Below are 57,671 nucleotides of genomic sequence, written 5' to 3' on the forward strand. Positions count from 1 at the left end.
TTTCAGCACTATAAAAGCCTTAACCGTTTCTCCTCTGTATTCATCAGGGATGCCGGCAACAACCGCCTCCTGAACGGCTTCGTGCTCATAGAGCACCTCTTCGATTTCACGCGGGTAAATGTTGTATCCCCCGGCAATGATCACGTCTTTTTTGCGGTCGACAATATAAAAGAAGCCGTCTTTATCCATGTAGCCGATGTCCCCTGTAAAAAACCAGCCGTCCCTTAGACTTTGAGCGGTTTCTTCATCATTGTTCCAGTAGCCCTTCATCACCTGCGGTCCTTTGACGGCGATTTCTCCATGCTCATAAGGTCCGAGAAAACCGCCGGTTTCTTCCGAATAGATAGCCGCGTCTGTACCAGGCCAAGGACAGCCGATACTGCCCGCTTTATTCAAATCCCAAATAAAATTGGCGTGAGTGACGGGCGAGGTTTCAGACATTCCGTAACCTTCGACAAGCCTTCCGCCCGTTACCTTTTCAAACTGCTGTTTGACTTCAACAGGAAGCGCTGCAGATCCGCTCAAACAGCTCTTAATTGACGACAGATCAAATTGGTGAAGATCAGGATGGTTCAACAGGGCGATATATATCGTCGGTGCCCCCGGAAATATCGTCGGCTTTTCTTTATCGATCGTTTTCAGCGCTGCGCGCGCGTCAAATCTCGGCAGCAGAATCATTTCATACCCCTGCCTGATCGTGAAATTCAAGACGGCCGTCATTCCGTAGACGTGAAAAAACGGGACGATCCCCAGCACCTTCTCCTCCCCTTTATTCAATTGATAAAACCAGGCATCGCACATCTCCATATTGGCTAGTATGTTGCGGTGGCTGAGCATGACGCCTTTTGGCGTGCCTGTCGTGCCTCCGGTATACTGCAGGACGGCAATGTCGTGGGCCGGATCGATTTCAATCCCCGGCGGACCGCTTGGAACGGGGCGTTTCATGATGGTTCGCAAGAGGTGTGTCGTCTCATTTTCATTGATCTCAACCGACATTTGATTCTCTTTTTTTTGCACGATTGGGTACAGCAGATTTTTAGGGAAAGGCAGGTAATCTTTTATGCTTGTCGCAATGATGTGCCGGATATTTGACAGCGCTTTCATTTTATATGCCGCCGGGTACAGCATGTCAAGCGTAATGATGATGGTTGCCCCGCTGTCATGAAGCAGATGTTCAAGCTCCCTTTCCGTATACAGCGGATTTGTCTGGACGACGATGCCGCCGGAGAAAAGAACGCCGTAATACGCGATAACCGCCTGCGGGCAGTTCGGCAGCATGATCGAGACTCTGTCTCCTTTTTGAATGCCGAGTGACAGCAGGTAATCTGCCATTTTTAAAGCGTCCTCATAAACTTGCCGGTACGAACATTTTTTTCCGAGAAAATGAATCGCTGTTTTTTCAGAAAACTGTTGGGCGGATTGTTGCAGGATGGAATGGAGTGTTTGATCTTCAAATTGCAGCTCGTGAGGAATTTGTTCGGGATAATGACGCAGCCACGGTTTTTCAGTCGGCATAAGCTCCCCCCTTTTAAACAATATATTCTTGATTTCAGTATATCAAAACAATATTCAGAAAGTAATGATATTTTTTCTTTTTAAAAAAGGCGCCCTTTTAAAGGACACCTTTTTCAAGCATAAAAGATCATATAAATCAGGCCGATAACCACAAATACCCCAGCTGTGAAAAACAGGACTTTCGCTAATTTCTCCATGTTGATCCCCTTTAGATACCCGAAGCCACGACAAATGACAGGCCGACTGAAATGACGAATGAAATGAAGCCGACTGCGCGGTTGTCGTTTTCAATCTCCTTGTCAATTTTAAAGCGCGGCGTCAGAAATTCAAAAATGAAGTAGCCGATCAAAAGCAGGATAAAACCGAACAGCCCCCACCCCATCATTTGCAGCAGGGAATTATGCTGGCTGATCGATTTTTGCAGCACGTTGGCGATGCCTAAAATTTTTCCGCCTGTTGCCATCGCGACCGCCACGTTTCCTTTTTGAATCTCCTCCCAATTTTTATAGGTGGTGACGAGTTCAAACACAGATAAAAATATCACAAGACACAAAACGGAAACACTATAGTACGCGGCAATTTCCACAAGGTCGTTCTCCCAAAACTCTTTCATCCTTCTAGACTCCCTTTTTTATTTTAATTCGACAATGGTGACGCCTGATCCTCCCTCTCCCGCTTCGCCGAACCGGGAGTTTTTCACATTGCGGTGGGATTTCAAGAGGTCCTGAACGCCTTTTCGGAGGGCGCCGGTTCCTTTTCCGTGGATGATCGAGACTCTTGGATAGCCCGCAAGCACCGCATCATCCAAGTATTTTTCAACCCGGTGAAGCGCATTTTCATACCGCTCCCCCCTAAGGTCGAGTTCGAGCGAGACGTGATAATCTTTTCCTTTGACGGCGGCGATCGTTTTTTGTTTTTCGGGTTCAGGTGCCGATTTCAGGAATTCCAGATCCTTTTCCTTAACCTTCATTTTCAGAATGCCGATTTGAACATTCCATTCGGCCGCACCCGTTTTTTCGAGCAGCGTTCCTTTTTGGCCAAAGGTTAAAACCTTGACTTCATCGCCCGGTTTTAATTCGCGCTTGTCCGTTTTTTTCTGAGCCGGCTTTTTCGCTTTTTCAAACGAAGGCACCGCTTCTTCAAGGCGTTTTTTCGCCTCGATCAGCTCATGGTCTTTAAATGCTTTATGGTCTTCCTTGATCATGCGGAGCGACTGGATGATCTCGTCTGCTTCTTTCATCGCTTCTTTGACTTTTTCAGCGGCTTTTTGCTCCGCTTCTTCATAGAGCCTGTCTTTTTTCTCCTGCCATTCGCTGATCTGCTGCTGGAGGTCGCGGTGAAGGGCTTCAGCCTCCGCGCGGATGGCTTCTGTCTCGTTCAGCTCCGCCTCGGCGCGCTTTTTGCTGTCTTCCAGCGATGCGATCATCGTATCAACTTCATTATGTTCGGCCGTCATCTCCGCTTTTGCGCGGCCGATCAGGTAATCAGGCAGCCCGAGGCGCTTCGAAATTTCGAACGCATTGCTTCGGCCGGGCACTCCGATTAACAGCTTGTAGGTTGGTGACAGTGTATCGATATCAAATTCGACGCTTGCATTAATGACATTTTCGCGATTGTAGCCGTATGCCTTCAGCTCAGGGTAATGAGTCGTGGCAATGACGCGCGCGCCAGTCTGGCACACCTCGTCAAGGATGCTGATCGCAAGGGCCGCGCCTTCCTGCGGGTCTGTCCCGGCGCCGAGCTCGTCAAAAAGCACAAGGCTGTTTTCCGTCATGTCTTTCAAAATATCGACGATGTTGACCATATGTGACGAGAACGTACTTAAGCTTTGTTCGATTGACTGTTCATCGCCGATATCGGCAAATACTTGATCAAATATGGCGGTTTCTGATCCTTCTTCCGCCGGTACGTGCAATCCCGACTGCGCCATAATGGTCAAAAGCCCGAGCGTTTTAAGCGTCACCGTTTTACCGCCCGTGTTCGGGCCCGTGATGACAATTGTCGTATATTCTCCGCCGAGCTCAATATCATTCGGAACGACTTCATCCAGGGGCAAAAGCGGGTGGCGGGCTTGAATCAGGCGGACATAGCCGTCAGCGTTGACAGCCGGTTTAACCGCTTTTGTCGCTTTGGCGTATTTTGCTTTTGCAAAAATAAAGTCCAGCGTCTGAAGCACTTTGACATCGTGAAAGAGTTCATTTGTGTGCTCTGCCGTCTTTTCTGTCAGGACGCGCAAAATCCGTTCAATCTCCTGTTTTTCGTTTACTTTCGCCTGGCGAAGCGCATTGTTCATATCGACAATCGCCTGAGGCTCGATAAACAATGTCGCGCCGGAAGACGACTGATCGTGCACGATTCCTCCGTAGCTTGATCTGTACTCCTGTTTAACAGGGATAACGAAGCGGTCGTTGCGAATTGTGATGATCGTATCCGACAGCATTTTTTGCGCAGATGAAGAACGCAACATTGATTCCAGCCGGTCCCTGATTCTTGATTCAAGCGTCCGCAGCTGCGTCCTGATTCCCCTTAACGTCTCAGATGCATGGTCTAGCACTTCTCCATGATCATCGATGCACGAATTGATGTCTCTTTCCAATTCGGAAAGCGGAATGAGCTTTTCTGCATATTGGTGAAGACAAGGAATCTCAACCCCGTCTTCGAACAGGCCTTCGAGAAAATGCTTCATCTGTTTTGCTGCGTATAGCAGACCCGATATTTCGGTCAATTCCGCCGGGCTTAAAATGCTGCCGATTTCCGCCCTTCTTAACGCTTTTCTAATGTCGGTAAGGCCGCCGAAAGGGGCGTTTCCTTTTAAACGCAGGACGGTTCCTGCTTCATCGACTTCTTCCTGCAGCTTTTTGACTTCTTCGAGCGAACGGGAAGGTTTGAGTTCCAAAAGCATTTCCTTCCCTAAAGAAGATGCCGCATGCTCTGTGAGCTGTTCTTTTACTTTATGAAATTCAAGTGCTGATAGCGCTTTTTGCTGCAACGTCCATTAAACCTCCTTAAGATCGATGGCGCGACAAAAATGCCTGGACTTCTTCAAAGGAGCGGGTATTTAATACATTGGCCTTTGGCGTCCATCCTTTTCTCGCTGCCGTAACGCCCGTTTTCATATCGTCAAGCATCGCTGTGTTGTGGGCATCCGTATTAATAACGAGTGTCACTCCGGCAGCATTCGCTTTCATCAAGTGTTCCATCCTGAGATCGAGCCGCGCTGGATTTGCGTTCAGTTCCAAGGCGGTATTCGTTTTCTTCGCAAGCTCGATCAGCTGGTCAATATCGACTTCATAACCCGCCCTTCTTCCGATCAGACGGCCGGTCGGATGAGCGATAATGTCAACGTGCTGATTCATCAGTGCGGTTTCAAGCCGCTTCATGATGACATGCTGCGGCTGTGAAAAGCTTGAATGGATCGAAGCAATGACAAGGTCCATTTCCGCCAGCAGCTCATCGTCATAATCTAGCGTTCCGTCAGGCAGGATGTCCATTTCCACGCCTTTAAAAATATGAAAATCGGTCAATTCCTTATTCAGTTCATCAATTTCCTTCGCCTGCATGCGCAGGCGCTCAGGCGTCAAACCGCCTGCCACTTTTAAATACTGGGAATGGTCTGTGATCGCCATATAGCGGTACCCTTTTGCCATGCAGGCTTCCGCCATTTCCCTGATCGAAAAAGCACCGTCGCTCCAAGCCGAGTGCATATGAAGGTCTCCTTGAATATCCTCGGCGGAAACGAGTCCGATGTCATCGCGGTAGTCCTCGACTTCTCTTCCTGTCTCCCGCAGTTCGGGCGGAATAAACGGAAGCCCGAAATGGGCGAAAAACTCTTGTTCGCTTGAGAAGGTTTTAATTTCTCCAGTTTCAACGGTTTCGACGCCGTATTCACTGATTCTTTCGCCTTTTTCTTTGGCAAGCTGGCGCATTTTGATATTGTGGTCTTTTGATCCGGTAAAATGATGGAGCGTCGTTGGGAACTGTTCCTCCGTCACCAGCCGGAAATCCGCACTGATTTCGTATTCAAAGGCAAATGTGAGAGACACTTTCGTATCTCCTGCGGCAATGACCTCCTTGATGTTCGAAAGCTTCAGGAGTCCTTCCCTGACAAGTTCCGGATCAGTGACAGCCATAATGTAATCGAGGTCTTTCACCGTTTCTTTGGCACGGCGCAGGCTTCCAGCCCGCGAAAACTTGATGAGGCCCTGGAGCCCTTCAAGCTGTTCTTCGATGATTTCAGCGACAGCCAAAGCGACCGCGATCGGGTACCGTTCAGGGCGTTTCCCCGCTTCACCTAAAGCCTGCAGGATTTTTTCTTCCGTTTTTTTGCCGAATCCGGCAAGCCCCTGAACCTTTTGCTGTTCGCATGCCTCTTTTAAAGACGCCGCATCACAGACGCCGAGCTCCTGATACAGCTTGGCGATTTTTTTGCCGCCGAGGCCCGGCAGCTTCAAAAGCGGGACAAGTCCTTCCGGAACCTCTTCCTTTAATCGTTCAAGCGTACCGGACGCTCCCGTGTCCATATATTCCTTGATGACGGCATACGTGCCTTTGCCGATCCCTGACAGGGACATCATATCATCGATCTCCGAGAGGCTCCGGTCGTCTTGTTCAAGAGCTGCCGCAGCCTTTCTGAAAGCGGAGATCTTAAACGGGTTATCCCCTTTTAGTTCCATATATATCGCAATCGTTTCAAGCAATTTGATGATATCTTTTTTATGCATGCTGTTCACCTCTTGTTTCCCCTCGTTCATCCTGCTTCAATCATACAAATTTTTGGCTGATCCTACAACAAACAGGCCTATTCGACAGTTTTCGGGGTTCTCAAGAGCCCCGAAAAAAACTTCCCTACAAACAGAGAAGTTTTTACAAAGATCCGTACTGATGCAGCAGATTGTTTAACATGTTTGATAAAAACGGTGTTTTATGAATGATCAAATCAGCCATCACCGAACCGGCCATCATGTTTTGCAGAACATCGATCGGCAGAAGCGTTCCGATGAACAGAACGACAAACACGAACAGATAGATTTCCGCAAAACCGAGCACGGCTCCAAGTACTTGGTTGATCTGTTTGAGAACCGGTATGCTTGCAACGGCATCCAGAAACGATGCGGCAATTCTCAAAAGGATAATCGTCAGGAAAAAGAGAATCAAAAACGCAATCATATTGTAATAAGCGCCTTCAAGGCTTCCGTTTACAAACGCCAGCGCAGACTGGCCGCCCGTAAAGTCGGGAGACGGAATCCAGCCGAGCTTAGGTGCAAGGTCGCCGTAATAGGTTGCGGCCACAGCGATCGCTGCGATAAACGTAACCAAACGGATAAACTGGCGGATAAACCCTCTTTTGAGTCCAATAAACAAACCGGACAAAAGCAAAATGATAATGATGATATCTAGCATCGTGATGTTCAATCCTTTTCTTTAATTTGTCCTTTTAATCTCTCAAGCTCTTCCTTCAGCTTCAAATAATCGTGAACCACATTTACAGCCGTCAAAACGGCCAGTTTATTTATATCAAGATACGGATTTTTTTCGTTGATTTCTCTCATTTTATCATCCACAATCGAGGCAACGTGCCTCATATGGCTCTTGCTCTCATCGCCGATAATTGTGAATTGCTGACCGTAGATGTCAACTGTTGTTTTCGTTTTTTGACCATCAGACAACGTTTCTCCTCCATTCCAATTATGCGAGAATCCTAGTCTATATCATAACATGTTTAGAGATTGAATGGAAAGACGAGCCCTCCGCTGTTATGATACACTTATAAAAACAATGATTTAGCCTGTTTAAGCAGCTAATAAAGGAGATTAGAACGTGTCACATTCTGTTTTAAAAGTTCCCCCGTCTGTTATTGAACGGATGCAAAGCCACTACGGGCCTCACATGACTTCCCTTTCCGTACAGGGCGCGGTTTTCCAGGCCAAACCACAGGGCTGCACCATTACAGCATACCGGTCGGGGAAGGTGCTGTTCCAAGGAAAAAACGCGGAAAAGGAAGCGGAGCGCTGGACGGCGGATGCTGAAACACCGGCTGCCAAAAAGCCCGCATCCAAAAAAAGCATCCCGTCCGTCTATCAGCCGCCTGAAGGCATCGGTTCCATGTCTGTGATCGGCTCCGATGAAGTCGGGACAGGCGATTATTTCGGTCCGATCACCGTCGCGTGCGTATACGCTGACAAGGTAAAGCTGCCGCTGTTAAAGGAACTCGGTGTTAAAGATTCAAAAAACTTAAAAGATCCGCAAATCGTTCAGATCGCGCGCGACTTAATCAAGACAGTTCCTTACAGCCTGCTCGTCTTGAGAAATGAAAAGTATAATGAAATGCAGGAAAAAGGGATGAGCCAGGGAAAAATGAAGGCCCTTCTCCACAACCAGGCGATCGGCAACCTTCTCAAAAAATTGGACGGAACCCGGCCCGAAGCGATTTTAATCGACCAGTTCGCAGAACCTGCCGTCTATTTTAAACACCTGGCCGGCAAAACCGCCATCAAAGAACGTACATATTTCAGTACAAAAGCTGAAGGCATCCACCTTTCAGTCGCAGCGGCCTCGATCATCGCACGCTATTCATTTTTAATGGAGATGGATAAGCTTTCGAAAGAAGCCGGGATGACGCTCCCGAAAGGAGCGGGTCCGCTCGTCGATGAAGCGGCGGCAAAGCTGATCAAGAAACACGGCGAAGGCGCATTGAGGGTATTTACAAAGCTGCACTTTGCAAATACGCAGAAGGCGAAGCGGATTGCGTCGAGGTGATAAGCATTAAAAGGGGGACTTCCGGCTGTCGGAGGTCCCGTCGCTTTACATGACCTTAAACATTTTTTCATTTGAATGCGCTGTCTAAATTGAATTCCATATACCATATCTCCTGTAACCGAGGGATAAAGTTTCGTTTGATATCAAGAAAAAGAATTTTTGTATATCGAAAACCTACGGGGAACCAATATTATAGTTTTTAACTAATTCTCCCTATCTGTATCCATTTTCAAACAGTGAATATTCCATCGTTAGAAGATAAAATATTCTCTCTTCATGTTAAACACTTTTAAATAAATTGAAAAATCAGAAAAACGGTCTGTACTTCCTTTGAGGAAAATGGTATATTTTTTCTGTATTTGAATATATATACAGGAGTTGGAAGCCATGCAAAAGTCTCGTTTTTGGGTAGTTTGCATCACGATGCTTCTTACTATTAATCTTTTCCCTCTGTATCAGGCCTCTGCTGAAGAAGAATTTACTGAAGTGCTTGATGAAAATTCCGAATATTACGAACTTGGTGAGTCTGTTAAAATCGAAGGAGTTTTAGAGCCCGCAACGGCAAGCAGTGATTTTCAGGTTAGTTGCATAGCTTGTGTTAATAACAGATACGTAGTGAAGACAATAAAGGGCCCTACCAAGGTAAAAAAACGTGTAAGGTTTTTAACCTCTTCTTGGGCAAAAGCCTCTAGCTATACCTGGAGTAAAACTCAATCTGCCAGCTCCACTGTATCATCTAATGTGGGGATTAGCGCCAAAGGGATATCAAGTCAGTTAGGGGTTTCTAATACAGTAACCACTTCTTATTCAGTTGCAATCACAATTCCCGCTAATAGTAAGAAATATAGTAAACTTGCATTCTATAGTGATTACAACAAACGGTATGTAAGAGTAAGAAATTATTTAGGAAACTCCCTTATAAGTACAAAGTATGCTTACCATTATGCTCCGCGTAAAGATACATACTTGCAAGTTGTCTATAAATAAAATATAAAGAGGTAAAGGAGTCACCATGTCAAAAATAAAATGGATCATCACGCTCTCCATATGCGCAGCTCTGGCATTTTCTCTCTTTATTTTCTTCAACAAGGCGAATTTTACAGAGGCCAGCGAAAATAAAGAAAACGGGCTTTTCTTTGCTCAAAACTATATCAGCTATGCGATGGAAGACGAGACGATGTCGTTTAACATTTTCGGCCTGCAAAAAGCAAACACCGGCATTCCGATAAGCGGTGATACGGTTACGTCGCTCGCTTTTGATAACGATCATATTCAAATCAGCGATTACAAGGTTGAAACAGGGATTCGCCATAAAGGCTATACGCTCGTCAACATCATCGTTGACGTCCGAATCTCAAGCGATAAACCGGAAAAAGCTGATCAGCTGCTGATATCTTTTAACGGACGTGATGCAGAAGCATTTCAAATCGGAAAGATTACCCTTCAAAACGATCATAATGTTCGAAGCGGTGACCTGTCGCCTGCTGGCCAGTATACTGCAGGATATCCAAAACCGTCCTTGGACGTTCGGCTGAAAAACAACCTGGCAAAAGATATCTCCCTTGAAAAGATCACCGATCTAAACGGCGTCATGACGTATTCATTTGACAAGAGGACCGCCATCCAAGCTAAACAAAGCAAACACATCGTCGTCCCGGCTTTTGATATGACAGGGGAATATGATTTTTATACGGTCACTCCTGTTTTACGTTACACTGCAGCAGGGAAGCCTCATCGATACAGCTTGCCCGGTGTACTGTACGGAGCTTTAGACTCCGATGTAGAAAAAATCGAACGGATGCTGAAGCGTCCATAGTTACTGCAAAAAAGCCGGTCTCTGGCTATTATGGTTCGGGACGGCTTTTTCTTTATCCTCTAAAAAACAGCTGATACATACCCCCAGAGTCTTTCTTTGATCGCTGCCATTTCAATTACGATAGCCGCAAGTTTTTGTAAAACTCAAATTTTTCTCTCGTTTGACCGAACATTTTGACGTTTTCAAAGATTACTTTTTTTAAAACCCAGATATCAGGGTTAAAAGACCTGAAAAAAGAAAGATTCACATGACCATAGACGGTAATTAAAAGGGAATGCCGAATAGACCTATATAAATCTTCCTCATTTTGGATGGTTAGCAGGAATTCTTAGTTAACTGGACGAATCTTTAGTCTGTTAAAAACTAAGGAGGAAATTTTTCAAATGAAAAAACGGTCTTTATTCTTTACTTTATTGCTTTCTGCAAGTTTAATACCTGGGGCGGCCGGAGTCGCGGAAACGGGCGGTCATAAGCATACTCATGAAGCAAAAGGGATTTATAAGGAAGCATTGCCTAAACCTAAGGAAGGTTATAAAGATTTAACAGGCAAAGTTCACATTGAAAAAACAACGAAAACAAAAGTGCTGGATGAGAAAGGAAATGAAACGAGTACGATCACATTTAAAAAGAATGTAAACAACGGTAAATTTTCGACTCAGGCAAGCACGGGCAAGCAAAAGATAAGTGTCCTCGCGGTGGCTGATAAGCAGTACCGGCAGAAACACAAAGACTGGAAAACGAGAATCGTCAACATCGTTGAAGAGGCGGACGAAATGTTTAACCGCGACCACGATATTGATTTTGTCGTGGAAGCTGTTGCCCCATGGAGTTCTTCCGGAAGCAATGCCTCTGACATTCTTGACAACCTGGCGGACAAATTCGAAGGACGGCCTTATAAATTCGTAGCCGGCTTTACAGCCAACGACAATTTTGAAGCGGGCGGCATCGCTTTTCAATACCCTGTTAAACCGGACGGTCCTGCTTTCAGCGTCACGTTCGACCTGGGAACGGAAAATACGGCAAAAGCACAAAGACACGAATTTTCCCATAATTTCGGGGTGGAGCATGATCCGCAAGGAAGCGGCATCCGTTGCATTATGAACTACGATTACGCATACACCGTCGATGTCTGGGATGCGGAACACAACAGCCTGATCGAGAAAAATAAAGTTTGGTATCAATAGTTATAAAAAGGCGTCTCCGCATAAAGCGGAGACGCCTTTTTTGTACTGCAGCCGGGCAGCCTCAATTGGGCTGGGAACCGGTTATCCTCTCAATACAGCCTGATACGCATCCTCCAGTGCCTTCAGCACCTGGTCGTGAACTTTTGTCACTTCTTCTTCAGTCAATGTTTGTTCAGGATTCAAATATTGCAGGCTGAAGGCGACAGATTTCTTGCCTTCTTCCATGTGCTCGCCTTCGTAGACGTCAAAGACATGGACTTCTTTGAGCCATTTGCCGCCTGCTGTTTTGATGACGTCCTCAAGCTGACCGGCCGCTGTTTCTTTGTTTACAACAAGCGCGATATCCCGAGTAACAGAAGGATACTTCGGAATTGGTGTATACGTGATCTCCGGTACATCCAATCGAAGGAGCTCGTGCAGGTCCAGTTCAAACACATACGTGTCGCTCAGATCCAGCTCTTTTTCAACTGACGGATGCAGCTGGCCGATGAAGCCGACTAATGAGCCGTTATGCAAAATATTGGCCGTCCGCCCAGGATGAAGCTCTTTTCTTTCAGATTGAGCGAATTCGATGCCTTCGGTGATGCCGAGCTTTTCCAACAGACCCTCGACGATGCCTTTTACGACGAAGAAATCAACCGGCTTTTTCTCGCCCTGCCAGAGGTTTTTATGCCACAGGCCTGTCACGGCTCCGGCGACGTGTTCTTTTTCGACCGGTTTCGTATGTTCTTCGGCTTTCAAGAAAACTGAACCGACCTCATAAAAAGCTGCAGAATCGGACTGCCGTGCCAGGTTGTATGCGACCGAATCAAGCAGATTAGGAAGCAGGCTGTGCCTCAGCACGCTTCTTTCCTCGCTCATCGGCAGCGAAAGGATCGTTTTAAACGATTTTTCCAATGCGTAAGCCGTTGCTTTTTTATCGTTTGTTAGTGAGTATGTGATCGCCTGGGAAAGGCCTGCTCCTTCCAGAAAGCGTCTTACTTTTCTGCGCTTGTCCTGATAAGGTGTCAGTCCGCCCGCAAAGCCTGTTACTTCCGGCAGTGTCGACGGAATGTTGTCATATCCGTACAGTCTTGCGACCTCTTCGATCAAATCTTCTTCAATCGCAATATCGCCTCTTCTTGACGGAACCGTCACGACCAGTTCCCGTTCAGCGTCTTCAACTGCAAAGCCGAGCCTTTCAAAAATGTTGACCATTTCTTCTTTGCTGATGGACATGCCGAGAACCTTCGTCACTTTATCAACGGAAAGACGGATGACTTCCTCTTTGATGTCAAGATGGTTTTCTTCAACCGTACCTTCTAAGACGGTTCCTCCGGCATACCGGCTGATCAAATCTGCCGCGCGTTCTGCAGCGAGGCGCACCCGTGCAGGATCGATGCCCTTTTCAAAGCGGACGCTTGATTCGCTGCGAAGACCGAGATCCTTTGATGCTTTGCGAACGGTCTGACCGTTAAAATACGCGGCCTCAAGCAGCACTGTCGCCGTATCTTCGCGGACTTCGGAGTCCGCTCCGCCCATTACGCCTGCGACTGCCTGCGGAAGAGAACCGTTTGTGATGACAAGATGCTCAAGCGTCAATGTTCTTTCTTGTTCATCAAGCGTCGTTATCGTTTCATTTTCGTACGCTTTGCGGATGACGACCTCTTTTGAGCCAAAGCGGTCATAGTCAAACGCGTGCAGCGGCTGACCGTATTCGAGCAGAACAAAATTCGTAATATCGACGACATTGTTGTGCGGTCTGATGCCGGCATTGATCAGCTTCGTCTGCATCCAAAGCGGCGACGGGCCGATTTTGACGTTTTTAATGATTTTTGCCGCGTACAAAGGATTGGCTTCTGTATCTTCAATTTTGACGGAAATATAGTCCGCCGCTTTTTCGGCGCCTGCCTGATAAGCCGTCTCAGGAAGCTTGACTTCGCGGCCGAGAATCGCAGCCACTTCATAGGCAACGCCGAGCATGTTCATGGCGTCGGCGCGGTTTGGCGTCAGTCCCAGTTCGAGAACCGCATCGTCGAGCGCCAGGCTTTGAAGAGCGTCCGCACCGGTTTCCGCATCGCCCGGGAAGACGAAGATGCCTTCCGCATATTCTTTCGGCACAAGCTTGCCTTGAATGCCAAGCTCCTGCAAAGAGCAGATCATGCCGTTAGACACTTCCCCGCGAAGCTTCGCTTTTTTGATTTTAAAATTGCCGGGCAATACCGCACCAACCGTGGCGACGGCTACTTTTTGCCCTCTGTCCACGTTCGGAGCCCCGCAGATGATCTGGACAGGCTCTTCTTCGCCGATATCGACGAGGCATTTATTCAACTTGTCGGCGTTCGGATGCTGTTCGCGCTCCAGCACATGTCCGATGACAACGCCTTTCATTCCTTCTCCTTTATATTCGATGCCTTCCACTTCAATTCCGCTTCTCGTAATCTTTTCAGCGAGAATCTCGGGAGTCATCCCATCTAAATCCACGTATTCCTGCAGCCATTTATATGAAACAAACATCACGCGTCCTCCTCTTTAAGCCTGTTTAAATTGAGATAAAAATCTGACATCGTTCGTATAGAAATGACGAATGTCGTCAATGCCGTATTTCAGCATCGCGATCCGTTCAACACCCATTCCAAATGCAAATCCCTGATATTGTTTGGAATCGAATCCGGCCATTTCGAGCACGTTCGGATGCACCATTCCGGCGCCGAGAATTTCGATCCAGCCCGTTTGTTTACAAACGGAGCAGCCTTTGCCTCCGCATTTAAAGCAGGAAACATCGACTTCGACAGACGGCTCTGTAAACGGGAAGAAGCTTGGACGCAGTCTGATTTCGCGCTCTTCGCCGAACATCTTTTTCGCGACCGTTTCAAGCGTTCCTTTTAAGTCGCTCATGCTGATATCGCGGTCAACGCAGAGACCTTCAATCTGCATAAACTGATGGGAGTGTGTCGCATCATCGTTGTCGCGGCGGTATACCTTGCCGGGGCAGATGATTTTGACAGGGCCTTTGCCTTTATGCTTTTCCATCGTGCGCGTCTGGACGGGAGACGTCTGCGTCCTCATCAGCGTATCTTCCGTAATATAAAAACTGTCTTGCATATCGCGGGCCGGATGCTCTTTCGGAAGGTTGAGCGCTTCGAAGTTATAATAGTCGGTTTCTACTTCAGGACCCTCTTCCACCGAATATCCCATGCTGATAAACAAGTCTTCGATTTCTTCAATAACGATCGTCAGCGGATGCCGTGCTCCTGTTTTTACAGGGCTTCCCGGAAGCGTCACGTCAATCGTCTGTTCTTTCAGCTTCCTTTTCACCTCTTCTTCCTCTAGGCGGGCATTTTTTTCGGCAATCGCCGCGGCGATTTTTTCTCTTACTTCGTTCGCCAAGGCGCCCATTTTCGGCCTTTCTTCAGCGGACAGCTTTCCCATTCCCCGAAGCACTTCTGTGATCGGTCCCTTTTTTCCCAGGTACGCAACGCGGACATCGTTGACTTCTTTTAATGAACCAGCGGCTTCCACTTTTTCAACCGCTTCTTTCTCAAGCCGTTTCAGCTCTTCCTGCATCTTAAAAACTCCTCCTTTTATGTAGCAACCTGTTATTTTAGGCAATAAAAAAAGCCCCTTTCATAATGAAAGGGACGAATCGTGGCCGTGGTACCACCCTTTTTTAAAACAAAGCAAAAAAGCTTTGCTACTTACTTCATTGGCATAACGGAATGAATCCGGTTCACCTTTACACATCCCTCGAGAGACGCGGTCCCGGTGACAACTCAAGAGGTGAAGCGTTTTTCCGGCCTGCCATAAAAATGCTTGCAGTCTAAGGCATTTTCTCCCTAAATGGCGACATGTGAAAAAACGGAGCCTCTATCACTGTTTTTAAACATATTACATTCATTATAGTGAATTACATGATCCTGTGCAACCGGTTATCCGTGGAGATGATAAAGAAGGACCGCGGCTGCGGCCGCCACATTCAGCGACTCCGCTTTTCCGTAGATCGGAACGTACAGATTTTGGTCGGTCTGTGCGAGGAGATCCGGATCGACCCCCGATCCTTCGTTTCCGATCAATAGCGCAAATGACTGCGACGGCTCCGCTTCTCTAAATGGCACGGCATCCTGCAGCGCTGTGCCGTAAACCGGGACGCTTTTTCCCTTTAGCTCTTCAATCAGCTCCGAAAGCTCGCGTTTTAAAATCGGAATGTGAAAATGCGAACCTTGAGCCGATCTGAGCGTTTTGGCATTGTAGGGGTCGACAGTGCCTTGTCCGATCACAACGGCATCGATCCCCGCCGCGTCTGCCGTCCGGATGATCGTCCCTAAATTGCCCGGATCTTGCACAGCATCCGCAAGCAGCAGCTTTTCGTATTGAAAAGGTCCGCTTTCAGGCATTCGGCATACAGCGGCGACAGCCTGGGGTGTCTCTGTTTCGGCAATCGCCGAGAAAGCATCGTCGCTCAAAATATAGCGGGCAACAGACTCATCAAGCGCGGCCGGGAAATCCGCTTCGTCTCGGACCATGATTTCTTTCACAACACCCGGTGTCTTCAGCGCTTCCTCAACGAGATGCTCGCCTTCTATTAAGAAAGTATTGGTTTTTGTCCGCTCTTTTTTCGTATGAAGTTTTTTCCAATCCTTCACTTTTTGATTTTTGGCTGATTCAATTCGTTTCAAATCGTTTTGACTCCTTTGTCTCGCAATAGTCACATTATATCTCATCAATGATACATAATAAACCCGAAAGCGAGGCAGAATATAGAAAATCAGATGATGAAATGGAGTGAAAAAAGATGGATTTGAATTTGCGCCATGCCGTTATTGCCAATGTATCAGGAAACTCGCAAGAAGAGCTTGAGCACACGATCGTCGATGCGATCCAAAGCGGTGAAGAAAAAATGCTTCCGGGATTAGGTGTGTTGTTCGAGGTCATCTGGCAGCACGCAACTGAATCGGATAAAACTGAAATGCTTGAGACATTGGAACAAGGATTAAAAACGAAATAAACCGGCGGCCTGAAACGGCCCCGGTTTATTTTCATCCTGGAATAGAAGGCTCCATCCGCAATGCCGGATCGCGCCAAATCTCCGTCCATTTTTTAATGGCAGCCGCCATGATCACCAGCCCCAGCAGCAGCATAATAATTGATAAAATGCCGTTTAAAACGCTGAAACCGGCAGCTTCCGCATTAAAATAAACGTTTTTGATCATCCAGTATCCCGCATAGTTGACCGTTACGTACAAATAAGCGAGCGGAATGAGACAAGTCAGCATATAACGCCGTTTGTCCGCTATTTTTAAAATGACCGTCGCGCCGATAATTAAACCGACGGATGCCATCAGCTGGTTGGATACGCCAAACAGCGCCCAAATCGAGCTGATGTCGCCTGAATACAGCAAATACCCCCACATGAAACAGGCAACGGCGCTCGCTGCGACCGAACCCGGAAGCCAGTCCGTTTTTTTCAGCGGTTTGTACACTTCTCCGAAAAAGTCTTGAATCAAATAACGCGCCACCCTTGTACCGGCATCAATCGCCGTTAAAATAAAGACGGCTTCAAACATGATGACAAATTGAAAAAAGTAAGAGGCCAAATGGCTGAAAAACGGAATATCCGTAAAAATATAAGCCATGCCGACGGCAAGGGTAACAGCTCCGCCTGTTCTTCCTTCAAGATCGAGACCGATTTCACGGCTGAGTTCAGGCAGGTGGACGACATTCATGCCAAGCGTCCGAAAGACTTCAGGCGAACTGTTGATGGCAAAATAATCGCCCGGCTGCAATGCCGTTGCCGCGATCAGCGCCATGATGCCGACAAGACACTCAACGAGCATCGCCCCAAAGCCGACGAATTTCATATCGCTCCACTTATCAAGCATTTTCGGCGTCGTGCCTGAACCGACAAACGCATGGAAGCCGGAAATCGCACCGCAGGCGATCGTAATTGAAATAAACGGCCAAACCGGACCAGGCGATACAGGTCCCCCTCCGCCCGTAAACTCGGTAAACGCCGGAAACGGAATCGCCGGATTGACGACGAACACCCCGGCAATCAAAGCGATAAACACCCCGATCTTCATGAAGCTGCTCAAATAATCGCGCGGCGCGAGCAGCAGCCATACAGGGAGCGCAGCTGCAAAAAATGCATAGACAGGAAGTGCGACAGCAAGCGTTTTCGTATCAAGCGTCAAGGCGTCTCCAAGCGGCGTTTCCGCGATGGACGGTCCGATGAAGACACCGGCCATCAGTAAAATAAATCCGCCGGTTGACGCTAATTTTAAGTTGCCTGTCTTTTTATAAAATAAACCGACCCCCATCGCGATCGGAATTGTAATCGCAACGGCGAACGTCCCCCACGGATTGCGTTCAAGCGCATGAAGCACGACCATCGACAGCCCCGCCATCGTGATCGTAATAATAAACAGCATCGCAAGCCCCGTGCAAAATCCCGCAACAGGCCCGAGCTCTTCTTTCGCCACTTCTGAAAGCGACTTTCCCTTCCTCCGCATGGACGCAAATAAAACGACAATATCATGCACGGCTCCCCCGATCACCGCTCCGATCAAGAGCCACAACAGCCCCGGCAAGTAGCCGAACTGCGCCGCCAAGATCGGCCCGACAAGCGGCCCCGCGGCTGCGATGGCCGCAAAGTGGTGGCCGAAAGACACCCATTTGTTCGTCGGCACATAATCTTTGCCGTCTTTCTGGAGATGGGCAGGAGTCGGCTTGTCATCATCAACCTTCAACACTTTCACCATCATAAATGTTCCGTACAAACGATAGGCGATCGCCAAAATACAGATGGAAGCGATCACAATTGTTATTGCATTCATCCAATTCCTCCCCCCTTTGTTTCTTTTTTAACATATCTCATATTTTTTGTAAGCGCAATCATCTTTTTTCGAAAAAAGACACGGCCTCCAACTTCGCTTTTTATGACAGCTTCCTTTTGTTATAGACGAGCACCCGGACCTCTCAGTTTGATTTCATATTCTTATTGACACTTTAGCACGATCGTACTAAAATTGAGTCATGAATACGAAATCACAAAAAAGACGACTGCAAATTATTGAAGACGCTATTCAAGTGCTTGTGGAAGAAGGCTATGCGAATGCCTCGATCGGCAATATCGCGAAAAAGGGGGGAATCAGCAAAGGAGTCGTTACGTATCATTTTCCAAATAAAATGCAGCTTATGAAGACTGTTGTTGAGTATTGCTACGGACTTGCAGCACCTTATATGGAAAAATTCATGGATGGTTCAGACAGTGCGCCGGCGACACTGCGCGCATACATTGAATCAAATCTCAGATTCATGTATGAACACCGGGCTTACGTGACCGCAATCATTGAGGTGGTATCCAACCTACGAACAGAAACCGGTGAGCTGTTTTACCAGAATGAAGATGAATCAATATATGAGCCATTAGTTGAAATTTTTAAGTGGGGACAGGAAACAGAAGGGAGTTTCAGGCAGTTTTCCCCGCACATTATGGCCAGAACCGTCCGAAGCGTCATCGATTCTCTTGGGACCAAAATCGCAAATCAAGATATATCAAATAAGGAAGACATGATATCAGAAATTGTCGATACGTTCGATTATGCAACAAGAAAAATAACTAAATAGGGGGGGCTATCGTGAACACTGGTGAATTTAAAAAATTGGACGGGAAAATTGTTGCCGTACGGAAGCTTGAAGGTGTGATCACTTTATGTGTGTATGCATCCTTGATTCTGGCATTGCTATACTTTACTATCACATTCGGCTGGCCAAAATGGATATTGGCTGTCACATTATGTTTAGCTGTTGCCTCGGTACCGTTTGAACTTTATCTTTTGCCGAAGTGGAAATATCACTTGTGGCGATACCACCTAAGTGAAGTAAGTATTCAAATCCATAAAGGGATCATTTTCAGACGAAAAGTATTAATTCCTATGGGGAAAGTCCAGCATGTCGAAGCAAAACAAGGTCCTATTTTAAAAAAGTACAATTTATATACAGTGACTTTATCAACGGCAGCCGGCAGCCACGACATTCTGGGATTGGCCGAAGGAACAGCCGATTCGATCCGCAAAGAAATTGAAGCCTATGCGAGGTTAAGCGATGAACAAGTCTGACACATTGATCAAACATCGTCTCCATCCGGTTTCCGTCCTTTACTTTATCGCTACAGCGATCAAAGAATCATTTTCCTTTATTTGGTTATTTCCACTACTCGTATTATGTATTCATAAACTGGGCGGTGACATTCCCGCTTTCCTCATCAATATCACTTTAGGCTCATGCCTTATCCTGTCGTTTTTCGTGATTGGTGTATTAAAATGGCGGTCATTTACCTACCAAATACATGAGAAAGCGATATATGTTGAATCCGGTTTGCTTGTCGTCAAGAAAAGATGGGTGCAGCCGGATCGTATACAATCAATTGATTCTGCGATTCGTGTATATGATCATTTATTTTCCACCCGGACTTTGACAATTGAACTTGCCGGAGGAGAAGAATCCGGCATCACACTCAGCTGCATTTCAAAAGAAGAAGAACAGCGCATTCGGACGGCTTTAAAAGCAGAAACAAAAGACAGGCCGAGCGAACATGCTGAAGACTCCATGTTTCAATTATCTAAAAGTAACCTCATTTTACACAGCCTGCTATCGCCTAAAGTCGGAATTGTGTTTACGCTGTTATTACTGGGATTGCTAAAATATATGGATATATCGAAAGAAGGAGACAGGGACACTTTGTTCACCTCCTTATCCGACTGGTTCGGCCCCAACTGGATCATGATCACGGTGGTCTTGATGGCTATTCTATCATTCGCGCTTTCGCTATTACTCACATTTGCAAGTGATTTTCAATTCACATTAAGGAAAAATAGCAAAGGAGAAATTGAGATTGAGCAGGGCCTGTTTGAAAAGAAAAAACGAACGATCGGACAAGACCGGATACAGGCCATTCTCATCATTGAGCGTCCGATTCACCGATTCTTGGGGTATGCAGAAATCAAAGCTGTTGTGATTCGCAATCGTTCAAATGAGCAAAGCAGTAAAACCGTCACCCTACTTCCTTTTGTTAAAAAAGAAAAGGCCGAATCCATGCTTGAACCGTTTACCGGTTACCGCAAAGGAGGCCATCTGCACACGCTCACAAAGGAAGCGAAAATTCACTATATGGTTATGCCATTTATAGCCGGCTGTCTTTTTGCCATACCGATATGGCTGTTTGTACCTTCCGACTATCACAATCTGGCTGCAGTTCTGCCGCTCGGATTATTCAGCCTGGGGTGGATAGGGTATCGGATGATTGGCTGGAATCAAAGCAGCCGTTTTTTAACTTTGCAATACGGAATTTTATCCCGGAAAACGGCAATTATGAAACGCGGACGCATTCAATGGGCATCATTGAGCCAAACATTTATGCAAGAGAGAAAAAACTTAGCATCAATTAAGCTGGCCGTTGCCTCAGGAAAAGAAAATATGAAGTTTTCGATCAGCCACATTCCAATAGAGAGTGCAGCAGATCTTTATCAACATGCCCTTAAAACAAAGGAATAATTTTCAAAACCACCCAAAACCCAGTTGACTAATAGGAATAATAAGAATAAAATAGACACATGCTTCATCTGCTGCCTTTTTTAAGGCGTAATTGGCGGGTATCATCGGATATCCGCCTTTTTTCTGTCAGCATAACGGAACAATAAAAAAATGAACGGCCATGACTAGACAGAAAGCGGCGATCCCTCCGATTCGATTGATGTTTGTTTTGACAAGTGAAGCTGAGAGATGGTGAGACAGCGAAAAAAACAATATGGTGCCGATCAAGATGACGCCCGCCTCTAAAAATGAGTGATTGAGAAACCGGGTCCGATCAAGGACCGCCGTGATAAACAGAAGCCAAAGGTATGCTATAAATGCGTACATCAAAAAGCAATATGCAGCCGAAAAAGACGACTTCATCATATCCCCCCTCCTGTTTTATAGTATTCTCCGACATAAATGCGCACACCTTTTCACACCTAAAAAAACCGGCACAGCGGCCGGATTTTTTAGGTCATCTTTTTTTCATTCTGATCACATTCCAGGAAAGTTTCGGAAGGTGAGCCGTCAGCCTGCCGTCACATACTTTGGCGTCTCCGCCGCTGTGCGGAACGACGTTGTTGCGGTCTTTTTCATTCGTCGCTTTATGATCTTCGTGTTCCAGAACGATGTGCTCAGAGACACTGTACCCTTCAAAGCTTCTCATATCGGCTTCCATTTCAAGGCCGGCGTCAGTTGCGCGGTTGACGGCAAAAACGGTTAATTCTTCGGCTTCTTCATTGAAAACAGACACAGACTCCAGGTACGGCACATCCGTAAAGTCTTTCGCATCATACTTCGGAGACGATACCGCCGTCTGCAATACCGTTCCTCTGCCGTAGACGGAAGCGTGCATAAACGGATAGAAAATGGTCTGACGCCACGCTTCTCCCCCTTTGTCTGTCATAATCGGCGCGATGACATTGACAAGCTGAGCCAGACAGGCGATTTTCACGCGGTCGGCATGCTTGAGCATCGTAATCAGCATACAGCCGACGAGAAGCGCATCCTCAAAGTTGTAGATGTCTTCAAGAAGGTGCGGTGCTTTCGCCCAGCGTTCAGCTTCTTTGTCTTTTTCATTCGAGTGATACCAGACATTCCACTCATCATATGAAAGGTGAATCGTTTTCTTGCTTTTCTTTTTCGCTTTCATATAGTCGCAGACTGAGATGACCGTTTTGATGAAGTGATCCATATCCAGCGATCTCGCCAAATAGTTTGGAAGATCATTGTCACGGTTGCCGTAATACGAGTGAAGCGAGATGTACTCGACATGTTCGTACGTATGGTCAAGCACGGTCGTTTCCCAGTCGATGAATGTCGGCATTCCGCTTCCCGAACTTCCGCAGGCGACGAGCTCGATCGACGGGTCCGTCCATTTCATCACCTTCGCGGCTTCAGCGGCAAGTCTTCCGTATTCGGCTGCAGTTTTATGGCCGATTTGCCATGGACCGTCCATTTCATTGCCGAGGCACCATGTTTTAATTTTATGCGGTTCCTTATATCCGTGGGATTTTCTCAAGTCGCTGTAGTACGATCCTGACGAATGGTTGCAATATTCTACCAGGTTGCGTGCGGCATCAATTCCTCTCGTTCCGAGGTTGACGGCCATATTCACCTCTGCCCCGACAAGCTTTGCCCAATCCATAAATTCGTTCGTACCGATTAAGTTCGGCTCGGTTGTCGCCCACGCCAAATCAAGTCTTGTCGGCCGCTGTTCGACAGGACCGACCCCGTCCTCCCAGTTATAACCCGAGACGAAATTTCCGCCGGGATACCTGATAAACGGAACCTTCAGTTCACTGACCAATTTAATAACGTCTTTCCGAAAGCCAGATTCGTCAGCTTCAGGATGATCGGGCTCATAAATACCTTCGTAAACGGCTCTGCCGAGATGCTCGATAAAGGATCCGTAAATTCGCTTATCAACCTCTGCCACCTTATATTCCTTGTCAATCGTCATCTTCGCTTTGTGTGCAGTCATGTTAAATCATTCCTTTCAAGATGATATATAGTGGATCAGCCTTTAATTCCGCCCGCCGTCAAACCTGATATAAAGTACTTCTGGAAGAACAGGAAAATGAGAATCACGGGCAGAATCGCCAGCACAGAACCCGAAATCAACATGTCATAATTGTTCCCGTACGGACTGAGCAAAGCGGACAGTCCGATGGGGAGCGTAAACATTTCTTTCGATCGCAAAACGATCAGCGGCCATAAGAAGTTATTCCAGCTGTTTAAGGATTGAAGAATGATCATCGCTCCAAATGCCGGCTTCATCAAGGGCGCCATAATCCTGAAGTAAATGCCGAACTCTGTGCAGCCGTCCATTCTCGCGGAATCAAGCAAATCTCTCGGCAGGCCGAGCGCATACTGTCTAAAGAAAAACACGGCGACAGGCGAGACGATAAACGGCAGAATCACACCGGCGTATGTGTCGACAATATGAAGAGAAACCGTCATTTTAAATAAAGGCAGCATGAGAATTTCGATCGGCACCATCATGATCAGGAGCACAGCTACAAACAAGAGATTTTTTCCTTTAAAGTCGTAGACGGCAAGCCCGTATCCGACCATTGAAGAAAACAAGAGCGTCAGCACGGTGGATATCACCACGAGAATCAAGCTGTTCGAAAACCATTGAAAATAAATGCTTCCTCCGTTAAACAAGTATGTGTAATTGTCAAGGCTCAGGATTTCAGGGCTCAGCTTTAAATTCAAGCCGAAGCGCAACAATTCCGAAGATGGTTTGAGCGAGCCGAGCACAAGGCAGAAAAGCGGAAACACAAACAAAAAGCTTAGTATCGCAAACAGCAGAAACAGAGCAACTTTCGCAATGTTGAGGCCTCTGGCAGGACGCATTAATAGCCCTCCTTTTTAAAAGATCCAGACAGCTTTAATGAAATGAGGCTGCAGATGAAAATGATGATCAAGAGCACGATGCCGAGCGCCGAGCCGTAGCCCATGTTGTTGTAGGCAAGCCCCTGCTGATAAATGTATCCGACCATCGTCAGGCCGATGTTGCCCGGAGAGTTGTTTTGCCACAGCACATAGCTTTCTTCAAACATCCGGAAGCCGCCGATGATGCTGATCGTCAGCACGTAGACGCTGACGGGCTTTAAAAACGGAAGCGTAATATGGTAAAACTTCTTGAACGTGCCTGCGCCGTCGATTTCGGCAGCTTCATATAATTCTTTCGGAACGTTCTGCAAGCCCGCCAAAAAGTACAGGACATTGATTCCCATCCATCTCCAGGATGCGAGCATCACCATTAAAAACATGCCGGTATGTTCGTTGTTCAGCCAGTTGTACGGCGAAGCTCCAAACTTAGCCAATATCGAATTCGCCAGCGATGTATCCATTTCTCCAAAAATCAGCCTGAAAATAATCCCCGCCACAATGGTTGACGTCAGAGCCGGGATGAATAAAGCCGATTTGAACACGTTTTTAAACTTTACGAGTTTAGAATCTAAAAAGACTGCCAGAATAAGAGGAACAGGTATTAAAATCAGCAATGTCCAAAAGGTGTATTTTACGGTGTTGAATAGTGCGGTATAAAATGTAGGATTGTTTAATGCTTGATAGTTCTCCGTCCCGATGAAGCGGACTTCCCCGGGGAGAATGCTTTGAAAGCTCATGATGACGACGCTGATAAGCGGATAAAGAAAAAATATGCAGAAGGAGAGTACAAAAGGTGCTGTGAAAATGTAGGGTGCGGCTTTTGCTGAATATAATAAACGTCTGATCTTTCTTTTTCTGCTCACCGGCGGAAACGAATGCACTGTATCTGTTTTAACAGTCTTCAAGTTATCGCCTCGCTTTACAGTAATGAAAGACTATTGCCCTTTCACTTCAGCTGCTGCTTTGTCCAATGCTTCTTTCGGTGTTTTGCTCTTCGTTTTGAGCGCTTCGTACAGGACGTTTCTGTTGACGAGATCGGAAGTCTTCGCATAATCCTCAGTAAGGTAAAGCGGATTGATCTCATCCTTTATGTCAAGAAGCACGGAAAAGATGTGTTGTCCGTTTTGAAAGTATTCTGTATATTGATTTGGTTTTTTCAATTCGTCCGAGTCCCACACATCCCATCTGAGCGGATCGAATCCGAGCACGGTCCACAGCTTGATGTTGCCTTCTTTCGATGCTTTGGCAAATTTCAAGAAATCCTTGGCCAGATCGACCTCTTTCGCCTGTTTTGGAATCACGGTGGCCGTTCCGCCCATTCCCGCTGAACGGTCTCCCCCTTCTTCCCATGCCGGCAACGGTCTGATCGCGATTTTCCCTTTCAAGTCAGGCATATAATCCAAAAAACGACCCATATACCAGATCGGCATTAAGACAGACGCCGCGCCGCCTTGGTTCATAAACCCGTAGTATTCTTCACTGTGATGATTACCTCCGGGCGTTGTGACGGCAATTTTGTCTTTCTCAATTAAAGTCTTTAAAAATTCGAGCGTTTTTACGTTTGTCTCATTGTTTAATGTCAAACGCCCCTGCTCATCAAAGTAACCGGATCCCTGCTGGGAAACCAGCGGCAGAAATGAATTCGGATCGGTCGTTTCAATCGTTGTCATCGGCTTTCCGAGAGCTTTGACGACCTTTTTGCCCGCTTCCCTGTAATCTTCCCACGTTTTGATGTCGTCCGGATCAACGCCTGCTTTATTCATCATTTCCATGTTGTAATACATCACGGTTGTTCCGACATGTGTGTCAAGTCCGTAAAGCTTGCCGTTCTTGCTGTAGAGCGTCAGCCTCGCTTCAACAAACTTGTCGCGTTCGCCCTCCACAAGCGGCGTTAAATCTGTAAGAGGAATGTCAGAGCCCTTCAAAAAGTTCGAATAGCGCCCCAGCTCAACATCGGCAATATCTGGAACCCCTTTCCCGGCTAAAAGCGAGATTGATAAATTGTCATGCATCTGTCCATACGGATACACCACTGTATTTAATTTGATTTTTCGCTCGGGATACTTTTTGTTCCATTCTTTCACCATCTCAGCATAAAACTGTTCATGAAGGCCGTTGAATGTCCAAAATGTCAGTTCGGTGCCGTCCGCTTGATCAGAGGCTGGACTTGCCTTGCACCCCGATAAAAGCAGACATGCAGCGACCGTGACCATAAAGATAGATGAAAGGAACCTTTTCACATTTTAACCCCTTTCACGCCTGGTCCTTTGCCTAAAAGCCCCGGCAAAAGGCCGTATTGATTGATGATTTTCAGTCCTGTATACCGGTCTCTGAGCTGATGGGCGTATGCGAGCGCTTCTTTCACCAGCTCTTCTTCAACATCGAGTTCTTTGAAAGATACAGGCCCGCCGATACGCCTCATCCACTCTGCCATTTTCTTACCGTCAGGGAGCTTTTCATAAACGGAGCGAATCGCTTGCTCAGCGTGTTGATCACCCAGGCTTGTACCGATAAGAGATCGGTAAATGTCAGTCAGCATGATGGCGCTGCAGCCGACTTTAGCACCGTGGAGCACTTGCCGCTTATTGTTCTCCAACGCTTTCATTTCAAGGTAGTGGGAAAGATGATGCTCGCCGCCGGAAGCCGGCCTTGAATGGTCGAGAACCAGCATGACAAGACCAGAAAGGATCAGTGATTCCATCAATTTCTTAATCCCATCGCGCGTCTTGGCGGCGATGTCATCTTTTCGGTCAAGGCATTGATCAAGCGCTTCCCTCGTGAGCCGGCTGGCGGCCGGGCAATACGGCTCATCGGCAATCAGGCGGGAAATTTCCCAATCCGCAAGCGACGTCTCCTTGCCGAGCATATCGCCAAAACCTGCGGCTATCATGTTCTGCGGCGCTTGACACAAGAGCTCCAAATCGGCAAAAAGCGCGATCGGCGCTGTCGTTTGAACCGTCTGTTTCTTTCCTTTTAAAATCAGCGGTGCTCCGGCTGAAGTAAAACCGTCAACCGACGGAGCCGTAGGAACTGAAATAAACGGGATGCCGCGCTGATAGGCGCAAAACCTGACGATGTCGTGAATCGTGCCCGCTCCGGCCGCAATTAGTACATCCGCATCAATCGGTACACCGATCAATGCACTCACTAATGTTTGCTCATCCGCCGTCACATCGCCCGCTTCATTAGCTTCCAGCAGAACATGAACCGTTTCAGCCGTTTCTTCAAGAAGAGCCGCAATCCGCTTACCGGCTATCCGTCCGGTCGTTTCATCATAAATGACAGCGGCTTTTTTATAGGAAGCATATTTCACGAAAGCGGGCAATTCTTGCTCAACAGCTTTGCCGCCGATCGCGATTTTTTCGACTGTAAGCGGATGATGAACAGCTCCGCATTCGCATACACCCAAAGTGTCTTTCACATAAGAGATCAAATCTTTCATTGACAGCTTCCCTCCTCTATTGGCCGTAATACGCGTCTGCCCCGTGCTTGCGAAAATAGTGCTTATCCTGCAAAGCGCTCTTAATCGGCTCAAGAGACGGATTCAGCATCAGGGAGCGGTACGCCATCTTCGCGACTTCTTCCAAGACGACAGCATTGTGTACGGCCGCCAAGGCGTCTTTCCCCCAGCAAAACGGCCCGTGATTGTTCACGAGAACGCCGGGCATCGCCAGGGGGTCCAGATGCCGGAACGTCTCGGCAATCACTTTTCCTGTATTCAACTCGTATTGACCTCTGATCTCCTCAGGATTCATTTCTCTTGTACACGGAATGTCACCGTGGTAGTAGTCGGCATGAGTCGTTCCGAGTGACGGAATATCCTTCCCTGACTGCGCCCAGCTTGTCGCCCACGGAGAATGCGTATGGACGATCCCGCCGATCGACTGAAACTGCCGGTAAAGATAGAGGTGTGTCGGCGTATCGGAAGACGGCTTCAGATCCCCTTCTACAATCTCGCCGTCCATATTCAGAACCACTAAATCTTCGGCTTTCAAATCGCTGTATTTGACACCGCTCGGTTTGATGACGACCAGCTCATTCTCCCGGTCAATACCGCTGACATTTCCCCATGTAAAGGTGACAAGCCGGTATTCTTCAAGTTGCAAATTCGCTTTTAATACTTGTTCTTTCAAAGATTCCAGCACAGTTTTCTCCTCCCTTTAAGCCATCGCTTTACCGGTGTCAGAACTAATGGACTGGATGTTTTTCAATTTTTTAAGGCGTTTCATCACGTTGTTTTGCTTTCCGAAGTACGTGTAAAGCTCCTTGTATTCCGTATAAAGCCGATCGTATAAGGCAACGTTTTCAGGAATTGGTTTGTACGTTTGATCCTTGATCTTGGCCATATGTGCGACTGCTTCTTCGATATGGTCATAACCGCCGTTCACGCTTCCGGCCGCGAGCGCTCCGAATATCGCAGAACCTAAAGCCGGCGCCTGCGGAGATCCGGATATTTTGATTTCCATGTTGGTGACATCCGCGTAAATCTGCATGATAAACGGATTTTTTTCGGCGATTCCTCCTGCGGCATACAGCTCCTCGATCGGCACGCCGCTTTGTCTAAACGTTTCAATAATGATCCTCGTCCCGTAAGCAGTCGCTTCAACCAATGCACGGTATATCTCTTCAGGCTTAGTGGCAAGCGTCATACCGAGCAGCATGCCTGTCAGATCGGCATCAACGAGTGTTGAACGGTTTCCGTTCCACCAATCCAATGCAAGCAAACCGCTTTCGCCGATTTGGAGACGGTCAGCTTTTTGAGACAGCAGTTCGAAAATGGAAATCCCTTCGGCTTTAGCTTCTTTCATATACGCTTCTGGTACAAAGTGTTGAATCAGCCAATGAAAATGGTCGCCGACGCACGATTGGCCTGCTTCATAGCCGACATAGCCCGGGAGAATCCCGTTTTCAACAACACCGCACATTCCCGGCACCATTCTGACATCTTCACCGAGCAGCATATGGCAGGTAGACGTTCCCATGATCATCAGCATCTTGCCCGGCTCTGTGATGCCGACCGCCGGAACTGACACATGCGCATCAACATTTGCGACAGCGACCGCCGTACCAGCCAGAAGCCCTGTCTTCCCGGCCATTTCTTCAGTCAGTCCGCCCGCTTTTTCACCTACAGAATAAATATCCTCTGTTAATTTTTCGCGAACGATATTTTTCAGCTTCGGATGCAGGCTTGCGAAGAAATCATCAGAAGGATAGCCGCTTTTATTGTTCCAAATCGCTTTATAACCCGCTGTACAATTGTTGCGCTTTCTAGTTCCGCACAGCATATAGACGATCCAGTCGGCCGCTTCCATAATCTCGGCTGCAGCATCATAAATAACAGGCGCTTCTTCCGCGATTTGCATCACTTTTGGAACGAGCCACTCGGAAGAAATTTTCCCGCCGTATGTTTGAAGAAAAGGTTCATTTCTTTCTTCCGCGATTTGATTCAAGCGATTCGCCTGCTCCTGTGCAGCATGGTGCTTCCAAAGCTTGACATAGCTGTGCGGTTCTGACGCATACTCTTCCCTCATGCAAAGAGGAGTGCCGTTCTCGTCAACGGGCAAAATCGTGCAAGCCGTGAAATCGATTCCGATGCCGATGATTTCTTTCGGATCCGCTTTCGACTGCTTTAAAAGGCTCGGAATCGTTTCCTCCAGCACTTCAATGTAATCAGCCGGATGCTGGAGCGCCCAGTCCCGCGGAAGTTTTCGCTTTGAGACGGGAAGCTCCCGGTCTATCACCCCGTGTGTGTACTCTTTGACAGCTGTCGCGATTTCCTCACCTGTCCGGACATCGACGAGAACAGCGCGTCCTGACAATGTTCCAAAGTCAACTCCGATTGTGTAAGGGATAAGCCTTCACCCCCTTAAAACTTGCGAAGCCGATATGCAGCTTCACTCCATTTAAGTTCATTGCGAAGATTTAAAATCGTCGTATCGCGATTGATCAACACCGCTTCAATGCCTGACATTTCGGCCCAATCGAGCATCTGCTCGGCTGTCAGCTGATACGAAAGGCATGTATGATGCGCACCGCCAGCCAAAATCCACGCTTCAGCCGATGTTCTCAAAGACGGCTGCGGCTTCCAAAGTACGCGCGCCACCGGAAGATTCGGCATATCATGCGGAACCTTCTCAGCTTCCACTTCATTGATGACAAGCCTGAAACGGCCGCCCAAATCGATGAGAGAGACATTGACCGCAGGGCCTGCAATTCCGTCGAACACGAGCCGCGCCGGATCGTCCTTTGCACCCATTGACAGCGGATGGACTTCAATTCTCGGTTTGTGATCGGCAATCGACGGGCACACTTCAAGCATGTGGGAGCCGAGAATCATTTCATTGCCCGGTTCAAAATGGTACGTGTAATCCTCCATAAATGACGTTTCTTTTCCGCCGGCCATCACTTTCATCATCCTGACGAGCGCAGCCGTTTTCCAATCTCCTTCTCCTCCGAAACCGTAGCCTTCGGCCATCAGGCGCTGAACGGCCAAACCTGGAAGCTGCTTCATACCGTGGAGGTCTTCAAAGGTTGTCGTAAAGGCCGTATAGCCCCCATTCGAAAGAAAGCGCTTTAATCCAAGCTCGATCCGCGCCTGCTCTTTGACGGATTCCCTTGCCTCTTCGCCTTCCGGCCACTCATAAAGCTCCTCATATTCGGAAATGAGCTCGTTCAGACTTTGTTCTGATACAGTATTGATCTCTGTGACGAGGTCGCCGATTCCATATCCGTCGACAGACCAGCCAAGCTGAATCTGCGCTTCAATCTTATCTCCTTCTGTTACCGCCACATTGCGCATGTTGTCCCCAAATCGGGCGACTTTGATATGACGGCTCTCAATATATGCGACCGCTGCGCTCATCCATTTGTCGATCGAGTGTTTGACGTCTCTGTCTTCCCAATACCCGGCAATGACTTTTCGCGGAATGCCCAATCTCGCTCCGATAAAGCCGTATTCGCGGTCGCCGTGTGCAGACTGATTAATATTCATGAAATCCATGTCGATTCTATCCCACGGAATGTCCCGGTTAAATTGGGTATGAAAATGGAGCAGCGGCTTATTCAGCTCGGACAGGCCCGGAATCCACATTTTCGCCGGTGAAAACGTATGCATCCAGGTAATGATGCCCGCGCACTCCTCGTCCCGGTTCGCCTCTTCAAACAGTTTTCTGACGCCGTCCAGCGAAGTGGCCACCGCTTTGTACTTGACTTGAAACCTTAAATGTCCGTCATTTAATCCGTTGCAGATCATTTTGGAATGCTCTTCCACCTCTTGTACGGCCTCTTCTCCATATAAATGCTGGCTGCCTGTCACAAACCAAAATACATGCGTCTTTTTTTGAATCAAATAGCTTCCTCCTCTTCTTTAAGGTTTCTGTGTAAAGATTAGCAAACTATTAAAACGCTTACAAAAAAAACATGGATATACCTTATTCTCAAACTTATCGCGACTATATGTACGTACAACTAAACTCAAAAACATATTTGTACGAACAACTTCATTATATCATTTTGAAAAAAACTGTCAATTTAATTTCCAGTGTGTTTTTTATTTTTTTTGACAGATTTCAGAACAAAAAAACCGGGCGGAAAAATCGCCCGTCATCTGTTAATAAGTCGGCCACCCTTGGGAATCCCAGTACAAGTCGTTGATGAGCAGCTTCGATACACCATTGTCCAACGCGTCATAAGCGTGTCTGACAAGGATCGAGTTGTTCAGAACATCCTGATGTCCCGGCCCTTTCCAGCGGTCATTGCCGGAATCCAGGATCGTCCCTCCGCCGTTCATCATATTTTTGCCGCTTTTATCATAATAGGGTCCCGTAATGCTCGTTGAACGGCCGTACGCTATTTTATATGTGCTGTTCACCCCTTTACAGCAGCTGTCAAACGAGACAAATAAGTAATAGTAGCCGTCTTTGTAGGTAATGTTCGGCGCTTCAACCGCTCCGCCGTTATTCGGCCTTGAGGCGATCGAATACAGGCTTCCCGTCGGCTTCATCGTGTTTTTATCAAGCCTTGTTAGCTTGATGCCGGTCCAAAAGGAACCGAATGAGAGCCATGGATTCCCGTCTTTGTCAATAACCAGATCAGGGTCAATGGCATTAAACTGATCACCGGATGTCGATCTGATGACCAGCCCGTCATCCCGCCATTGGCCGGATGAAATCCGGTCTGTCGATGCGAGTCCTATCGCTGATGTGTTTGAACCGAAAGACGATACAGAGTAATACAGCCAATACCGGCCGTTATAGTAGCTGATATCCGGCGCCCACTGATGCGGTTCATAATTTGGTACGTACATCTTCCACCAGGACAATGGAGCTGGAAAAATACTCGGGGCAGCACTCCAGTTTCTGCCGTCGGTTGACTTAATGACACGCAGCCCTGTACCGAGCCCGGTTCCAAATGTATACCACGTATTTCCCTCTTTAATGATGGAAGGGTCATGGATGAAATTGTCCCCCTTTGTGTCCCAAAACGCAGCCTTGCCTGATTCAGGCATCAAAAAAGCCAGCAGCAGTCCGAACATCAATCCTGTCAAAGACATTCTCCGCAACACATTTTTCATTCAAATCACACTCCTGTTCTTGTAAATGAAAAAACTGCCTCCCTTTCTTTGTCAATTTTTCGAACAATGTTTATATATGTAAACGCTGTCTTTGACATTACAAAAAAAGCTGACAGCTTATAAAATAAGCCTGTCAGCCACATCTTTCATCAGTCAAACGTAATATTTTGAACCGTCTCTTTATCCAATCGCTTAATCACTTCGGTAATTAATTTTACCGCATGTTCATAGTCATCCCGGTGAAGCATGGCCGCGTGCGTATGGATATACCTTGTCGCGATCGTGATCGACAGGGCAGGCACTCCGTTCGCGGTAAGGTGGATCGAGCCCGAATCTGTTCCTCCGCCTGAGAGGGCGTCAAATTGATACGGAATGCCAGCTTCATCTGCAACATTCGTGACAAAGTCGCGAAGCCCTTTATGGGACACCATTGAAGCGTCATAAAGGATGATCTGCGGGCCTTTTCCCATTTTGCTTGTCGACTCTTTTTCCGTAATACCCGGTGTATCACCCGCGATTCCCACGTCAACACCGAAAGCAATATCAGGCTTGATCGTATGCGCGGCGGTTTTCGCGCCTCTCAGTCCGACTTCTTCCTGTACGGTTCCGACGCCGTAGACGACATTCGGGTGATCCGCTCCTTTCAGGTTTTTCAGCACATCGATCGCGATCGCGCAGCCGATACGGTTGTCCCATGCTTTGGCAAGCAGCATTTTTTCATTATTCATCACCGTAAATTCAAAGTAAGGAACGACCTGGTCTCCCGGAAGAACGCCCCACTCCATCGCTTCCTCTCTGTTCGACGCTCCGATATCGATAAACATATCTTTAATATCCACCGATTTTTTTCTTGCCTCCTGAGACAGGACATGAGGAGGTTTTGAACCGATGATACCGGTGATATCGCCTTTCTTCGTCACGACCGTCACACGCTGCGCCAGCATGACCTGGCTCCACCAGCCTCCAACCGTCTGAAAGCGGAGATAACCCCTGTCATCGATCCGCGTAACCATAAAACCGACCTCATCAAGATGGCCGGCAATCATAATCTTCGGTCCGTCAGCCTGTCCGGTCTTTTTAGCGATTAAGCTTCCCAGTCTGTCTGTCGTAACCTCGTCGGCAAACGGTTCTATGTACGATTTCATGACTTGTCTGGGTTCTTTTTCATTTGCAGGAATTCCTTTTGCATCTGTTAATTCCTTTAGCATCGTCAATGTTTCATCAAGCTTTGCCATCTCTATACAGCCTCCTTAATTAACCCTCATTTACTATTATACAGAAACATCCCTTTTCAATACGACCAATATTCTGTACAGCTTTTTTGGTTAAAAAATGAAACCTTGCGGGAACTGGTTCGTATATATTGGGATATACTCAAAATTACGTTCAAGGGAGGTTCTGTTTTAACATGATTGTCATCATATTGAGACTGGCTTTGCTGGCGCTTTTGGTTTACGTCGTGTACAGGGCCGTTCAATTTTTGGGGAGTCCGGACAGAAGGCTGAAATCAGCACAGGCCAAAAAACACTTTTATTTTTTGGACGAACAGAAAAATGCACGCAAAAATCTCAAGCTGACATTTAAAGGCGTGCTTTTCGAAGGAGAAAAACACATTCCTTCAAAAGACCATCCGCTGTTCATCCATACGATTTTTGTATGGACGGAAGCGCCTGAAGAAAAGCTCAGCTCTTTCACGGAAGAAGACTTCGCAGAATTGGAAGAAAACATTAAAGCCCACTATCCCGATTGCAAAATCGACTGGGATTCGAACATTCAAAAGTGGAGAAACAAAAAAGCAGAAGAGCAATAAGCCTCGTCTGCTTTTTTAATTCATCATATAAAAATAGGTCAAAACGGCTTGCACGGCCAGCAAAAAAGGAATGCCAAGCCTGAAGGAAAGGTGTTTTGTCTTATGTCTGAACCGCATCATCCCGAACCAGACGCCTCCGGATCCGAAAGCGGCCGCAACGAGCCAGATGCGGCGCTCAGATACCCTCCATTTCCCAGTGACCGCTTTTTGCTTGTCTGCTTTCATTAAGAAAAAGCCGTATCCGTTTATGAGGATCGCGTAAATCCATATGAGAGTCATATTGTTCATTTCTCCTTGTTTCGCGGTTGGGGGCTTGCGGCGGCCGGTCTCACGAACCGTTTCACATCCCGCGCGAGTAGCTTCTAACAACAAAAGAAAAAGGCCGGGTTCCGGCCTTTTTCAATTATTTATTCAATTGCGCTTTAGCAGCGTCTGCAAGCTGATTGAATGCGTTCAAATCATTTACAGCAAGGTCAGCAAGCATTTTGCGGTTTACTTCGATACCGGAAAGCTTAAGACCGTGCATCAAACGGCTGTAAGAAAGACCGTTCATGCGTGCTGCAGCATTGATACGAGTGATCCACAGTTTGCGGAAATCGCGTTTTTTCTGACGACGGTCACGGAAAGCGTAGTTTCCTGATTTCATAACCTGCTGGTTAGCTACTTTATATAATGTATGTTTTGAACCAAAATAACCTTTTGCTAATTTGAGAACCTTTTTACGACGTTTGCGTGTAACAGTTCCGCCTTTTACTCTTGGCATTAGATTTCCCTCCTAATTATACCTTTTCCGAATTACTTAATGTTGGCAAGCTGCTGCTTGATGCGTTTGAAATCGCCGGCGCTTACGACTGCGCTTTTGCGAAGCTTGCGCTTTTGTTTTTGAGATTTATTTGCGAACAAGTGACTTGTATATGCATGAGAACGTTTCAGTTTCCCGGAACCTGTCTTTTTAAAACGTTTCGCAGATCCGCGGTGAGTTTTCATTTTTGGCATGGATGTTTCCTCCTTAATTACTTTTCAGTTTTAGGCGCGAGCACCAAGAACATGCTGCGGCCGTCCATTTTCGGCTTCGTTTCAACATTCGCCACTTCCGCGCAGGCTTCTGAGAAACGGTCCAGCACGCGCTGTCCGATTTCTTTGTGCGTGATCGCACGGCCTTTAAAGCGGATGGACGCTTTCACTTTGTCCCCTTTTTCCAGGAACTTGATGGCGTTGCGAAGCTTTGTATTGAAATCATGTTCTTCAATACCAGGGCTCAGCCGAACTTCTTTTAAGTTAATGATTTTTTGATTTTTGCGTGCTTCCTTTTCCTTCTTCTGCTGCTCGAATCTGTACTTTCCGTAGTCCATGATCCGGCATACAGGCGGTTTTGCATTCGCTGCAACCAACACAAGGTCAAGATTTGCGCGACCTGCAATTTCCAGTGCTTCCTGGCGGGATTTGATCCCAAGCTGATCGCCATTTTGTCCGATCAAACGAACTTCACGCGCACGGATACCCTCATTAACCAATTGATCTTTGCTAATAATGAGCCACCTCCATAGAATCTTTGAATTGATTTCACAACTCATTTTGACCGTTTCTTTGCATTCCACAGGCAAACAAAAAGTGCGGGCATCGAAACACCCACACTGCGAACATTGCATAGAAAAATAAGAAATGTACGTTTAACCTGCCAACTACAAGAATGTGTCAATCAGGTGAGAAGCGGGTGCTTCTGCTTGTTGATATATATTCAATTCATTATCCATCTTACATAAACAAATCCTGCAAGTCAAGATATAAAATTTATCACAACATTTGCTATTATATCAGGACACATTTAAAATAGCAATGCTATTTTTTTATTTTTCTTTCACCGGCTCTATCCGCCGATCATTTGGACACATAACGGAACGACAAACACGGTCACGACGCCGACGACGACAACTGCAATACTCGCCATTGCCGCTTCGACTTCCCCCATTTCAATTCCGACGGCGACGCCGAGGGCATGTCCTGATGTTCCGAGCGCCAACCCTTTGGCGATTGGATGCTGCACTTTGAAGATCTTCAAAAAAAGCGCGCCGAGCGCATAGACGATCACTGCGTTAAAGATGACGGCGAAGGCCGTGATATCTTGAATGCCGCCGATTCCTTTTGATAAAGGAAGCGCAATCGCGGTCGTGGCGGCCTGAGGCAGCATGCTTTTCATGACGGCTCCGTCAAGATGGAGCGCGTTTGCGATCAGATAGACGACAGCAACCGAGCAGACAGAGCCCGCAATAATGGCGCCAAGGATTTGCAGCCAATATTTTTTCAGGCTTTCCACCTGTTTGTATAAAGGAATGGCGAACGCAATCGTGGCGGGCTCCAAAAAGAACTTAATGATGTCTCCGCCGCTCTTGTAGTCCTCATATGAAAAACCGCCGATTTTTAAAAATGCAATCCCAAGAATCATCGCGACAAACAGAGGCGTGAACAAGAAAAAACCATTTGATTTTTTAAATAAAAAAGTGCCGATGCCAAATGCGGCCAGTGAAACGACGATACCGAAATAAGGTGTCATAGCGTTAATAACCTCCTATCGATTCAAGAAGCTGTTTTTTTGGCTGATTCAACCCGGTTGTCCTGACGGTCCTTTTTGCTTGCAGACAGGATGAACTGTGAAAACAAGCCTGTCGCTGCAAGCAGAATGACGGTGGCCAGGAAAATCACGAGGACGATCGGCAGCCCGTATTTCTCCATGACACCGAGCGAGTTCATCACTGATATACCCGACGGAACGAATAAAAAACCGATCAGCGAAGTGAGCGCCGTGCCAAGCGATTCGACTTGTTCCAGCTTCAGCACGTTCGCACACAGCAATGCAAACAACATCACCAAGCCGATGACAGACGGAGGAATCGGGATGGGCAGAATCGCGGCGATTCCGTTTGAAACAAACATAATAACAGCAAAAATAAATGCCTGAGTTAAAAAGCCATATTCTTTTTTCCCCTTCATTTCGTTCACCTCTTTGGCTGTGTTGGGTTCATTATATAAAAAGGCCCCGGCCAAAAAAGCGTTTTCAAAATAACTTGCCGGATACCGCCCTTCAATTGCAGAAACGGGACGCTGAAATGCAAATTATTCTTCCGGCTTTGCACATTCTTCACAATTATTTAAATTCCAGAATGTGCTAATGGAGCAAAACAGATCGTATAGTGGTTAATGAGAAAACGATTGATGAGGAGGCTCTGACTCATGAACCATTCAAGAGGAGGGCGCTTTGTTCCGGCTGGCGAATTCGCATCTTTAGCAAGACGCGGCCTGATGCCTGAAGACGCTTCGATCGCCGCCGGCGCGCCCCGATTTGCAGATTATCCATTCAAGCTTGGAGTGGCTTCAGGTGACCCGCATCCCGACGGGGTTGTCATTTGGACGAGGCTTGCCCCCGATCCGCTTGCCGAAGACGGTTTAGGGGGAATGCCCGGCAGAGCCGTCCCTGTTCAGTGGGAAGTAGCCGAAGATGAACATTTCCGCAAAGTGGTGAAGCGCGGGACCGTCTCAGCGCTCGCTGAGCTCGCCCACTCCGTTCATGTTGAAGTGAACGGCTTAAAGCCGGGAAGCTATTATTGGTACCGGTTTAAAGCGGGACGGGAAATCAGCCGGACAGGCCGTACAAAAACAGCGCCTTCCCCGCACGCCGACATCAAGGGAATGTCGTTCGCTCTCGCCTCGTGCCAAGCTTGGTACCACGGATATTTTACAGCTTACCGGCATATGGCCGAAGACCATCCGGACGTTGTTTTTTTCCTCGGAGACTATATTTACGAATATGCCATTAATGCTAAAAATCTTTTCCGCGATGTGACTTTATCTGCTGCCCATAACGCAAAAACCGTCACGCTCAGCCAATACAGACTCAGATATTCTCTTTTTAAGACAGACCCGGACCTCCAGGCCATTCATGCGCTGGCTCCCTGGGTTGTGACGATGGATGACCATGAGGTCGAAAACAATTATGCCGGCATCCATTCCCAATACAACACATCTCCGGACGATTTTCTCCGGCAGCGCGCAGCGGCGTACCAAGCTTTCTACGAAAATATCCCGATCCGCAGCACATCGATTCCAAATGGGCCTGACATGCTGATGTACAGGCGGTTCCGCTATGGAAACCTGGCTGAATTCAATGTTCTGGACACCCGGCAGTACCGCAATAATTTTCCGACAAATGAGGCCGAACGGCTTGAGCCGTCACGCTCCATACTCGGATTTGACCAGGAGCGCTGGCTTTTTAACGGCTTGAGCCGGTCTGACACGGTGTGGAACTTTTTAGTCCAGCAAGTCGTCCTGGCTCAAATCGACCGCGATACAGGCCCCGGAGTTGAGTACAGCACAGACCAGTGGGACGGTTTTCCTGCTTGCCGCGACAGGCTTTTTTCCGCATACAAGGCATACGGCATCCAAAACCCCGTTGTGCTGACAGGAGATATTCACAGACATGCCGCTGCCGACTTAAAGGAGAACTTCGACGATGCGGGCTCAGCGACAATCGGAACCGAGCTGATCACAACTTCGATATCTTCAGACGCTGACGGCAGCGAGACCGATTCATTGGCGCCGATCTGGCTCGGAAACCCGCATGTCAAACTGTACAATGCGCAGCGCGGCTATGTTCGCTGCCGCTTGACGCCCCGGCAGCTTGAAGCCGACTTTCAGGTTCTTCCTTATATCACACGGCCCGGCGCCCCAGTCTCAACTTATGCCACATTCTCCATAGAAGCGGGACGGCCCGGGCTTCAGCGCTAAAAAACGGCGGTGAATGACGAATTCAGTCTTTCACCGCCGCTGATCATTTTTTACACCATATGCAGCCGTTTTTTCAGCTCTTTCGCGTATGTACGGCTGACAGGAATCGTGGAGCCGTCTTTCATCAGGAGGTTGTATGTCGAATTGAACCAGGGTTTGACTTCTTTAATATGATCCATATTTGCGAGAAAGCTTCTATGCACCCTGATCAACGCCGTCTGTGAAAGCTTTTGTTCGAGAACGACTAATGTATCGTGAACCGTGTATGCCTGATCAAAGGTTTTCACTGTGACGTGTCCGTCTTCTAACCCGGCGTATACGATTTCGTCCGGATCGAGAATGACGATCGCTTCGTCAATGCTGAGAGCCAGCCTGTGGCGGCCCGCAAGCTGCTGCCCCTCCTGATGGCCGGGACGCATCCTTTTATATTTTTGAATCGTCTGTCTGATTCGCTCCTCATCAAACGGCTTTGTCAAATAATCGACCGCATCCACTTCAAATGCTTTCAGCGCATATTCATCATAAGCGGTCGCAAAAACGACAGCCGGAGGCGCCGACATTTTTTTCAGCCGCTTCGCAATGTCAAAACCGTTCTCCCCAGACAAATCGATGTCCAAGAAAAGAATATCGGGTTTGTGATCCGCCATTTTGTCAAACGCTTCTTCGATATGTTCAGCTTCATCGACCGCAACCACTTCTTCGGTCTGCTCTAATAAATATCTAAGCTCGTCTCGCGCAAACATTTCATCATCCACGATTAATACCTTGAGCATCTCTGTTCCCCTCTCTTTCGGTTTGAAAAGGAATCTTAAAGGATATCTCTGTTCCTCTATCAGGTTCGCTGGCAAGCTCGAGGGCAGCCTGGTGCCCGAACAAACCGGTAAGCCGCTGATTCACATTGTAAAGCGCCGTCCCGTTCCCTTCTTTTGAAGGTGCGGGCGCCTGTCCCAGCTGTCCAAGCAGCTCGGGATCAATTCCCCTGCCGTTGTCTGACACCTTCATCAAAACGCCGTCCTGCTCTCTCACAGCGCATACTTTTACCGTGCATACCTTTTGTTTTCTCGGGAATGCATGGCGAAGCGCGTTTTCAACAAGCAGCTGCAATATAAATGGAGGAATTTCCATGCTTTCAAGACCGTCCTCGATATGAAAATCAATATGATACTTGCCAGGGAACCGGGCCTGCTCCAATGATAAATAGGCTTCCAGGTGGTTCAGCTCTTTTGAGAGCGGAATCATCAGCTGCCTGGCTCCCTGCAGATTGGAACGAAAATAAACGCTCAACTGCAGGAGGAGTTTCCGCGTTTTTTCGGGATCTGTCCTGCACAGAGCAGAAATCGTATGGATGGCATTAAATAAAAAGTGCGGATTGACCTGCGCTTGAAGCGCCTTGATTTCGGCATCTTTCAAAAGCTTGCTTTGCAGCTCAGCCTCACCGAGTTCTAGCTGAGTGGAAAAAAGCATGGCAAGCCCTTCGGCGAGCTCTTCCGTCACACGGTTAAGACCGGATGGATGCTTAAAGTACAGCTTCAGCGTGCCAATTGTTTCGCGGTTGGAGAAGAGCGGCAGTACGATCGCCGCCTGCAGCGGACAGGAACGGTGCGCACACTCGATTTCATCGCGCGACTTCACTTTCATGACCTTTCCGGTTTGAATGACTTTTTTCGATAAACCGGTGATCAGATTTTTCGAAGGAATATGATGATCTGCTCCATCTCCAACATGAGCGAGAATGTTCTCTCTGTCCGTAATCGATACGGCATCCGTCCCCGTCATCCGGTGAATAATGAGAGCGGCGCTTTTGCAGGAATCCTCATTCAGTCCCCGGCGGAAAAAAGGAAGCGTCTGATCCGCTATCGAAAACACCTTATGGGTCTGAACGGCCCGCGCCTGTTCCTCTTTGCGGATAATAGACTGAATGATCGATAGAAAAATAAAGCTGCCCGTCCCGTTGACAATCATCATCGGAATGCCGATCATCTGAACGAGCGCAATAGCCTCAGCCTGCGGTTTTGCAAGTACGAGAATCATCAGCATTTGCAGACCCTCCATACAAATACCCGCCAGAGCGGCTACCCTTGGTGTCACCATCTGATGCCGTTTCCTGAAAAAGCTGCCGATATAACCGGCGATGACGCCAGCCAGCAGTGAAGAAACCGCACAGCTCAAAGCTGTCGTCCCTCCCAGTGAAAAACGGTGAATGCCTGACAATAGCCCGACACCCGCTCCGACAAACGGCCCTCCGATCAGACCGCCGATTTCGACACCGAGAATTCTCGTATTGGCAATCGAGCTTGACGGATCGATCGCAAAAATCCAATCATTGTTCAAAATCTTATGTTCCCGGATTTCAATGCCTGTATAGTTGCTGATGATGCTGAACAGGGAAAAAATGAAGATGAGAACCCCTTTTCCCTTATACCCTTCCGGATGCTGGAGGTGCTGACGGAACACCTTCATATGGGCCAACATAAAGCCCAGGATAACGATGATCCCCACTCTCTCCAGCATCATGATCATGAGTTGAATCATGTACTTCCCCTTGCTTTCTTTCTGTATCGGAATTTGCTCTTATTCTATCATACCTCTTTTTATTCACACTTTGACGCGGCATGCTTTACAAAATAAAAAAGGCAGCAAACAATTGCTGCCTTCAGATTGTTGACAAAATCCCAAAACGACTTTTTGTTTTGGGATTTTGTCATCCTTTCAGCGTGATTGAAAACCCTTGCAGTCTAGGAAGGCCGAGCATCGGAGCGGACTTTCACAGGAGGTGATGACGGCGGTGTTCAGGCAGGACGCCTGGGTGGTTAGCCGCCGATCCTTCCTCTATTCGTGAGCACCGACGCGCAGGCCTGACAACGAATGCGAGGGTTTGTCGACACGCTGAAGGCAGCAAACAATTGCTGCCTTTACCTTATTTGCTGCTACCCGTTTTCAAATTAACAATCAGCCACACAACTTGAATAATGAATGGAAATATAAATGCAATCAATAAAACGATAAACGCTATTAATTTAAGCTCAGGCGTTTGAGTAACACCGGCGCCATCAACATCTCTCAGCCACACGAGAGCCGTCCCCATTACAAAAACGGCCATCCAAAATATGTTGCAAATCCACCAAAATATCCATCGTTTTTTCACAAAACCATTCCTTCCATTTCTACACTGTATCTGCTTCTTCTGTCCGCATGTGAGCCCGTTATCACGAACATAAGGTGCATCTTAAAAATCCCCTGCATTTCCAAACAATAGAAACCCGTTTCATTCTATCATATTCGAGAAGCTTTCACACTTTGACACTGCATTACATCACATTCTTAAATTCATTTCTTTCACAGACATTTAATCTATTGTAAAATAAATAAGAGAATTCTATAAATTAATGGCAGAGGAGAAGATCATGAAAGCCGTATTTTTTGATTTAGACGATACATTGCTCTGGGATGAAAAAAGCGTCAGCACAGCATTTTCCAAAACGTGTCTTAAAGCTGAAGAAAAATACGGAATCCATGCGGAAGAATTTGAAGCAGCGGTCCGCGAAGCAGCGCGAAAGCTTTACACGTCTTATGAAACATATCCATACACCGTCATGATCGGCATCAACCCATTTGAAGGCCTGTGGTCAAACTTCAGCGAGCCGATCAGCGAAGGCTTTCAAAAACTGAACAAAATTGTTCCTGAATACAGAAAAAACGCATGGACAAACGGATTGAAGGCGTTTGGCATCGACGATCCCGCCTTCGGGGAAGAACTCGGCGAATATTTCGCCGCAGTGCGCCGAAAGAGCCCTTTCGTGTATGAAGAAACATTTGCCGTTTTAGATGAACTGAAAGGAAAAGTAGAGCTTCTTTTGCTGACAAACGGCGATCCGAGCCTGCAGAAAGAAAAGTTGGCAGGCGTACCGGAACTTGCTCCTTATTTTAATGAAATCGTCATTTCCGGTGAATTCGGAAAAGGAAAGCCTGATCCAAGCATATTTGAACACTGCCTCAGCCTCCTCGGCATGACAAAGGATGATGCCGTGATGGTCGGAGACAACTTGAACACCGACATCCTCGGGGCTTCCAGAGCGGGCATTCAAACCGTCTGGGTCAACCGCAAAGGCAAAAAGAATGAAACTGACCTTACACCCGATCACGAAATCAGCCATTTGAGCGAACTGTTCGATATCCTCCGCGGAAAAACAGCCGACAAACTAAGCAAAAAAGCATGACTCCCGAGCGGGAATCATGCTTTTTTCTCGTTTATTTCTTTGCTTCTGCAACGGCTTTTTTAATGAAGTCTGCAAAGGCAACTGTTTCTGATTTTTGCTCTCCGTATTTGCGGACGTTGACGGCTTCGTTTTCAACTTCCTGGTCGCCGACGACAAGCATGTACGGGATTTTTTGCATCTGTGCTTCACGGATTTTATAGCCGATTTTCTCGTCACGGATATCGACTTCAACGCGAAGTCCTTCACGCTGCAGGCGCTCTTGAACTTTTTTGGCGTAGTCAAGATGCACGGACGGCGATACAGGGATGACCTGGAACTGAACAGGGGCAAGCCATGTCGGCAATGCGCCTTTATGCTCCTCAATTAAGAAAGCGACAAACCGTTCCATTGTGGAAACGACACCTCTGTGAATGACGACCGGACGATGAGGTTTTCCGTCTTCTCCGACATATGTCAGATCAAATTTTTCAGGAAGAAGGAAGTCCAGCTGTACAGTTGACAGTGTTTCCTCTTTTCCGATTGCTGTTTTGACCTGAACGTCAAGCTTCGGTCCGTAGAACGCCGCTTCCCCTTCGGCTTCGTAATAATCGTGTCCGATCTCGTCCATCGCTTCCTTCAGCATCGATTGCGCTCTGTTCCACATTTCATCGTCATCGTAATATTTCTCTGTATCTTCAGGGTCGCGGTAAGACAAGCGGAATGAGTACTGCTCAAGGCCAAAGTCTTCATACACTTCCTGAATCAGGCGGACAGTGCGGATGAACTCTTCCTTAATTTGATCGGGACGGACGAAAATGTGCGCGTCATTCAAAGTCATCCCGCGAACACGCTGCAGACCTGAGAGAGCGCCTGACATTTCGTAGCGGTGCATCGTTCCGAGCTCCGCGATCCGGATCGGCAGTTCACGGTAGCTGTGAATGTCGTTTTTATAAATCATCATATGATGCGGACAGTTCATCGGTCGAAGCGTCAATGTTTCATTGTCCATTTCAATCGGAGGGAACATTGTGTCTTGATAATGATCCCAATGCCCTGACGTTTCGTAAAGTTCTTTGCTGCCAAGGACAGGTGTATACACGTGCTCATAGCCGAGCGCAAGCTCTTTGTCAACGATATAGCGCTCGATGACGCGTCTGATGGTTGCACCCTTTGGCAGCCAAAGCGGCAGCCCTTGCCCTACCTTTTGCGAAATCGCAAACAGCTTCAGTTCTTTTCCGAGCTTTCTGTGGTCGCGTTCTTTTGCTTCCTCAAGGAGGCGAAGATGCTCATCAAGCTCCGCTTTTTTGAAGAAAGCCGTACCATAAATGCGCTGGAGCATCTTGTTGTTGCTGTCTCCGCGCCAGTATGCTCCCGCAAGGCTCAGCAGTTTGAACTCCTTGATTTTTCCTGTCGAAGGAACGTGAACACCGCGGCACAGATCGAAGAATTCGCCCTGCTCATAGATCGATACCGTTTCACCTTCCGGAATCGCATCAAGCAGTTCCAATTTCAAATCATCGCCGATTTCGGCAAACCGGGCTCTGGCTTCCTCACGGCTGACTTCTTTTCTTACGATCGGCAGATTTTCGCCAACGATTTTTTTCATTTCCTTCTCAATCTTCGGAAGGTCTTCCGGAGTCAGCGCTTCTTCCATATCCACATCGTAGTAGAAGCCGTTTTCAATGACCGGACCCACGCCGAGCTTCACGTTTTTATACAGGCGCTTGATCGCCTGGGCCATTAAGTGTGCAGTACTGTGGCGCATGATTTCAAGCGCTTCTTCGCTGCCTTCTGTAATGATTTCGATGGCGCCGTCCTCAAGGATCGGTGCGCGCAGATCGATTTCTTTGCCGTTTAATTTCCCCGCTATTGATTTTTTCTTTAAGCCGGGACTGATTGATGCCGCGATATCTTCTGTTGTCGTCGTTTTTGCAAACTCCTTAACCGCTCCGTCAGGAAATTTGATTTTTACCATATCTGACATCCTAGTCACTCCTTTTTTTTTACAAAATAAAAAATCCCCGTCCCCCTATGAAAGGGACGAGGATTAATAAACGGAATTCGTGGTTCCACCCTTTTTCCCGAAAACGCAAAAAACCCGTCGCGCTCTCGGCTTTCGGTTCTGTAACGGGAAGTCCCGTCAGTCATTACTAGACACATTGCCGTTCACAACTGATGTTCAAAGGCGGTAAAAAAATGCTCCTTGGCTTAAGAGACTTTCAGCCGTGGTCTCCCTCTCTGTCAAACCGGTGTTCATCTTTTCATGTCCTTATCGATACATAATATCTTTAAGTTTACATCGTATTATAAATCGTTTTTCACACAAAATCAAGAATGCTCTTCCAAAATGTTTTCTCGCGGATGAAAGGCGTCAAGCGAAAGAATCCGTACGCGCTCCTGAAAAATATTTTGAATGGTCTGAACCATGGCGTGTTCCCGGTCTTCTGTATAGAGGTCTATTTTTTCCGGCGCAATCGATACGAGCGGAGCCAGGAGATGGGAATCAATATACATCGGGTGTTCTCTTACGAACCGCCTGTCTATGTATTTTTTTTGTTCCCGTTCAGAAATATACTTTAATTCCCACAATACAAAATAACCGTCGTGCACAATGTGGACATGGTCAAGCATCGGCTCTTTCGACATGACGTAGTCTCTCAGCGATTGAATGAATGTCTGATATTCCTGTTCCATTTTATACTCGTCGATTGCCGCCTCCACATAAGACCTGAGGCGTTCATAATACCTCCCGAGGCGAAATGTCATAAAGGACCGAATGGAAAAGACGTTTTCCTCAAGACAAATCGTTTGGAGCTCCTGAATGATGTAATGTTCGCGAGGGGTGTCGTCCTTGTTGAGAGGAAGCCCTTCAAGTTCGCCCTCCATAATGCTGTGGGCCAGTTGAAGAATCTGCTGCTGTTCATCCCGGTCCAAAAAGTAATAATCGCCTTCAATAACCGAAAGCATGTATTCGTCTTCTTTGCATTCTGTAAAAAATCTCGTCAGAACCGGCTCAATATAGGCCTGAATACTGACAGAGGAATGGGTCTTTTCAATTCCGATCTTCCCTGGTGCTTCGTGAATCTTGATATGCCGGTTCGCATCCGCATTGCGAAGGAGATGCAAAAACGCGGCTGTATCATAATCATCTTCAAATGTAATTTCAAGCATGTTTGTCCCCCCTAACAACATCTGATACATGTATATGGGGGTGACAAATAAAATAGACGTAAAAAAAGGATGAGCCCTTAATCGAGGAGCGCCTGCACTTTTTTTCTGAACAAAAGAGGCACGGTAATGAATATCAAGTAAATTGCCGCTGCAGCTGCAATTGCTATGATGTCGCCGGTCAAGAGGCTTGACCCGAGCACATTTAAAATAACGGTGCCCGGAATGATGCCCGCAGCCGTCGCCAGGGCAAACGACAGGGGCTTCACTTTTGACACGCCTGCCGCATAGCTAACCGCGTCAAAATGAATCGGCGCGAGCCTCAAGAGCAGAATGCAGAAAAAGCCGTTTTTCCGCAAAAGCGTCCGCAGGCTGTCAAGCTTCAGCGGCATGTGCTGAAGGTTTCCGCCGAGCCTGTATGCAACAGCGAATGACAAAAATGCACCGCCCGCCGCACCGATAAAAGAATACAAAGAGCCAAACAGCGGACCGAATGCGAGGCCCCCGCTGACGGCGAAAACGGAAGCAGGTAGCAGCAAAAACGGCCGGATCATCAATAATCCGATATAGATGAGCGGGGCGAAAATCCCGAAGGATAAGACGCCTTCTCTTATATGAGCGGGGCTCAGATTCAGATATTTCGCATTCAACCATAGTCCGGCCGCCGCGATTACGGCGATAACCGTCCATTTGGCCAATGTTCTTTTTTGCATCTTCTTCATCTCCGTAATTGAAGCTCGGGATCATGTGATTACTGACGCCGGTTTTTCCCGTCCAGCCGGACAGGCGTCGCTAAATACAGCACCCTCTCCATCAGCCTTGCCGCTTTCACCTCTTCTTTTTCGCCCCTTTGCGAATAGGTGAAATGGTGTTTCAGTTCATCAGGGTCAAAGTTGGAAGAGAAAAACGTCGGCAGCTGATGAGACATTCTGTGCTGAAGGATGGCGCCAAGCACCTCATCCCTCACCCAGCTTGACATGGACTCCGCACCGATATCATCGAGCATTAGAATCGGCGTAGACTTGACCATCTCAAGCTTTTCTTCAAGCGACTGATCGTGTATCGCATTTTTCAGTTCCCTGACAAATTCGGGGACATAGACGAGAATGGATGGATGGTCCTTTGCCGCAAGCTCGTTGGCGATGGCGGCCAGCATAAAGGTTTTTCCGACCCCGAACTTCCCGTAGACGTAGATGCCTTTTCCCTTTCCCGTTTCGTTATAGTCATGCAAAAAGCCCGTCACAAGCTGAAGGACCTTTAATCTGCTCGGATCATCTCCGTCAATATCGGCAAACGTAGCATTCAAGAGATCCTGTTGAATATAGATGCTTTTAATCAGCGACCGCTGTCTTTCCCTCTCGTCCGCTGCCTTTTTTTCCGGACACCTGTCATATTGAACATCGATCGTTTTTCCGTTCATCACAAGCTTTGGATGATAACCTTGAATCAGGTTTTTGCACTCTTTCAGACTCGGGCAGTCTTGGCATGCTTTGCTTTGCTGTGTAAATTCATAAAGCTTGTTTAGGCTCCTGTCGATCATTCCTTGATCCACTTCTGACTGACGGCTGTTTAAAAACTCCTGAACATCCTTGTCAGAGAGCACTTTTTCTTTCATATCTTCAAGGCGTTTTTGAAAATCGGGTCTCGTCGTCACGCCTTGCAAAGCGCGTTTAATCGGCTCCATCATCTTCACCTCACATTAAAGAGCGGAATGGTTTTTCAGTTTTTTTATTTCTTCGAGCAGCTTCTGCTTCTGTTGGTCAAAGCCTTCTCTCGTTACGGAACCGGCCGGCTCTGTTTCGAGCGGTTTGCTGTCGGCTTCATCACTTTCCCGAAGCCAGTCAGGCAGCTTTTCTTCCCTGATGACTTTCTTGTTCCGGGAAGGCTTTTTCTTCCCTTCCGCCCATTCAAGATATTGGCGGTTTTCTTCTTTCGCAAGCTTCATGGCTTCTCTAACCGTGCGAACGTTTTTTCTGGCCCAGTGAGAAGCTATTTTTTGGGTGTAATTTTTCGAAAGCTTCATATCGGTTTTCAGCATGACATAATAAATCAGAACATTGATGACGCCGGGCTCTAATTTTTGGTCAAGCATTATTTCTTCTATAATTTTCAGATCGGCTTTGGATGGTTCCGCTCCGCCGCCGATATCCTGCAGCAGCTTTTTCGGCGATACCTGCTCAAGCAAAGCGATCAAATTGTCTTCCTTGGCATTCGTTGACGACTGTTGATTCGGCTGTTCGCGGAGATTCATCGGCTGCACTTTGTCGACGAGTTCCGGAAGCGGGCCGCTGCGCTCGATCTGATACCAGTCGCTCGCCGCTTTTCTGAGCGCTTCTGTCGTGATCGTATCGTGCTCATCAACGGCTGACATGACGACGTTTTGCATCTGAAGCGGTTCGATCCCGTAGAGAAAGGCGAGCTTTTTAATCGTTTCCTTCACTTGGTCTGACAGCGCTTTTCTCGGAATAAGCGTGTCGGATAAACCGGCGAGAAACAGCTGAAAGTCAAAGGCGTCGTCTGTGACCGCCGCCGGTTTGCCATTCCCTTCTTTCATCCATTCACGATCTTCGCGAAGCTCCATCGCTTCGATCATATCGTCAGACATCTTCCATTCGCTCGGCTGGACAGATGCAAAAACTTCGTTGAAAGAACGGGTGATATCCCGTGCTTCTTCGGGAACAGACGGGTGGGAAAAGTATTCTTTCAGCTGCTGAAACCTCGCTTTTCCGACGCGGTTGTACAAGAAGACATTCAGCATGCCGTCCTGAAAGAACTCATCCGGTCTGAGCGGCGGAATCAATTCATATATAAACAAACGCTCGTCTTCCGTTTCTTTCATATAAGTTTTCAACAGTCCGATTCCCTCAAGCTTTTCCTTCTCTGAGTGAATCGTCTTCAGGTTGGTCTGCATCGCCGCCATCAGCTGTCTGTGAGTCGAGCTTTTCCCCCAGACTCTGTTTTGCTCCAGTTCCCCCCACAGCGTGAGAAACAAGCTGAATGAAAAAGAGCCGATTAGAGGCTGATACAATAGCGTGACAATTTGCCGGTCCAAGTCCTGAAGCAATCCGCAGCTTTTGACAACGTACGGATCGACAGGAAGCAAGTCTTTCCAATAATTACTCATATCTTTTGTCAACCTTCCACTTTGTTTCTTGTCCTCATTTTACACCTTTTTCAGGCCTTCATGTCACACGACCGTGGTTTTATCATGAGAAAAGAGCTGGATTAATTTACAGCTCTTTACCGTTCTTTCTTTATTAAGTCTTTCAGCTCGTCGATAAATACGTTAATATCTTTAAATTGGCGGTATACTGAAGCAAACCGGACGTATGCGACTTCGTCGATTTTCGCAAGCCGGTCCATCACCATTTCTCCGATCATATCGCTTTTCACTTCAGCAACGCCTTGATTTCTAAGCTCTTTTTCAATTTCAAAGCAAATATCCTCAAGTTGCTTTAAGGCGACAGGGCGTTTTTCGCACGCTTTGATCAAACCGCGGAGCATCTTCTCGCGGCTGAATTCTTCCCGGATTCCTTCTTTTTTTACGACGATGAGCGGAATTTCTTCCACTTTTTCAAATGTAGTAAATCGATAGTTGCATGATTCGCATTCGCGTCTTCTGCGAATCGATCTGCCTTCGTCAACGGGACGGGAGTCCAAAACCCTCGTCCCGTTATGCTGACATGCTGGACATTTCATTTTTTCAGCTCCCTATTCAATTGTTTGAATGTACAGATTTCTGCAGCTTTCCGTCCAGTTCGCTGTATAGCGTCGAGACAAGCCCGCGGCTGTAGCCAAAATCGGTCGGCAAAAACGTTTCCGTTGACACATTAAAATCCACCGCTGTATCAAAAGGGCGAATCGACACGACTGTCGCCACCACAAAAGCTTTTCTCGTTTTTTTCACCTCGGCGCTGATTTCTCCTCTTTCTTCCGACACCGATGTCACCTTACAGCCGTCAAGGCCTTCCAGCACTTCCTTTACAGCATTGAGCGCTTCTTTTGACGCCGCTTTATAATAGCGGCTCTTCAGCTCGTCCGAAGGATGGCGGTCAGACGTTTCGGCGTGTGTAGAAAAAAACCGGTGAATGTTTTGAAAAAGACTCATATCCCCTGTCCCCTTTGTCTTTCTTCTCTATATTTTATTAAAAAAATGGTTGATTTCCAAGGGAAAACAAATTAGGGCAAGAGAATGCCGGGGAGAATATGTTTCGGGGATTGTCGCGAGAGGAAAGAAAAAGGAGCGGATTTTAAAAGCGGTGTCCGCTTTTTCATCCAGCTCCTCTATCGGCATTAAAGTGCCTGTGCTTTGGCGTTGGCCTGTTTCACCTGAACAGGTCCCATGCCTCTCGGTATTTCAATGTTCTCTCTTGTTTCTGCTCTTAATTCTTCTGCGATATAATCGGCAGCTACGTTCGGATCTAAATCTCCGCAAGTATAAACATCAATGCTGGCATATCCGTGTTCAGGAAAACTGTGAATGGTCAAGTGAGATTCAGAAATGATCACAACCCCGCTTACACCTTGAGGTGCAAACTTATGAAAGGCTACCTCACGTACCTCAGCACCTGACTTCAGTGCCGCATTTACAAACGTTTTTTCAATAAAATCCATGTCATTCAGCTTATCAAAATCGCATCCCCACAGTTCGGAGATAACGTGACGCCCCATTGTTTCCATAGCATGGACCCCCCTTAACAAGAATTAGAAAAGTGAATTTCCAAGCAACTGAACCGGTCATTTACCACGGGGGAAAGTTAGTCCGGAGAGGTCCTAACCCTTTAAGTAATGCCGAAGCGCTCACGAACTAGAAGTTCACGAAAAATAGTATACTTTGTTTGAATATTTTTTGCAAGGCGGTTTTATCATTTGATGGTTAAGGGGTATTTATTTTTTATCCGTCCATGCTCTTATTTTATACAGCCGAAGGGTGTTTCATTCTTGAAGCCACGTATCTGATTAAATCGACAACCCTGCACGAATATCCCCATTCGTTGTCATACCATGCGAGCACTTTCACCTTTCTGTTCTCAAGCACCATTGTTGAAAGGCTGTCGATCACCGCCGAGTATGGATTCGTATTAAAATCGGATGAGACAAGCGGTTCATCGCATACATCGAGGATCCCGGACATCGAGCCTGCCGCCGCCATTCGGAACGCTTCATTAATATCTTCTGCCGTCGCATCGCTTTTTAAATCAGCCACAAGGTCAACGAGTGACACATTTGAGACGGGAACGCGCAGGGCCAGGCCGTGCATTCTTCCTTTTAAATGTGGCATGACAAGTGACAGCGCTTTCGCGGCGCCTGTCGTTGTCGGAATGATCGAAGAACCGCAGGCGCGCGCCCTTCTCAAGTCTTTGTGCGGATTATCAATATTTTTTTGATCATTTGTAAATGCGTGAACAGTGGTCACCAGGCCGTTTTCAATGCCAAATGCATCATCAAGCACTTTTGCGACAGGAGCGAGACAATTCGTCGTACAGGAAGCGTTTGAAATAATCGTATGACGCTCCGCATCAAATTCGCGTTCATTGACGCCCATCACGATTGTAATGTCTTCATTTTTCCCCGGCGCTGTCAAAATAACTTTTTTCGCGCCGGCTTCAATATGAGCTTCCGCTTTTTCCTTCGCGTTAAATTTCCCCGTCGCTTCTACGACGATGTCGATCCCGTATTGCGCCCACGGAAGAAGTTTAGGGTCCCTCTGATTGGTCAGCATGACCTTTTTACCGTTAACGAACAGGCAATCGTCTCCAGCGTTTACATCAAGCTCATATCGGCCGTGATTTGTGTCATACTTTATTAAATGAGCGAGCGTTTCCGGAGGGTAGCTCGCATTGATCACTGCAATGTTAATCTGTTCATCAAGCATCGCTTTTCTAAACACCATTCTGCCGATCCGGCCGAATCCGTTTATCGCAACTTTCACTTTCATCAAATATGCACCCCTTATTTTATGTCATTCCACATCATGATTTATTCAAAATAAGTATAACACATTATTTTTAATTAGCCATACCATTTGTTTCTTTTACAGCAAATTTACGCAGTTTTTGTGAAACAGTGAACAAAGAACTAGAAAAAATCGGCATTAAAGCATATATTTCAAATACATCTTTAGTGCTACAATTTCCAACGGCGCCAAATTTTCACACGACAGAAGGCAGTGTCTTCAAGAAAGGACAACCATGAAACTGACCAAAAACATATATTTTATCATTTCTTTTTTGGCTGCGGCCGGCATTTATTTTTTTATAGGAACAGCAGCCGCTTCCGCGGCGAACGAAGATTATCCGAAACAGATGATCAGGCTGGAAAGCTTATCAGGCATAAACATCACGCCCGCCGGGAATCAAGATAATGCACTGCTAACAGCAAAACAGACGAGCGGGGAAAAAGCAGAAAGATGGAGGCTGGATACGTCTGACGGCAAACAGTTCAAAATCAGAAATATGGATAACGGCAAAATTATCATCCCTTCCCATTACGCGTTGTCAAACAATAATCCCGCTGTAGTCTACTATGACAATTCACGAAAAGAAGAGTTGTGGAATATTATCGGGGCTGACAAAGACGGAAACGGAGACTTTATCACGTATAAAATCGTCAGTGCGCAAAACAACAGCCTTGCCCTGACACTGGACGGCAGCGGAGTGAAGCTTGCCAAATATACAGGCGGCTCCGTCCAAAAGTGGAAGCTTCCAAGCGACGGGCTCGAAGGTTTCGCGGGCTATGCAAAGGAATCGAATGGCAAGCAGAAAACAGGCACAACCGGCGGCCTGCTTGGAAAAGTCGTCTATGTCAACAATCTGGGCGAACTGAAAGCCAATATTGGAGGTTCAACGCCCCGCACCATTGTCGTCTCCAGCAATATCGGCGCTTCAGCCAAAACGGTATTGACGGTGGGGGGCAATAAAACAATCATCGGCTCGTATGAAAAACATAAGCTGAACAACATTTACTTTAAAACAAAAACGGACTCAGGCAACGTGATTTTCAAAAATCTGATCATTGCACATGATGCATTCATAAATGAAAACAACGACATCCCTGTTTACATTACAGATTCGAGGAATTACTGGATTGACCATGTCACATTCCAGGGCCACAGCTATTCAGCAAACGGTCACGATCTCGACAAGCTCTTATACATCGGCGCTAAAGCCGATTACGTCACACTGTCTCACAGCACATTCACAGACCACAGGTACGGCTTGATTCTCGGCTGGCCTCAAGATGACAAGCAATACCACAGTATATATAATGGATATCCGCGGATGACAATCAGCCACAACCGCTTTGAGAATCTCTATGTCAGGGCGCCCGGGTTGATGCGTTACGGCCATTTTCATGTGAAAAACAATTATATCAACAATTACCATCTAGGCTTCACGATAACGACATTGGCCAAAATTTATTCTGAAGCCAATTACTTCGGTACGGGCAGCGAGAAAGGCATACTTGATGATTACGGAGACGGCTCATTTAAAGATGTCGGATCATATCCGGCGATAAAAGGACAGAAATCGCCTGAAACAAGCTGGAAACCTTCATCCAACTACAGCTATCGGACGATGAAGGCAGGCAATGCCAAAGCTTTTGCCGAACGGTATGCAGGTGCACAACGCACCGCGCTGTATTATGCGAATTACAGCCAGTTTAAAAACGACTAATAAAAAAGTGAGCGCAATTTCGCGCTCACTTTTCAATATTTGACCATGTATCAAGCAGCTGATGAAGCTGCGCTTCTGTATCTTTCAGACTGCCGCTGTTATCGATCACCGCGTCTGCCTTTTTCTTTTTTTCGTCAAGAGAATGCTGGGCGTGAATTCTGTTCAGCGCCTCGTCTTCAGTGAGCCGGTTTCTTTTCATCAGCCGCTCAAGCTGAAGCTCCATCGGCACCCAGACGACGATCACTTTATCTGTCAAATGTTCAAGCCCACTTTCATATAAAAGCGGAATATCGAGAACAACAAACCGTTCACCGGCCCGGATGGCTTCGTCGCGCTGTTTGATCATCATTTTTCTCACTTCCGGATGGACGATCGCATTTAACTGCATCCTCTTTTCTTCGTTAGTAAAAACAATTTCTCCAAGTTTTCTCCGGTCGATACCGCCTGTTTCAAGCAGCACGCCTTGACCAAATGTCTCTGCGATTTTCTGATAAGCGGGCATCCCTTGTTCAACGGCCTCTTTCGCGATCACGTCCGCATCGACGACTGTGATGCCGCACTGCTGGAACATTTGCGCGACAGTACTTTTGCCGCTGGCAATCCCTCCGGTCAACCCGATGACCAATGTCAAAGGCCTGCACCTCCTTCTTACAGTTTCCAGATGCCGATCATAATCAGCAATATACCGGGAAGAAAGGTCAGTTTATCCATCCAGTTCCATTTCGATAAAAATCGCCCCGCCTGTATTCCGCAAAATACGAACAATGAGCTCATGATGCCTACCGTAATGCTCATCGGTACAGGGGAAAAGCCGAGCGCAGCCGCGCCGATCCCTGCTCCGAACGCGTCAATAGAGAGGGCAAAACCGAGAAGGAAAGCTTCTATACCGGTAATGATTCCTGATTTATCAATGTCGGCGCTTGTCGGTTTTCTTAAAATGTGTATCACGATTCCGAGCGATTTCAATTCAAGGTTGATGAGCGTTTTTTCAGAGAAGACGAGATCCTGTTCTTTCTCCGGCCTGAAAAACTGATACAGCACCCATGCGCCGATCCCCATTAATATGACGGCTCCGAGCCTTTCTGTTACGACAACGGGCAGGAATTTCGCCAAAAGGGTTCCGATCATCATGGCAATATACATCACGGCACCAGAGCAAAAAGCAATAATCAAAATCGCTTTAAATGGGATTTTCAACTTTCGCAATCCGTAAGTAAATCCGACTGAAAAACTGTCCAAGCTGACGGCAAATGCCAGCAGCAAGAAAGATGCAAACATCATATCAGGCTCTTCCTTTCTGTTGATGCGAGCAGTTAAGTCATGCAGCCTAAAGGCAGCTTTCTAGGCTTCTTATATATATGAAAGAAGAAAACCATCCGTGTGTTGTTTACCCGAAAAAGAAACATCACACCTTAAAGCTTGCTTTTAACAGCTATATGGAGCGTATGCATCGACAGCTTGAACCATGATACGGCTTGCTGTTGTCCCTTTTATGCGATTGTCATTTTTTCTGGCACTTTATGCAAAAATGCGTGCCCCTTCCGCCAACGACTGTTTTTTCAATTGGAGATCCGCACTTTTTACAAGGTTCATCTTTCCGGCCGTAAACGAAAAGTTTGAGCTGGAACATGCCGATTTCACCTTGTGAATTGATGTAAGATCTGACTGTGCTTCCCCCTGCTTCAACAGCTTCCTTTAACGTTTGAACGATCTCTTCATGAAGAAGAACCGTCTGTTTTTTTGTGAGCTTGTTCGCTGTTGTCTCGGGATGGATACCGGCTCTGAACAAAGCCTCGTCGACATAAATATTGCCCAGTCCGACCACTGTCCGCTGATCGAGCAGTGCGGTTTTCACTGAGCGGTTTGTTTTCTTCAGGCGCTCTCTTAAGTAACCGGCTGTAAATTCCTCGCTGAAAGGTTCGGGACCGAGCTGCCTGAGAGGCAGCTCCGTCAGTTCCTCTCCCGGCTTAAACAAATGCATCGTGCCGAACTTTCTGACATCCCGGTAGCGCAGCTCGCTTCCGTCCGTGAACCTGAAAATGACGTGCACATGTTTATCAAGAGGTTCATCGTTTTGATGAAGCCCGTACTTTCCTTCCATTCTCAAATGGGAAACCATGACACAATCATCAAGATGAAACAACAGGAATTTTCCCCTTCTTCCGATCGACTGAATCGTCTGACCGGCCAGGAGCCTTGCGAATTCCTCAGGCTCCTCCGGACGTTTTATGATTTTTGTCCATCTGACATCAACCGCATCGATCGTTTTCCCTCTTACAAGCCCGGCAAGAGTGCGCCGGACCGTTTCGACTTCTGGTAATTCCGGCACATCATCACTTCCTTTTCTCTATTTTGCATCGTACCATGAAGGCCCTGAAGCGCAGTCCACTTTCAGCGGAACATCGAGCTCCAATGCATGTTCCATTACTTCCGGAACCAGTTTTTCAAGCACTTTGATTTCATCTTCAGGCGCTTCAAAAATCAATTCGTCATGAACCTGCAGCAGCAGTTTGGCCTGGAGATTTTTTTCTTTCAGCTTGTCCGCCATGTCGATCATCGCTTTTTTAATGATATCTGCGGCGCTTCCCTGGATCGGCGTGTTCATTGCCGTCCGTTCGGCAAAGCTGCGCAGATTGAAATTCCGACTCGTCAATTCCGGTATATACCGCCTCCGGCTTAAAAGAGTCGTCACATAGCCCCTCTGTTTCGCTTCTTGAACGGTTTCTTCCATGTATTCTTTAACTCCCTGGAAGCTGTGGAAATAGCGCTCAATAAACGCGGCCGCTTCCTTTCTTGTAATTCCCAGGTTTTGCGACAAGCCGTAGTCGCTGATTCCGTAAACGATTCCGAAATTGACGGCTTTCGCCTGCCTCCTCATCGCAGGGGTGACTTCTTCTTCTGATACATGAAAAACATCCATCGCCGTTTTCGTGTGAACGTCCATATCGTTCGTGAACGCTTCAATCAAATTTTTATCCTTTGAAATGTGGGCGAGAACCCTCAATTCGATTTGGGAGTAATCCGCAGCAAATATGAGCCAGCCTTTTTGCGAAGGGACAAACGCCTGCCGGATTTTGCGGCCTTCCTCAAGACGGATCGGTATATTTTGCAGATTGGGATCGGTTGAGCTGAGCCTTCCCGTCTGTGTTAAAGCTTGATTAAAGCGGGTATGCACTTTATGGCTGTCTTTTTTGATTACTTTTAAAAGCCCTTCGACGTATGTGGACTGGAGCTTGCCGATCTGTCTGTAGTGCAGAATATCTTCGATAATGACGTGTTTGTCGCGCAGTTTTTCCAGCACATCGGCTGAAGTCGAATAGCCCGTTTTTGTTTTTTTGACGGCAGGCAGCCCGAGTTTTTCAAACAAAATCACACCGAGCTGCTTTGGAGAATTGATATTGAACGTTTCACCTGCTGACTCGTGGATTTTCTTCTCGTATTCCGCTAATTTGGCGGACAGTTCTTCCCCCATTTTTTTCAATCTGTCGACATCGACTTGGACACCGATCGATTCCATCTCACCGAGAATGTGGGCGAGGGGCATTTCGAGCGCTTCAAACAGATCGAGCTGCTCGTTTTTCTCCAATTCATCAAGAAGCTTTTCGCGGAGCAGCGATATCGCCTTCGCTTTTCTGGCTAAATGGTCGGCAAGCTCCTTCTCATCCGGCACCGCCTGTTTCGCGCCTTTTCCGTAGACCGCTTCATCTGCCGCGACAATGTGTAATTGGTGTTCTTTCGCAACGCTT

At 47.2% G+C, this 57,671-nt stretch carries 55 protein-coding genes and 1 other annotated feature (2 of these 56 cut by a window edge); of the genes, 12 read left to right on the forward strand and 43 right to left on the reverse strand.

From position 1 onward, the window contains the following. The 6 genes from MHB72_RS15830 to zapA form a co-directional block, all read right to left on the reverse strand. Nucleotides 1-1,515, reverse strand: the 5' portion of a protein-coding gene (locus MHB72_RS15830) for an AMP-binding protein (protein ID WP_216919829.1). The gene continues 165 nt to the left of window position 1, outside the view; 1,515 of the gene's 1,680 nt are visible here — the first part of the coding sequence; its start codon is at nucleotides 1,513-1,515; its stop codon lies beyond the left edge, outside the window. 208 nt (nucleotides 1,516-1,723) lie between these two features. Next, nucleotides 1,724-2,128, reverse strand: coding sequence for a DUF350 domain-containing protein (locus MHB72_RS15835; RefSeq protein WP_216919827.1), 405 nt, complete (start codon nucleotides 2,126-2,128; stop codon nucleotides 1,724-1,726). Nucleotides 2,129-2,146: 18 nt separating this feature from the next. Beyond that, nucleotides 2,147-4,504: an endonuclease MutS2 gene (locus tag MHB72_RS15840; RefSeq protein WP_026579110.1), complete on the reverse strand. Its 2,358-nt coding sequence runs from the start codon at nucleotides 4,502-4,504 to the stop codon at nucleotides 2,147-2,149. 16 nt (nucleotides 4,505-4,520) lie between these two features. Beyond that, entirely contained in the window at nucleotides 4,521-6,236 is a 1,716-nt protein-coding gene (gene polX / locus MHB72_RS15845; RefSeq protein WP_216919825.1) for a DNA polymerase/3'-5' exonuclease PolX, read from the reverse strand. Between the two features lie 142 nt (nucleotides 6,237-6,378). Then, complete coding sequence (locus tag MHB72_RS15850; RefSeq protein ID WP_023855455.1) at nucleotides 6,379-6,915, reverse strand: CvpA family protein; 537 nt, start codon at nucleotides 6,913-6,915, stop codon at nucleotides 6,379-6,381. Nucleotides 6,916-6,923: 8 nt separating this feature from the next. Beyond that, on the reverse strand, nucleotides 6,924-7,181 hold the full coding sequence (gene zapA, locus MHB72_RS15855) for a cell division protein ZapA (protein WP_020452506.1): 258 nt from the start codon (nucleotides 7,179-7,181) through the stop codon (nucleotides 6,924-6,926). A 151-nt stretch (nucleotides 7,182-7,332) separates the two neighbouring features. Here zapA and rnhC point away from each other — a divergent pair, with 151 nt between their 5' ends. From rnhC to MHB72_RS15875, 4 genes are all read left to right on the forward strand, one after another. Continuing rightward, the gene (rnhC, locus tag MHB72_RS15860) at nucleotides 7,333-8,271 is read left to right on the forward strand and encodes a ribonuclease HIII (protein ID WP_216919823.1); all 939 of its coding nucleotides are present in this window, start codon (nucleotides 7,333-7,335) and stop codon (nucleotides 8,269-8,271) included. Between the two features lie 387 nt (nucleotides 8,272-8,658). Next, on the forward strand, nucleotides 8,659-9,258 hold the full coding sequence (locus tag MHB72_RS15865) for a hypothetical protein (RefSeq protein ID WP_101561168.1): 600 nt from the start codon (nucleotides 8,659-8,661) through the stop codon (nucleotides 9,256-9,258). A gap of 25 nt (nucleotides 9,259-9,283) precedes the next feature. Continuing rightward, complete coding sequence (locus MHB72_RS15870; RefSeq protein ID WP_216919821.1) at nucleotides 9,284-10,087, forward strand: hypothetical protein; 804 nt, start codon at nucleotides 9,284-9,286, stop codon at nucleotides 10,085-10,087. Between the two features lie 383 nt (nucleotides 10,088-10,470). Beyond that, nucleotides 10,471-11,271 carry a zinc-dependent metalloprotease gene (locus MHB72_RS15875; RefSeq protein WP_020452509.1) on the forward strand — a complete coding sequence of 267 codons (801 nt, stop codon included), beginning with the start codon at nucleotides 10,471-10,473 and terminating at the stop codon, nucleotides 11,269-11,271. Nucleotides 11,272-11,352: 81 nt separating this feature from the next. On the opposite strand, the gene pheT is transcribed toward MHB72_RS15875, so the two are convergent. The 3 genes from pheT to MHB72_RS15890 form a co-directional block, all read right to left on the reverse strand. Further along, nucleotides 11,353-13,767 carry a phenylalanine--tRNA ligase subunit beta gene (pheT, locus tag MHB72_RS15880; protein ID WP_216919819.1) on the reverse strand — a complete coding sequence of 805 codons (2,415 nt, stop codon included), beginning with the start codon at nucleotides 13,765-13,767 and terminating at the stop codon, nucleotides 11,353-11,355. Between the two features lie 15 nt (nucleotides 13,768-13,782). Beyond that, entirely contained in the window at nucleotides 13,783-14,817 is a 1,035-nt protein-coding gene (gene pheS, locus MHB72_RS15885; protein WP_003184229.1) for a phenylalanine--tRNA ligase subunit alpha, read from the reverse strand. Between the two features lie 362 nt (nucleotides 14,818-15,179). Next, nucleotides 15,180-15,926: a TrmH family RNA methyltransferase gene (locus tag MHB72_RS15890; RefSeq protein ID WP_065643645.1), complete on the reverse strand. Its 747-nt coding sequence runs from the start codon at nucleotides 15,924-15,926 to the stop codon at nucleotides 15,180-15,182. Nucleotides 15,927-16,042: 116 nt separating this feature from the next. Here MHB72_RS15890 and sspI point away from each other — a divergent pair, with 116 nt between their 5' ends. After that, nucleotides 16,043-16,255 carry a small acid-soluble spore protein SspI gene (gene sspI / locus MHB72_RS15895; protein ID WP_023855460.1) on the forward strand — a complete coding sequence of 71 codons (213 nt, stop codon included), beginning with the start codon at nucleotides 16,043-16,045 and terminating at the stop codon, nucleotides 16,253-16,255. Between the two features lie 31 nt (nucleotides 16,256-16,286). Here the strand turns inward: sspI and cstA are convergent, their stop codons facing one another. Then, entirely contained in the window at nucleotides 16,287-18,083 is a 1,797-nt protein-coding gene (gene cstA, locus MHB72_RS15900) for a carbon starvation protein CstA (RefSeq protein ID WP_020452513.1), read from the reverse strand. A 199-nt stretch (nucleotides 18,084-18,282) separates the two neighbouring features. Here cstA and MHB72_RS15905 point away from each other — a divergent pair, with 199 nt between their 5' ends. From MHB72_RS15905 to MHB72_RS15915, 3 genes are read left to right on the forward strand one after another with little or no spacing between them, the layout of a single operon-like run. Next, nucleotides 18,283-18,876, forward strand: a complete 594-nt coding sequence (locus MHB72_RS15905) for a TetR/AcrR family transcriptional regulator (protein WP_216919817.1) — start codon at nucleotides 18,283-18,285, stop codon at nucleotides 18,874-18,876. Between the two features lie 11 nt (nucleotides 18,877-18,887). Then, on the forward strand, nucleotides 18,888-19,367 hold the full coding sequence (locus tag MHB72_RS15910; RefSeq protein ID WP_216919815.1) for a PH domain-containing protein: 480 nt from the start codon (nucleotides 18,888-18,890) through the stop codon (nucleotides 19,365-19,367). Continuing rightward, a complete protein-coding gene (locus tag MHB72_RS15915; RefSeq protein ID WP_216919813.1) occupies nucleotides 19,354-20,802 on the forward strand; it encodes a PH domain-containing protein in 1,449 nt (482 codons plus the stop codon). The genes MHB72_RS15910 and MHB72_RS15915 overlap by 14 nt, the downstream gene beginning before the upstream one ends. A gap of 126 nt (nucleotides 20,803-20,928) precedes the next feature. Here MHB72_RS15915 and MHB72_RS15920 read toward each other — a convergent pair whose 3' ends face one another. The 11 genes from MHB72_RS15920 to MHB72_RS15970 form a co-directional block, all read right to left on the reverse strand. Next, nucleotides 20,929-21,204 carry a hypothetical protein gene (locus MHB72_RS15920; RefSeq protein WP_216919811.1) on the reverse strand — a complete coding sequence of 92 codons (276 nt, stop codon included), beginning with the start codon at nucleotides 21,202-21,204 and terminating at the stop codon, nucleotides 20,929-20,931. A 94-nt stretch (nucleotides 21,205-21,298) separates the two neighbouring features. Then, nucleotides 21,299-22,807, reverse strand: a complete 1,509-nt coding sequence (arfA, locus tag MHB72_RS15925; RefSeq protein ID WP_103750229.1) for an arabinosylfuranosidase ArfA — start codon at nucleotides 22,805-22,807, stop codon at nucleotides 21,299-21,301. Nucleotides 22,808-22,842: 35 nt separating this feature from the next. Further along, complete coding sequence (locus MHB72_RS15930) at nucleotides 22,843-23,685, reverse strand: carbohydrate ABC transporter permease (protein ID WP_020452519.1); 843 nt, start codon at nucleotides 23,683-23,685, stop codon at nucleotides 22,843-22,845. Beyond that, complete coding sequence (locus MHB72_RS15935) at nucleotides 23,685-24,629, reverse strand: carbohydrate ABC transporter permease (protein ID WP_020452520.1); 945 nt, start codon at nucleotides 24,627-24,629, stop codon at nucleotides 23,685-23,687. Before MHB72_RS15935 ends, MHB72_RS15930 begins: the two co-directional genes overlap by 1 nt. A 30-nt stretch (nucleotides 24,630-24,659) precedes the next feature. Beyond that, nucleotides 24,660-25,937, reverse strand: a complete 1,278-nt coding sequence (locus MHB72_RS15940; RefSeq protein ID WP_106070691.1) for an ABC transporter substrate-binding protein — start codon at nucleotides 25,935-25,937, stop codon at nucleotides 24,660-24,662. A 23-nt stretch (nucleotides 25,938-25,960) separates the two neighbouring features. Continuing rightward, nucleotides 25,961-27,166: a sn-glycerol-1-phosphate dehydrogenase gene (locus MHB72_RS15945; RefSeq protein WP_144498772.1), complete on the reverse strand. Its 1,206-nt coding sequence runs from the start codon at nucleotides 27,164-27,166 to the stop codon at nucleotides 25,961-25,963. A gap of 16 nt (nucleotides 27,167-27,182) precedes the next feature. Beyond that, nucleotides 27,183-27,869, reverse strand: a complete 687-nt coding sequence (araD, locus tag MHB72_RS15950) for an L-ribulose-5-phosphate 4-epimerase (protein ID WP_020452523.1) — start codon at nucleotides 27,867-27,869, stop codon at nucleotides 27,183-27,185. Between the two features lie 15 nt (nucleotides 27,870-27,884). Continuing rightward, nucleotides 27,885-29,576: a ribulokinase gene (gene araB, locus MHB72_RS15955; protein ID WP_216920268.1), complete on the reverse strand. Its 1,692-nt coding sequence runs from the start codon at nucleotides 29,574-29,576 to the stop codon at nucleotides 27,885-27,887. A gap of 14 nt (nucleotides 29,577-29,590) precedes the next feature. Beyond that, nucleotides 29,591-31,072, reverse strand: a complete 1,482-nt coding sequence (gene araA / locus MHB72_RS15960) for an L-arabinose isomerase (RefSeq protein WP_035338198.1) — start codon at nucleotides 31,070-31,072, stop codon at nucleotides 29,591-29,593. 261 nt (nucleotides 31,073-31,333) lie between these two features. After that, on the reverse strand, nucleotides 31,334-32,296 hold the full coding sequence (locus MHB72_RS15965; RefSeq protein ID WP_216919809.1) for a glycoside hydrolase family 43 protein: 963 nt from the start codon (nucleotides 32,294-32,296) through the stop codon (nucleotides 31,334-31,336). Between the two features lie 149 nt (nucleotides 32,297-32,445). Further along, nucleotides 32,446-33,531, reverse strand: coding sequence for a M42 family metallopeptidase (locus MHB72_RS15970; RefSeq protein WP_020452527.1), 1,086 nt, complete (start codon nucleotides 33,529-33,531; stop codon nucleotides 32,446-32,448). Nucleotides 33,532-33,704: 173 nt separating this feature from the next. Between MHB72_RS15970 and MHB72_RS15975 the strand changes: the two genes are divergently transcribed. Continuing rightward, nucleotides 33,705-34,106 carry a hypothetical protein gene (locus tag MHB72_RS15975; protein ID WP_023855473.1) on the forward strand — a complete coding sequence of 134 codons (402 nt, stop codon included), beginning with the start codon at nucleotides 33,705-33,707 and terminating at the stop codon, nucleotides 34,104-34,106. 15 nt (nucleotides 34,107-34,121) lie between these two features. Here MHB72_RS15975 and MHB72_RS15980 read toward each other — a convergent pair whose 3' ends face one another. The 6 genes from MHB72_RS15980 to lrgA form a co-directional block, all read right to left on the reverse strand. Next, nucleotides 34,122-34,385, reverse strand: coding sequence for a DUF1294 domain-containing protein (locus MHB72_RS15980; RefSeq protein ID WP_216919808.1), 264 nt, complete (start codon nucleotides 34,383-34,385; stop codon nucleotides 34,122-34,124). Between the two features lie 124 nt (nucleotides 34,386-34,509). Continuing rightward, nucleotides 34,510-34,869, reverse strand: coding sequence for a 50S ribosomal protein L20 (gene rplT / locus MHB72_RS15985; RefSeq protein WP_003184266.1), 360 nt, complete (start codon nucleotides 34,867-34,869; stop codon nucleotides 34,510-34,512). Nucleotides 34,870-34,901: 32 nt separating this feature from the next. Then, on the reverse strand, nucleotides 34,902-35,102 hold the full coding sequence (gene rpmI, locus MHB72_RS15990) for a 50S ribosomal protein L35 (RefSeq protein ID WP_003184267.1): 201 nt from the start codon (nucleotides 35,100-35,102) through the stop codon (nucleotides 34,902-34,904). 17 nt (nucleotides 35,103-35,119) lie between these two features. Beyond that, nucleotides 35,120-35,638 (reverse strand): translation initiation factor IF-3, encoded by a 519-nt coding sequence (gene infC / locus MHB72_RS15995; RefSeq protein ID WP_145654358.1) that lies wholly within the window; start codon nucleotides 35,636-35,638, stop codon nucleotides 35,120-35,122. 67 nt (nucleotides 35,639-35,705) lie between these two features. After that, nucleotides 35,706-35,838 (reverse strand) — a sequence feature (ribosomal protein L20 leader region). A 135-nt stretch (nucleotides 35,839-35,973) separates the two neighbouring features. Beyond that, complete coding sequence (gene lrgB / locus MHB72_RS16000; protein WP_075212766.1) at nucleotides 35,974-36,657, reverse strand: antiholin-like protein LrgB; 684 nt, start codon at nucleotides 36,655-36,657, stop codon at nucleotides 35,974-35,976. 23 nt (nucleotides 36,658-36,680) lie between these two features. Beyond that, on the reverse strand, nucleotides 36,681-37,094 hold the full coding sequence (gene lrgA, locus MHB72_RS16005) for an antiholin-like murein hydrolase modulator LrgA (RefSeq protein WP_075212767.1): 414 nt from the start codon (nucleotides 37,092-37,094) through the stop codon (nucleotides 36,681-36,683). A gap of 240 nt (nucleotides 37,095-37,334) precedes the next feature. On the opposite strand from lrgA, the gene MHB72_RS16010 reads away from it, so the two are divergent. Then, nucleotides 37,335-38,885: an alkaline phosphatase D family protein gene (locus tag MHB72_RS16010; protein WP_216919805.1), complete on the forward strand. Its 1,551-nt coding sequence runs from the start codon at nucleotides 37,335-37,337 to the stop codon at nucleotides 38,883-38,885. A gap of 50 nt (nucleotides 38,886-38,935) precedes the next feature. Here MHB72_RS16010 and MHB72_RS16015 read toward each other — a convergent pair whose 3' ends face one another. The 3 genes from MHB72_RS16015 to MHB72_RS16025 form a co-directional block, all read right to left on the reverse strand. Next, the gene (locus MHB72_RS16015) at nucleotides 38,936-39,658 is read right to left on the reverse strand and encodes a LytR/AlgR family response regulator transcription factor (RefSeq protein ID WP_020452534.1); all 723 of its coding nucleotides are present in this window, start codon (nucleotides 39,656-39,658) and stop codon (nucleotides 38,936-38,938) included. Beyond that, nucleotides 39,633-41,417 carry a sensor histidine kinase gene (locus MHB72_RS16020; protein ID WP_020452535.1) on the reverse strand — a complete coding sequence of 595 codons (1,785 nt, stop codon included), beginning with the start codon at nucleotides 41,415-41,417 and terminating at the stop codon, nucleotides 39,633-39,635. Before MHB72_RS16020 ends, MHB72_RS16015 begins: the two co-directional genes overlap by 26 nt. A 385-nt stretch (nucleotides 41,418-41,802) precedes the next feature. Beyond that, nucleotides 41,803-42,030 (reverse strand): DUF3923 family protein, encoded by a 228-nt coding sequence (locus MHB72_RS16025; RefSeq protein WP_020452536.1) that lies wholly within the window; start codon nucleotides 42,028-42,030, stop codon nucleotides 41,803-41,805. Nucleotides 42,031-42,289: 259 nt separating this feature from the next. Here MHB72_RS16025 and MHB72_RS16030 point away from each other — a divergent pair, with 259 nt between their 5' ends. Next, nucleotides 42,290-43,102, forward strand: a complete 813-nt coding sequence (locus tag MHB72_RS16030) for an HAD family hydrolase (RefSeq protein WP_020452537.1) — start codon at nucleotides 42,290-42,292, stop codon at nucleotides 43,100-43,102. Nucleotides 43,103-43,133: 31 nt separating this feature from the next. Here the strand turns inward: MHB72_RS16030 and thrS are convergent, their stop codons facing one another. The 9 genes from thrS to MHB72_RS16075 form a co-directional block, all read right to left on the reverse strand. Next, a complete protein-coding gene (thrS, locus tag MHB72_RS16035; RefSeq protein WP_020452538.1) occupies nucleotides 43,134-45,065 on the reverse strand; it encodes a threonine--tRNA ligase in 1,932 nt (643 codons plus the stop codon). A gap of 344 nt (nucleotides 45,066-45,409) precedes the next feature. Beyond that, complete coding sequence (gene ytxC / locus MHB72_RS16040) at nucleotides 45,410-46,252, reverse strand: putative sporulation protein YtxC (protein WP_050820732.1); 843 nt, start codon at nucleotides 46,250-46,252, stop codon at nucleotides 45,410-45,412. A 77-nt stretch (nucleotides 46,253-46,329) separates the two neighbouring features. Further along, on the reverse strand, nucleotides 46,330-46,962 hold the full coding sequence (locus MHB72_RS16045; RefSeq protein ID WP_023855476.1) for a TVP38/TMEM64 family protein: 633 nt from the start codon (nucleotides 46,960-46,962) through the stop codon (nucleotides 46,330-46,332). A gap of 38 nt (nucleotides 46,963-47,000) precedes the next feature. Next, complete coding sequence (gene dnaI, locus MHB72_RS16050; protein ID WP_020452541.1) at nucleotides 47,001-47,933, reverse strand: primosomal protein DnaI; 933 nt, start codon at nucleotides 47,931-47,933, stop codon at nucleotides 47,001-47,003. Nucleotides 47,934-47,948: 15 nt separating this feature from the next. Then, nucleotides 47,949-49,373 (reverse strand): replication initiation and membrane attachment family protein, encoded by a 1,425-nt coding sequence (locus MHB72_RS16055; protein ID WP_023855478.1) that lies wholly within the window; start codon nucleotides 49,371-49,373, stop codon nucleotides 47,949-47,951. A gap of 116 nt (nucleotides 49,374-49,489) precedes the next feature. Beyond that, nucleotides 49,490-49,948: a transcriptional regulator NrdR gene (gene nrdR / locus MHB72_RS16060; RefSeq protein WP_020452543.1), complete on the reverse strand. Its 459-nt coding sequence runs from the start codon at nucleotides 49,946-49,948 to the stop codon at nucleotides 49,490-49,492. Between the two features lie 16 nt (nucleotides 49,949-49,964). Further along, the gene (locus MHB72_RS16065; RefSeq protein ID WP_059231767.1) at nucleotides 49,965-50,357 is read right to left on the reverse strand and encodes a hypothetical protein; all 393 of its coding nucleotides are present in this window, start codon (nucleotides 50,355-50,357) and stop codon (nucleotides 49,965-49,967) included. 185 nt (nucleotides 50,358-50,542) lie between these two features. Beyond that, on the reverse strand, nucleotides 50,543-50,929 hold the full coding sequence (gene speD, locus MHB72_RS16070; RefSeq protein WP_020452545.1) for an adenosylmethionine decarboxylase: 387 nt from the start codon (nucleotides 50,927-50,929) through the stop codon (nucleotides 50,543-50,545). 235 nt (nucleotides 50,930-51,164) lie between these two features. Then, on the reverse strand, nucleotides 51,165-52,187 hold the full coding sequence (locus MHB72_RS16075) for a glyceraldehyde-3-phosphate dehydrogenase (protein ID WP_216919803.1): 1,023 nt from the start codon (nucleotides 52,185-52,187) through the stop codon (nucleotides 51,165-51,167). Nucleotides 52,188-52,704: 517 nt separating this feature from the next. Between MHB72_RS16075 and MHB72_RS16080 the strand changes: the two genes are divergently transcribed. Further along, entirely contained in the window at nucleotides 52,705-53,925 is a 1,221-nt protein-coding gene (locus tag MHB72_RS16080; RefSeq protein WP_254122040.1) for a pectate lyase family protein, read from the forward strand. A gap of 25 nt (nucleotides 53,926-53,950) precedes the next feature. Here MHB72_RS16080 and coaE read toward each other — a convergent pair whose 3' ends face one another. The 4 genes from coaE to polA all read right to left on the reverse strand — a co-directional run. Next, nucleotides 53,951-54,556, reverse strand: a complete 606-nt coding sequence (coaE, locus tag MHB72_RS16085; RefSeq protein WP_020452548.1) for a dephospho-CoA kinase — start codon at nucleotides 54,554-54,556, stop codon at nucleotides 53,951-53,953. Between the two features lie 17 nt (nucleotides 54,557-54,573). Beyond that, complete coding sequence (ytaF, locus tag MHB72_RS16090; protein WP_009329359.1) at nucleotides 54,574-55,206, reverse strand: sporulation membrane protein YtaF; 633 nt, start codon at nucleotides 55,204-55,206, stop codon at nucleotides 54,574-54,576. Nucleotides 55,207-55,426: 220 nt separating this feature from the next. Continuing rightward, nucleotides 55,427-56,254, reverse strand: a complete 828-nt coding sequence (gene mutM, locus MHB72_RS16095; protein ID WP_023855481.1) for a DNA-formamidopyrimidine glycosylase — start codon at nucleotides 56,252-56,254, stop codon at nucleotides 55,427-55,429. Between the two features lie 18 nt (nucleotides 56,255-56,272). Beyond that, nucleotides 56,273-57,671, reverse strand: the 3' portion of a protein-coding gene (polA, locus tag MHB72_RS16100; protein ID WP_020452550.1) for a DNA polymerase I. The gene runs 1,241 nt beyond the window's last position; the window shows 1,399 of its 2,640 coding nt (coding positions 1,242-2,640); the start codon falls outside the window, past its right edge — the gene reads right to left on this strand; the stop codon is at nucleotides 56,273-56,275.

The organism is Bacillus sp. FSL K6-1284 (genome assembly GCF_038002625.1).
Lineage (GTDB): Bacteria > Bacillota > Bacilli > Bacillales > Bacillaceae > Bacillus > Bacillus paralicheniformis.

What these genes read in the sequence shown, in the direction of transcription:
- ytxC (WP_050820732.1), bottom strand. Translation starts at nt 46,252, where the DNA reads ATGCTTGAAATTACATTTGAAGATGATTATGATACAGCCGCGTTTTTG.
- ytaF (WP_009329359.1), bottom strand. Translation starts at nt 55,206, where the DNA reads ATGATGTTTGCATCTTTCTTGCTGCTGGCATTTGCCGTCAGCTTGGAC.
- MHB72_RS15865 (WP_101561168.1), top strand. Translation starts at nt 8,659, where the DNA reads ATGCAAAAGTCTCGTTTTTGGGTAGTTTGCATCACGATGCTTCTTACT.
- MHB72_RS16015 (WP_020452534.1), bottom strand. Translation starts at nt 39,658, where the DNA reads ATGCTCAAGGTATTAATCGTGGATGATGAAATGTTTGCGCGAGACGAG.
- MHB72_RS15940 (WP_106070691.1), bottom strand. Translation starts at nt 25,937, where the DNA reads ATGGTCACGGTCGCTGCATGTCTGCTTTTATCGGGGTGCAAGGCAAGT.
- thrS (WP_020452538.1), bottom strand. Translation starts at nt 45,065, where the DNA reads ATGTCAGATATGGTAAAAATCAAATTTCCTGACGGAGCGGTTAAGGAG.
- MHB72_RS16055 (WP_023855478.1), bottom strand. Translation starts at nt 49,373, where the DNA reads ATGAGTAATTATTGGAAAGACTTGCTTCCTGTCGATCCGTACGTTGTC.
- rpmI (WP_003184267.1), bottom strand. Translation starts at nt 35,102, where the DNA reads ATGCCAAAAATGAAAACTCACCGCGGATCTGCGAAACGTTTTAAAAAG.
- MHB72_RS15975 (WP_023855473.1), top strand. Translation starts at nt 33,705, where the DNA reads ATGATTGTCATCATATTGAGACTGGCTTTGCTGGCGCTTTTGGTTTAC.
- pheS (WP_003184229.1), bottom strand. Translation starts at nt 14,817, where the DNA reads ATGCAGGAAGAGCTGAAACGGCTTGAGAAAGAAGCGGTTGAAAAAGTG.
- polX (WP_216919825.1), bottom strand. Translation starts at nt 6,236, where the DNA reads ATGCATAAAAAAGATATCATCAAATTGCTTGAAACGATTGCGATATAT.
- cstA (WP_020452513.1), bottom strand. Translation starts at nt 18,083, where the DNA reads ATGAATGCAATAACAATTGTGATCGCTTCCATCTGTATTTTGGCGATC.
- MHB72_RS15965 (WP_216919809.1), bottom strand. Translation starts at nt 32,296, where the DNA reads ATGAAAAATGTGTTGCGGAGAATGTCTTTGACAGGATTGATGTTCGGA.
- dnaI (WP_020452541.1), bottom strand. Translation starts at nt 47,933, where the DNA reads ATGGAGCCGATTAAACGCGCTTTGCAAGGCGTGACGACGAGACCCGAT.
- arfA (WP_103750229.1), bottom strand. Translation starts at nt 22,807, where the DNA reads ATGACTGCACACAAAGCGAAGATGACGATTGACAAGGAATATAAGGTG.
- MHB72_RS16045 (WP_023855476.1), bottom strand. Translation starts at nt 46,962, where the DNA reads ATGCAAAAAAGAACATTGGCCAAATGGACGGTTATCGCCGTAATCGCG.
- MHB72_RS15980 (WP_216919808.1), bottom strand. Translation starts at nt 34,385, where the DNA reads ATGACTCTCATATGGATTTACGCGATCCTCATAAACGGATACGGCTTT.
- MHB72_RS15905 (WP_216919817.1), top strand. Translation starts at nt 18,283, where the DNA reads ATGAATACGAAATCACAAAAAAGACGACTGCAAATTATTGAAGACGCT.
- MHB72_RS16030 (WP_020452537.1), top strand. Translation starts at nt 42,290, where the DNA reads ATGAAAGCCGTATTTTTTGATTTAGACGATACATTGCTCTGGGATGAA.
- lrgA (WP_075212767.1), bottom strand. Translation starts at nt 37,094, where the DNA reads ATGAAGGGGAAAAAAGAATATGGCTTTTTAACTCAGGCATTTATTTTT.
- MHB72_RS15970 (WP_020452527.1), bottom strand. Translation starts at nt 33,531, where the DNA reads ATGGCAAAGCTTGATGAAACATTGACGATGCTAAAGGAATTAACAGAT.
- rplT (WP_003184266.1), bottom strand. Translation starts at nt 34,869, where the DNA reads ATGCCAAGAGTAAAAGGCGGAACTGTTACACGCAAACGTCGTAAAAAG.
- MHB72_RS16075 (WP_216919803.1), bottom strand. Translation starts at nt 52,187, where the DNA reads ATGAAAGTGAAAGTTGCGATAAACGGATTCGGCCGGATCGGCAGAATG.
- MHB72_RS15920 (WP_216919811.1), bottom strand. Translation starts at nt 21,204, where the DNA reads ATGAAGTCGTCTTTTTCGGCTGCATATTGCTTTTTGATGTACGCATTT.
- MHB72_RS15835 (WP_216919827.1), bottom strand. Translation starts at nt 2,128, where the DNA reads ATGAAAGAGTTTTGGGAGAACGACCTTGTGGAAATTGCCGCGTACTAT.
- lrgB (WP_075212766.1), bottom strand. Translation starts at nt 36,657, where the DNA reads ATGACACCTTATTTCGGTATCGTCGTTTCACTGGCCGCATTTGGCATC.
- sspI (WP_023855460.1), top strand. Translation starts at nt 16,043, where the DNA reads ATGGATTTGAATTTGCGCCATGCCGTTATTGCCAATGTATCAGGAAAC.
- MHB72_RS15870 (WP_216919821.1), top strand. Translation starts at nt 9,284, where the DNA reads ATGTCAAAAATAAAATGGATCATCACGCTCTCCATATGCGCAGCTCTG.
- MHB72_RS16020 (WP_020452535.1), bottom strand. Translation starts at nt 41,417, where the DNA reads ATGATTCAACTCATGATCATGATGCTGGAGAGAGTGGGGATCATCGTT.
- MHB72_RS15945 (WP_144498772.1), bottom strand. Translation starts at nt 27,166, where the DNA reads ATGAAAGATTTGATCTCTTATGTGAAAGACACTTTGGGTGTATGCGAA.
- MHB72_RS16080 (WP_254122040.1), top strand. Translation starts at nt 52,705, where the DNA reads ATGGATAACGGCAAAATTATCATCCCTTCCCATTACGCGTTGTCAAAC.
- MHB72_RS15875 (WP_020452509.1), top strand. Translation starts at nt 10,471, where the DNA reads ATGAAAAAACGGTCTTTATTCTTTACTTTATTGCTTTCTGCAAGTTTA.
- MHB72_RS16010 (WP_216919805.1), top strand. Translation starts at nt 37,335, where the DNA reads ATGAACCATTCAAGAGGAGGGCGCTTTGTTCCGGCTGGCGAATTCGCA.
- MHB72_RS15930 (WP_020452519.1), bottom strand. Translation starts at nt 23,685, where the DNA reads ATGCGTCCTGCCAGAGGCCTCAACATTGCGAAAGTTGCTCTGTTTCTG.
- MHB72_RS15850 (WP_023855455.1), bottom strand. Translation starts at nt 6,915, where the DNA reads ATGCTAGATATCATCATTATCATTTTGCTTTTGTCCGGTTTGTTTATT.
- nrdR (WP_020452543.1), bottom strand. Translation starts at nt 49,948, where the DNA reads ATGAAATGTCCAGCATGTCAGCATAACGGGACGAGGGTTTTGGACTCC.
- pheT (WP_216919819.1), bottom strand. Translation starts at nt 13,767, where the DNA reads ATGTTTGTTTCATATAAATGGCTGCAGGAATACGTGGATTTAGATGGG.
- MHB72_RS16065 (WP_059231767.1), bottom strand. Translation starts at nt 50,357, where the DNA reads ATGAGTCTTTTTCAAAACATTCACCGGTTTTTTTCTACACACGCCGAA.
- speD (WP_020452545.1), bottom strand. Translation starts at nt 50,929, where the DNA reads ATGGAAACAATGGGGCGTCACGTTATCTCCGAACTGTGGGGATGCGAT.
- MHB72_RS15915 (WP_216919813.1), top strand. Translation starts at nt 19,354, where the DNA reads ATGAACAAGTCTGACACATTGATCAAACATCGTCTCCATCCGGTTTCC.